Consider the following 57355-nt stretch of genomic DNA (forward strand, 5'->3'; position numbering starts at 1 on the left):
GGACTGGCGGGCGGCCCCGAAGGGATTTTTGCCAGCGACAGTTTCTCTACCATTGAGTTGAATGATGTTCTGCTGCACAGCGAAATCAGCGTTCCCTTTGAGCTGCTGGTTAATCAAACCGCAACGTTCGGCGCCGAATGGAACCAGCAGCGGATGAAAGATCCCAGCTCGACAACGCAGGCGCTTTCCGGCGGCAATATTGATGGCGTCTCGACCGGCACTCGTAGTCCTTACACGCAGGCGGAAATTTTCTCGCTGTTTGCCGAAGATAACGTTGAGTTGACCGACAGCACCATGCTGGTGCCGGGCTTGCGCTTCGATCACCACTCTATCGTCGGCAACAACTGGAGCCCGTCGCTAAACCTTTCCCAGGCGCTGGGCGAGGAAGTTACGCTGAAGCTGGGCATCGCCCGTGCTTACAAAGCGCCAAGCCTTTACCAGACCAATCCTAACTATGTCCTTTATAGTCGCGGCCAGGGCTGTGCGGCCAGCGCTGGCGCCTGCTATCTGATCGGTAATGAAGATCTGAAGGCGGAAACCAGCATCAACAAAGAAGTTGGGCTGGAGTGGAAACATGAAGGATACCAGACCGGCCTGACCTGGTTCCGTAATGATTACCGTGACAAAATCGAAGCGGGTTATCTGCCAGGCGGAACCTCAACTAACGGCAGTACGGACGTTTATAAATGGGAGAACGTACCGAAAGCCGTGGTGGAAGGGCTGGAAGGAACGGTAAATGTTCCGCTCAGCGATACGATCAGCTGGAATAATAACCTGACCTGGATGCTGCAAAGTAAAAACAAAGAGACGGGCGATCGGCTGTCGATTATTCCGCAATACACGCTGAACTCTATGCTGAGCTGGCAGGCGACGCAGGATCTGTCGCTGCAAACCACCTTCACCTGGTACGGCAGACAAACGCCGAAGAAATACAACTACAAAGGAGAAGCGGTCACCGGCAGCGAGAAAGATGAGGTCAGTCCTTATTCGGTGCTGGGGCTGAGCGGTACGCTGGACGTTAATAAATATGTCAGCGTAACGCTGGGCGTGGACAACCTGCTGGATAAACGCCATTTCCGTGCCGGTAATGCGCAAACTACCGGCAACGCTACGACCAATTCTTATATGTATGGCGCGGGCGCCAATACCTATAACGAATCAGGGCGTACCTGGTATATGAGTCTGAATACGCACTTCTGACCATCGGCCCGCCGCCTTAGTTGAGGGTGGCGGGCAACCAGCATTGCGCTTTCAGCCCGGATCGATCGCGGCGATTGCTTAACTGGAGCTTTCCGCCGTGCAGCTGGAGGATGCGTAATACGATATTTAAACCCAGACCGCTGCCGCCGTAGCGCCGATCGCGGCGATGAAACGCCTGCGTAAGCTGATCGGCCGTTTCCTCGTCGATGCCGCAACCTTCATCGCATATCGTCAACCGGCTGCCGCCATCCTTCTCCTCCAGCAATATCGTAATCAACGACGCTTCCGGGCTATAGCGAGAAGCGTTCTCCAGTAAATTGCGTACCATCAGACGCAGCAAAACGGCATCGCCCTGTACGCTGCTGCTGTCCGACTGCGGCCAGCCCAGGCGCTGGTGACGCTGCTTTACCAGCTCGTCAGCTTCTGTCTTTAACGGCAGAAAAATATCCTGCTGCCAGTTCAGGGTCTGGTAGTGTCCGCTGGCTAATGCCTGTCCAGCGCGCGACAGCATCAATAGCTGCTCAATAACGTGCATAAGTTGATCGATACGCGCAACCAGCGCCGGAGCCTGTTTAATCTCCTGTTGCGCCATTAGTTCAAGATGCAGACGTAGCCCGGCCAGCGGCGTACGCAGTTCATGGGCCGCATCGGCGGTAAACAGCCGCTCCTGCTGAAGCGTTTGATCGAGCCTTGCCAGTAGCTGATTCATTGCTCGCGTCACCGCGACAATCTCTTCCATTTCTGAATAGACCGGCAGTGGCGAGAGATTATTGGCGGAGCGTTCTGCCAGGCTGTTCTGTAAAGCGTTCAGCGGGCGAATCACCCAGCTGATGGCCCAGAAAGAGAGAACCAGCGTAAAGCCCACCATGACTAACGAGGGCAGGAGGAGAGAAGCGATGGCTTCACGGATCTCGTTTTCGACATGCTGATTACGTGATTTCGCCGTCAGCGTTTCGTTGACCAGAAAGCCGATCTGCTCACGGCTCTCATGCCATAACCAAATGGCGCTCATCAGCTGGCAGGTCAGCAGAATCAGCGCCAGCATGATGAGCAATCGCCGACGCATGCTGTTCATGCGCGCTCTTCCAGCCGGTAGCCGACGCCGCGCACGGTTTTAATCCGATCTTTGCCCAGCTTGCGGCGCAAATTATGGATATGGACTTCCAGCGTATTAGAGCCGTTGTCATCCTGCCAGCTGTAAAGATCCTGCTGGAGCGTTTCGCGATGGATGGTTTGGCCAATGCGCATCAGCAGGCGTGTCAGTAAGGCAAACTCTTTAGGCGTCACGTCTACCGGCTGATGATCAACGGTCACCTGCAGCGAGGAGAGATTGAGAGAAAGATCGCCATGTTGGATTTGATTATCGCTATGGCCCTGATAACGGCGTATCAGCGCCCGTACGCGCGCTTTTAGCTCAGCAAGCGCGAAGGGCTTTACCAGATAGTCGTCCGCCCCAGCATCCAGCCCGCTGACGCGATCCTCCAGCGCATCGCGCGCCGTCAAAATCAATACCGGCAGGTCGATGCTTTGCCGACGCCAGCGGCGCAGCAAATCCGCGCCGTCCGTATCAGGCAGACCCAGATCCAGAACAATTAAACTGTACTGGCCACTGTGCAGCAGGGCATCTGCCTGCGCCGCGTTAGCAGCACAGTCGGTGGCGTAACCCTCGCCGCTCAGGGCGAGCGCGACGCCTTCCTGCAGCAGCACATCATCTTCCACAATGAGAATTTTCATGCGCCTCAGTTATTTTGATAGATGTCCTTGTACAAGCGGCTTTCAAAACGCACCAGCGGAACACGGCGGATACGCTTATCTTCAGGCGGTACAGCATAGCCGGACAGGAACTGCACAAAGGCGACGCGCTGGCCGCTGGCGGTAGTAATAAAACCAGCCAGATTATAAACGCCGGATAAGGAACCGGTTTTCGCCGAGACTTTGCCGTCAACGCCCGCTTCATGCAGACCGCCGCGATAGCGCAGCGTACCGTCATAACCAGCCAACGGCAGCATCGAGATAAAGTTTAGCTGTTGATCGTTCTGCGCAATATATTGCAGCACCTGCATCATAGTGGCAGGTGAAATTAAATCGTGACGCGACAGGCCCGAACCATCGACCTGAATGCTGTTGCCTAAGTCGATATTCGCTTTTTGCCGCAGGATGCGGCGCACGGCGTCTGAACCGGCGCGCCAGGTGCCCGGCACGTTGAAATAGTGGCGGCCAATAGTGCGGAAAACCGTATCGGCAATCATATTGTCCGATTTTTTCAGCATGATTTTCAGCAGATCATGCAGCGGCGCGGACTGGGTTTCCGCCAGAACTGTAGCGGGTTCTGTGACGCGGGTTTGACGCACCAGATGCCCGGTATAATCAATACCGACGTCGTTCAGCATCGCTTTTAAAATTGCACCGGCCCAGGCTGCGCCATCCTGAATCGCGAAGGCCAACGGTAAGGGTTCGCTGCGTTGCGTCATGCAACCGGTCAGCGTAAAGCGATTCAGCTCGCCCGGTACTACATCCAGCTCGCAATAGGGCGCGTCCGGCGAACCTTTCGCTAAGGTGCGCACCTGGCTGAACATGGTCACTGGATAATAAGAGGCGACGCGGATAAAAGCGTTATCATTGGGGCGCTCTGCGCTATACAACGATACGGAAAAGCAGTTTTTATCGACGATAGCGGCGGCGGGCGGCGCACTAAAACATTCGGTGATATCGTTCCACGGCCAGCCTGGCGCTTTGTCATGGCTGGCGAAGACCGAGGTATCAACCACCAGATTGCCCTGAATATGGGTAATGCCTTGCTTCTTCAGCGCTGCGACCATATTGCGCAAACTCTGGCGCGAAAAGGTCGGATCGCCGCCGAAACGCGCAACTAAATCGCCCGTGAGGGTGCCGTTATCGACCTTGCCCTGGCTTTCCAGCGTAGTACGGAAGCGAAAGTCCGGCCCTAATTCCAGCAGGGCTGCGAGCGCCGTCACTACTTTCATGGTGCTGGCTGGCAAAGCCATTTGTTTGCTGTGATAATCGACCAGCGGCGTTGATAAACCCACTTTTTGTGCCATCAGCGCCAGGTTTGCGCCATCCGGTAAATATTGTGTGTATTCTTCCACAGGTGCTGCCTGAGCTTGCAGCATAAACGCACAGGTTAGTCCGGTAACAAGTCGTAAAAATCGCATAATCTCGCGGTAACTGACGGGTGAAGCCGTCCATACTACGGTGCATTACAGTAGAAAGTAAACGATGACCCACAGGGAACTCTGGGTTAAAATACGTATCAAAATGCAAACCTGAATCCTGACCTGGAGCCTGCTCCGGGTCAGGTTTCTTTTTGTTTGCGAATCAGCCGGTAGCGTTGCATAACGCGTCAGGCCGACGACCACTGGTCAGGACGACAACAAGCAAACAGGACCGATGACGAGGTATTAAAATGAATCAGATTCCGATGACGTTAAGGGGCGCGGAGAAGCTGCGCGAAGAACTCGAAGAGCTGAAGACCGTCAGACGCCCCCGTATTATCGCCTCCATAGCGGAAGCGCGTGAGCATGGCGATCTGAAAGAGAATGCCGAGTATCACGCTGCACGTGAAGAACAGGGCTTTTGTGAAGGGCGCATTCAGGAAATCGAAGCCAAGCTGTCTAATGCGCAGGTGATTGATGTTACAAAGATTCCTAACAATGGCCGCGTAATTTTCGGCGCGACGGTTTCTGTGCTGAATATTGAAACTGACGAAGAGTCAACCTATCGCATCGTAGGCGATGATGAGGCGGACTTTAAGCAGAACCTGATTTCAGTAAACTCGCCGATGGCGCGCGGCTTGATCGGGAAAGAAGTGGATGACGTGGTCGTCATCAAAACGCCCGGCGGCGACGTTGAGTATGAAATTCTGAAAGTGGAATATCTTTAATCTTTACAGAACGCCTTGCGCGTTTGTAAAGAAAGGAAAAAGGCCGCGCTGCGGCCTTTTATCCTATGCAGGAGCATGGCAATTTCTTCCGGCTGAATAATCAGCTCGCCCGATTAACGCGGCAGGGAGATTTTGCGTTCTTCTGAAGGTCGGTACAGCACCAGCGTCTTGCCGATAACCTGCACGTTACAGGCTTTCGTTTCACGAACAATGGCTTCCACCATCAGGTTTTTCGTTTCCCGATCCTCGGTAGCGATCTTCACCTTAATCAGTTCGTGATGCGCGAGCGCCTGTTCGATTTCGGCCAGCACGCCTTCGGTCAGGCCGTGGTTACCCAGCATAACGACGGGTTTCAGCGGATGCGCCAGACCTTTCAGGTGCTGTTTTTGTTTGGTACTCAGATTCATCGTATATTTTTACTTACATTGGGATTGAAAACGGTACATTCTACCGCCATCTCTGGTATATCACCAAACAGGACGTCGTTATGTTTGGTTATTTATCGCTACGATGAAGAATAGTTGGAAAAAGTATGACAGGTAAAAAGCGTTCAGCCAGTTCCAGCCGCTGGCTTCAGGAACACTTTAGCGATAAATATGTGCAACAGGCACAGAAAAAAGGGTTGCGTTCACGCGCCTGGTTTAAACTTGATGAAATACAGCAGGGCGATAAGCTCTTTAAGCCAGGGATGACCGTGGTTGACCTTGGCGCGGCGCCTGGTGGTTGGTCTCAATATGTCGCTACCCAGATTGGTTCAAAGGGTCGTATTATTGCCTGTGACATTTTGCCGATGGATCCTATCGTTGGTGTCGATTTCCTTCAGGGCGATTTTCGTGAAGAATCTGTACTGAAGGCGCTGCTGGAACGCGTCGGTGAAGAAAAGGTCCAGGTTGTCATGTCCGATATGGCGCCCAACATGAGCGGTACTCCAGCCGTTGATATTCCCCGGTCGATGTATTTGGTTGAGCTGGCACTGGAAATGTGTCGCGATGTACTGGCACCCGGTGGCAGTTTTGTAGTGAAAGTATTTCAGGGAGATGGCTTCGATGAATACCTGCGGGAAATTCGCTCCCTGTTTACGAAAGTGAAAATTCGTAAGCCGGACGCTTCGCGATCTCGTTCACGCGAAGTGTACATTGTAGCGACAGGGCGCAAACTATAGCCAAAGTGGTTGGATTCGCGGCAGAGCGACGAGGGAGCGAGTCCCAATAAGCTTACGCTGGTAAGCGCATTGGGGAAGCGAGCGCAGTCAACACCGCAGCGATTCCAAGTATGAAGGATATATAGTACCCTACGCTGTCTGTTAACACAGTTGTAATAAGAGGTTAATCCCTTGAGTGACATGGCGAAAAACCTGATTCTCTGGTTAGTCATCGCGGTCGTGCTGATGTCTGTCTTCCAGAGCTTTGGGCCCAGCGAGTCGAATGGCCGTAGGGTTGATTATTCAACCTTCCTGTCGGAAGTGAACCAGGATCAGGTCCGCGAGGCACGTATTAACGGGCGTGAAATCAACGTTACCAAAAAAGACAGTAATCGATACACGACCTACATTCCCGTCAACGATCCCAAGTTACTCGATAACCTGTTGACCAAAAATGTAAAAGTGGTTGGTGAACCGCCGGAAGAGCCAAGCCTGCTGGCTTCTATCTTCATCTCCTGGTTCCCGATGCTGCTACTGATTGGTGTCTGGATCTTCTTTATGCGTCAGATGCAGGGCGGCGGCGGCAAGGGCGCGATGTCCTTCGGCAAAAGCAAAGCCCGTATGCTGACAGAGGATCAGATTAAAACCACTTTCGCCGACGTTGCGGGTTGCGACGAAGCGAAAGAGGAAGTGGGTGAGCTGGTGGAATATCTGCGCGAACCCAGCCGTTTCCAGAAACTGGGCGGTAAAATTCCGAAAGGCGTTCTGATGGTGGGCCCGCCGGGTACTGGTAAAACGCTGCTGGCGAAAGCGATCGCTGGCGAAGCAAAAGTGCCGTTCTTCACCATCTCTGGTTCTGACTTCGTTGAAATGTTTGTCGGCGTGGGTGCCTCTCGCGTGCGTGACATGTTCGAGCAGGCGAAGAAAGCAGCGCCATGCATCATCTTTATCGATGAAATCGATGCGGTCGGTCGTCAGCGCGGCGCGGGTTTAGGCGGCGGTCACGATGAACGTGAGCAGACGCTAAACCAGATGCTGGTTGAGATGGACGGCTTTGAAGGTAATGAAGGCATTATCGTTATTGCTGCAACTAACCGTCCTGACGTACTTGACCCAGCGCTGCTGCGTCCGGGTCGTTTTGACCGTCAGGTTGTTGTTGGTCTGCCGGACGTCCGTGGTCGTGAGCAGATTCTGAAAGTGCATATGCGCCGTGTTCCGTTGGCTACCGATATTGATGCGGCAATCATTGCCCGCGGTACGCCTGGCTTCTCCGGTGCCGATCTCGCTAACTTGGTTAACGAAGCCGCTCTGTTTGCCGCCCGCGGTAACAAGCGCGTCGTATCGATGGTTGAGTTCGAAAAAGCGAAAGACAAAATTATGATGGGTGCGGAACGCCGCTCCATGGTAATGACGGAAGCGCAGAAAGAATCTACCGCCTATCACGAAGCGGGCCATGCGATTATCGGTCGCCTGGTGCCGGAACACGATCCGGTGCATAAGGTCACCATTATTCCTCGCGGACGTGCGCTTGGCGTGACCTTCTTCCTGCCAGAAGGGGATGCAATCAGCGCCAGCCGTCAGAAGCTGGAAAGTCAGATTTCAACGCTGTACGGCGGTCGTCTGGCGGAAGAGATTATCTACGGTTCAGAGCATGTTTCTACCGGCGCTTCTAACGACATCAAAGTGGCCACTAACCTGGCACGCAACATGGTGACGCAGTGGGGCTTCTCTGAAAAGCTGGGGCCGTTGCTGTATGCGGAAGAAGAAGGCGAGGTTTTCCTTGGCCGTTCCGTGGCGAAAGCGAAGCATATGTCTGATGAGACAGCCCGCCTGATCGATCAGGAAGTTAAACAGCTGATTGACAGAAACTATGAGCGTGCGCGTCACATTCTTAACGAGAATATGGATATTCTGCATTCGATGAAAGACGCACTGATGAAGTATGAAACTATCGATGCGCCACAAATCGATGACCTGATGGCACGCCGTGAAGTGCGTCCGCCTGCGGGTTGGGAAGATCCAGGCGCCGGTTCCGGCAACTCGGACAATAACGGCTCGCCGAAGGCGCCGCGTCCGGTTGACGAACCACGCACGCCAAACCCAGGTAACACCATGTCTGAGCAGTTTAATAAATAAACGCAGGCAGACTTCTAAAAACCCCGGCTGGTCCGGGGTTTTTTACATCCATAAAACGACACTAAAAGGAGAAATAAAGATGAAGTTGTACGCAAGGGATTCCCTACTGGATTTGTCGCATCCCCATGTTATGGGCATTCTTAACGTCACTCCTGACTCTTTCTCCGACGGCGGCAAGCATAACTCATTGGTCGCGGCGTTAACGCATGCGAACAAGATGGTGAATGCCGGCGCGACGATTATTGATATTGGCGGTGAATCGACCCGGCCGGGCGCCGATGAGGTCAGCACGGAAGAAGAACTGGAACGCGTCATTCCGGTTATCGAAGCGATCGCTCAACGTTTTGAAGTCTGGATTTCAGTTGATACTTCCAAGCCTGAGGTTATTCGCGAATCCGCGCGAGTAGGCGCTCACATCATTAATGATATTCGCTCCTTACAACTGCCAGGCGCGTTAGAAGCTGCAGCAGAAACTGGTTTGCCGGTCTGCCTGATGCATATGCAGGGCGAGCCTGGTACTATGCAGACCGCCCCGCAGTACGCCAATTTATTGCAGGAAGTGAACGATTTTTTTGCCCAGCAAATCGCCCGCTGTGAAGCTGCAGGTATCAAAAAATCACAGCTGCTACTCGACCCCGGCTTCGGATTCGGTAAGAATCTCAGCCACAATTATCAACTTCTGGCGCATCTGGCCGATTTTCATCATTTTGGGCTGCCGCTGTTGGTAGGCATGTCGCGCAAATCGATGATCGGGCAATTGCTCAATGTTGGGCCTTCTCAGCGCCTGACCGGCAGCCTGGCCTGCGCCGTTATCGCGGCTATGCAAGGCGCGCAGATTATACGCGTACATGATGTGAAAGAGACCGTAGAGGCGATGCGCGTCGTCGAAGCGACACGTTCAGCGAAGGAATAAAACGCTATGAGTAATCGTAAATATTTTGGCACCGATGGCATTCGCGGGAAAGTGGGCGAAATGCCTATCACGCCTGATTTTGTGCTTAAGCTGGGCTGGGCGGCAGGAAAGGTCTTAGCTCGCCACGGTTCGAAAAAAATCATCATCGGTAAAGATACGCGTATTTCCGGCTATATGCTGGAGTCAGCGCTGGAAGCCGGACTGGCGGCGGCGGGACTTTCTGCTTCTTTTACCGGTCCGATGCCGACGCCAGCCATTGCTTACCTCACCCGCACTTTCCGTGCTGAAGCCGGTATTGTGATTTCTGCATCGCATAATCCTTTTGAGGATAACGGCATCAAATTCTTCTCATCTGAAGGCACTAAACTGCCGGATGAAGTAGAGGAAGCAATTGAACTGGAAATGGAAAAGCCGCTGACCTGCGTGGAATCAGCGGAGCTGGGGCGCGCAAGTCGTATTGTGGATGCCGCTGGCCGTTACATCGAATTCTGTAAAGGCACCTTTCCAGGCGAACTCAGCCTGAACGGTCTGAAAATTGTTGTCGATTGCGCGAACGGAGCGACTTACCACATCGCGCCGAATGTGATGCGCGAACTGGGCGCAACCGTGATTTCACTCGGCGTGCAGCCTGATGGCATGAATATCAACAAAGAGTGCGGCGCTACCGACGTACGCGCACTGCAACAGCGCGTGCTGGAAACCAAGGCGGACATCGGCCTGGCTTTTGACGGTGACGGCGATCGGGTGATGATGGTTGACCATCTGGGCAATAAAGTCGATGGCGATCAAATCCTCTATATCATCGCACGTGAAGGCTTGCGACAGGGCCAACTGCGCGGCGGCGTTGTGGGTACATTGATGAGTAATATGGGGCTTGAGCTGGCATTAAAACAGCTGGGGATCCCTTTCGCGCGTGCCAAAGTTGGCGATCGTTACGTGCTGGAGAAGTTGCAGGAAAAAGGCTGGCGTTTAGGTGCGGAAAACTCCGGTCATGTCATCCTGCTGGATAAAACTACTACCGGTGACGGCATTGTTGCAGGTTTGCAAGTACTTACCGCAATGGCGCGCAATCATATGACGCTGCACGATCTTTGCAGTGGTATGAAGCTGCTGCCACAAATCCTGGTGAACGTCCGTTTCAGCGGTGATACCAATCCGCTGGAGAGCGCGGAAGTTAAAGCCGTAACGGCCGAGGTGGAAAACGCGCTGGCTGGTCGTGGACGCGTCCTGCTGCGTAAATCCGGCACCGAACCGCTAATTCGCGTCATGGTGGAAGGCGAAGATGAGGCGCAGGTAACGGCGCTGGCACATCGTATTGCCGATGCGGTAAAGGCCGCCTAAGCTCTCTGCAATAAATGCAAACTTATTAAGGCCAGCGATAAATCAAAGGCAAAGGTTAAGAAGCGGGTTTCATAATGGCTACGCATTATCCGGTCAGTAATGGAACCCGCTGTTTTGGCGTAAAAAACAGCACGGTGGCGGTTTTTTCTGCAATCGGTGCGGCAGACAAAAATTGCACTTGCAGATGTTTAAGCCTTTGGTTAGTATTCACACCCGCTTCTGATGGGTGATAAAGATCATTCCCGTTAACTGGTTTGAAGCTTTTGATGTGCGGTGACCGCGCAAGGAAACAGGTTGATTATGTACGAAGCTCTGTTAGTCGTTTTTCTGTTAGTAGCAATTGGCCTTGTTGGTCTGATCATGCTGCAGCAGGGTAAAGGCGCTGATATGGGAGCCTCCTTTGGTGCAGGCGCTTCCGGCACGCTGTTTGGATCTGCAGGTTCTGGTAACTTCATGACCCGCATGACCGCTGTGTTGGCGACCCTGTTCTTCGTTATCAGTCTGATTCTGGGTAACCTGAACAGCAACAAAACAGCCAAAGGAAGTGAGTGGGAAAACCTGACTCAGCCGGCACAGTCTCAGCAGACTGCACCAGCTAAACCGGCAGCGCCGGGCAGCGACATCCCACAGTAAGTTAGTTCTAAAGCTTTCGACGCGACTCAGGATAAGGTCGCAGTCTTAAAGTGCCGAGGTGGTGGAATTGGTAGACACGCTACCTTGAGGTGGTAGTGCCCGATTGGGCTTACGGGTTCAAGTCCCGTCCTCGGTACCAAATCTCAGTTTTACTTGCATTTTACGCAAGTTCGGCGTAATATTCGCCACGTTTTCGGACGCGGGGTGGAGCAGCCTGGTAGCTCGTCGGGCTCATAACCCGAAGGTCGTCGGTTCAAATCCGGCCCCCGCAACCACTTTCCCTTAGAGTTATTTTTCAAATATACTGTATGTATCTTCGGACGCATCCTCAGCTAATTTTGAAAAAAATTCTTTGGATGGTGTGCCGAGCCGCAGTCGCGGCATACAGGGTCCAGTCGCATTAAGCCCCGATTTTTCGGGGTTTTTTGTTATCAGGAATCGCAATACTGGGCTATATGCCCTTTTTTTATGTCTTGGGGGTGGGCTTGTCCACATTAGAGCAGAAATTAACAGAGATGATTTCAGCACCGGTAGAAGCGCTTGGCTACGAACTGGTCGGTATCGAGTTCATTCGTGGTCGCACTTCGACGTTGCGCATCTATATTGATAGTGAAGATGGCATCAATGTTGATGATTGTGCTGATGTCAGCCACCAGGTAAGCGCAGTTTTGGATGTGGAAGATCCCATCACGGTCGCTTACAACCTTGAAGTTTCCTCGCCGGGTCTTGAGCGCCCGCTGTTTACCGCTGAACACTATGCACGATTCACAGGTGAGGAAGTCAGCCTGGTGCTGCGTATGGCCGTCCAGAACCGCCGCAAATGGCAGGGCATCATTAAAGCTGTCGAAGGTGAAATGATTACGGTGACCGTCGAGGGTAAAGATGAAGTGTTCGCGCTGAGCAATATTCAGAAAGCGAACCTGGTCCCCCACTTTTAAAAGTCCGGATTGAGGCTAACCAGGATGAATAAAGAGATCTTAGCTGTTGTAGAAGCCGTTTCTAATGAAAAAGCCCTGCCGCGTGAGAAAATCTTCGAAGCGCTGGAGAGCGCACTGGCCACTGCAACCAAGAAAAAATATGAGCAGGAGATCGATGTCCGCGTAAGCATCGATCGTAAGAGCGGTGATTTCGATACTTTCCGTCGCTGGCAGGCAGTAGAAGAAGTGACGCAGCCGACGCGTGAAATCACGCTGGAAGCCGCCCGTTATGAAGATGAAACCATCAATCCGGGCGACTATATTGAAGACCAGATTGAATCAGTAAAATTTGACCGTATCACCACGCAAACTGCTAAACAGGTTATCGTACAGAAAGTACGTGAAGCCGAGCGCGCAATGGTGGTCGATCAATTCCGCGAGCAGGAAGGCGAAATCATCACTGGCGTGGTGAAAAAAGTTAACCGCGATAATATCACGCTGGATTTGGGCAATAACGCCGAAGCCGTGATTCTGCGTGAAGACATGCTGCCGCGTGAAAACTTCCGTCCCGGTGACCGTATCCGTGGCGTGCTGTATGCCGTTCGCCCGGAAGCACGTGGCGCACAGCTGTTTGTCAGCCGTTCTAAACCTGAAATGCTGATTGAGCTGTTCCGTATCGAAGTACCGGAAATCGGCGAAGAAGTCATTGAGATTAAAGCGGCGGCACGCGATCCAGGTTCACGCGCTAAAATTGCGGTGAAGACCAACGATAAGCGTATCGATCCCGTCGGCGCCTGCGTCGGTATGCGCGGTGCGCGCGTTCAGGCCGTCTCCAGTGAGCTGGGCGGCGAACGTATCGATATTGTCCTGTGGGATGATAATCCGGCGCAGTTCGTGATTAACGCGATGGCGCCGGCCGATGTCGCTTCAATCGTGGTGGATGAAGACAATCACACCATGGATATCGCTGTAGAAGCTGGAAATCTGGCTCAGGCGATCGGCCGTAACGGCCAAAACGTACGTCTGGCTTCACAACTGAGCGGTTGGGAGCTAAACGTGATGACGGTTGATGATCTACAGGCGAAGCATCAGGCAGAAGCACATGCTGCTATTGGTGTCTTTACTAAACACCTGGACATCGACGAAGAGTTCGCCACCGTGCTGGTCGAAGAAGGTTTCTCTTCCCTGGAAGAGTTGGCCTATGTGCCGATGAATGAGTTGCTTGAAATCGACGGCCTGGATGAAGCGACCGTAGAAGCACTGCGCGAACGTGCGAAAAATGCGTTGACTACCCTGGCGCTGGAAAAGGCCGAGAGCCTTGGCAACGGCGTACCTGCGGACGATCTGCTGAACCTGGAAGGTATGGATCGCGATCTGGCCAATAAACTGGCGGCAAGAGGTGTTTGCACGCTGGAAGACCTGGCTGAGCAGGGTGTTGACGATCTGACAGATATTGAAGGCCTGGACGATGAGAAGGCCGGCGCCCTGATTATGGCGGCGCGTAATATCTGCTGGTTCGGCGATGACGCGTAATAACAGGAAGGAACAGCATGACAGATGTAACCGTAAAATCGCTGGCCGCAGAGATTCAGACTTCGGTGGAACGCCTGGTACAGCAATTTGCTGATGCAGGGATCCGCAAGTCTGAAAATGACTCTGTGACGCAGCAAGAAAAAGAAACCTTACTGACGCACCTGAACCGCGATAATGGCAGCTCGTCAGGCAAATTAACCTTGCAGCGTAAAACGCGCAGCACCTTGAATATTCCTGGCACCGGGGGTAAAAGTAAGTCGGTGCAAATCGAAGTCCGCAAAAAGCGCACCTATGTAAAAGAGGATGCTGAGGCTGAAAAAGCTAAGGCTGAAGCAGAAGCGCAGGCGCAGCGTGAAGCGGAAGAACAGGCTCGTCGTGAGGCGGAAGAAAAAGCCATGCGCGAAGCAGCGGAAAAAGCGAAGCGTGAAGCCGAAGAGCAAGCCAAACGTGAGGCCGCGGAAAAGGCTAAGCGCGAAGCAGCGGAAAGTGAGAAAGTGACGAACCAACAAACCGACGAAATGACCCGGGCCGGACAGTCTGAAAAAGCCCGCCGCGAAGCAGAAGCCGCAGAGCTGAAGCGTAAAGTGGAAGAAGAAGCCCGCCGTAAGCTGGAAGAAGATGCGCGCCGCGTAGCTGAAGAAGCACGTAAACTGGCCGAGCAGAAAGCAGGCGACTGGGAAGTAAAACCAACCGAAGGCGATGACGCTGATTACCTCGTCACCACCTCTCAGCATGCTCGTCAGGCTGAAGACGAAAGCGACCGTGAAGTTGAAGGTGGTCGTGGCCGTACTCGCACGACAGCTAAAGCGCCGCGCCCGCGTAAGGGCAACAAACATGCGGAAGCAAAAACCGATCGTGAAGAAGCCCGTGCGGCCATTCGTGGCGGTAAAGGCGGCAAGCATCGTAAAGGCAGCACGCTACAACAGGGCTTTAATCGCCCGGCGCAGGCCGTTAACCGTGACGTAATCATTGGTGAAACCATCACCGTAGCGGAACTGGCTAACAAAATGGCGGTGAAAGGCTCCCAGGTCATCAAAGCGATGATGAAAATGGGCGCAATGGCCACCATCAACCAGGTTATCGATCAGGAGACCGCTCAGCTGGTCGCGGAAGAGATGGGACACAAAGTGATCCTGCGCCGCGAGAACGAGCTGGAAGAAGCGGTAATGAGCGATCGTGACACTGGTGCCGCTGCTGAATCCCGTGCGCCTGTAGTAACAATCATGGGTCACGTCGACCACGGTAAAACCTCACTGCTGGACTACATTCGCTCAACTAAAATCGCCTCTGGCGAAGCGGGCGGCATTACCCAGCATATCGGTGCTTACCATGTTGAAACCGATAATGGCATGATCACCTTCCTTGACACCCCAGGCCACGCCGCGTTTACCGCAATGCGTGCCCGTGGTGCGCAGGCGACGGATATTGTCGTGCTGGTTGTAGCTGCAGATGATGGCGTGATGCCGCAGACTATCGAAGCCGTTCAGCATGCGAAAGCCGCTGGCGTACCGGTTGTTGTAGCAGTCAACAAGATCGATAAGCCTGACGCCGATCCGGATCGCGTGAAAAACGAACTGACTCAGTACGGAATCATTCCAGAAGAGTGGGGCGGTGAGAACATGTTCGTTAACGTTTCTGCGAAAGCGGGTACCGGCGTTGACGATCTGCTGAATGCTATTCTGCTTCAGTCTGAAGTTCTGGAACTGAACGCGGTCCGTGCTGGCATGGCCAGCGGTGTCGTTATCGAATCCTTCCTGGATAAAGGTCGTGGTCCGGTAGCAACCGTTCTGGTTCGTGAAGGTACGCTGCGCAAAGGCGACATCGTTCTGTGCGGTTTTGAATATGGCCGTGTACGTGCGATGCGTGACGAGATGGGCCATGAAGTGACCGAAGCGGGTCCTTCAATTCCAGTGGAAATTCTGGGTCTGTCCGGTGTTCCGGCTGCGGGCGATGAAGCAACCGTAGTGCGTGACGAGAAGAAAGCGCGTGAAGTAGCGCTGTATCGTCAGGGCAAATTCCGCGAAGTTAAACTGGCGCGTCAGCAGAAATCCAAGCTGGAAAATATGTTTGCCAACATGAACGATGGCGACGTTTCCGAGCTGAATATTGTGCTGAAAGCTGACGTACAGGGTTCTGTCGAAGCGATTTCCGACTCGCTGCTGAAACTTTCTACTGATGAAGTGAAAGTGAAGATCGTGGGTTCTGGCGTGGGCGGTATTACCGAAACCGACGCAACGCTGGCAGCGGCATCCAACGCCATTATTCTGGGCTTCAACGTTCGTGCCGACGCCTCTGCGCGCCGTGTTATCGAAGCAGAAAGTCTGGATCTGCGTTACTACTCGGTCATCTATAATCTGATCGATGAAGTGAAGGCAGCGATGAGCGGTATGCTGGCGCCGGAATACAAACAGCAGATCATTGGCCTGGCCGAAGTGCGCGATGTATTCAAATCACCGAAGTTTGGCGCAATTGCTGGCTGTATGGTTACCGAAGGCGTGGTGAAACGTCACAACCCAATCCGTGTACTGCGTGATAACGTGGTTATTTATGAAGGCGAGCTGGAATCCCTGCGTCGCTTCAAAGATGACGTTAACGAAGTACGTAACGGCATGGAATGTGGTATCGGCGTTAAGAACTATAACGACGTTCGCACCGGCGATATGATCGAAGTCTTCGAAGTGATCGAAATCCAGCGTACCATTGAATAACGATCGCATCGCATGACATTTGGGAAGCCTTGCGCTTCCCCTGCTGAGCCCCGCCATTTCAATGTCGGGGCTCAGCCATTATCAGGAGAATATAATTATGGCGAAAGAATTTGGTCGCCCACAGCGTGTTGCGCAGGAACTGCAAAAAGAGATCGCGATGATCATCCAGCGGGAAATTAAAGATCCGCGCGTTGGGATGATGGTAACCGTTTCTGGCGTTGAGGTTTCGCGCGATCTGGCCTATGCCAAAGTGTTTGTTACTTTTCTTAACGACGAAGATGCTGACTCCATTAAATCTGGCGTTAAGGCTCTACAGGACGCTTCTGGCTACATTCGCTCACTGCTCGGCAAAGCGATGCGCCTGCGTATCGTGCCGGAGCTGACGTTCTTCTACGACAACTCGTTGGTAGAAGGGATGCGTATGTCCAACCTGGTTACTAACGTTGTGAAAAATGACGCTCAGCGCCGAGGTCCGACAGAAGACGACGACAAGGAGGAGTAATGAGCCGTCCTCGTCGTCGCGGTCGCGACATTCACGGCGTGCTGCTGCTTGATAAGCCTCAGGGCCTCTCTTCCAATGACGCTTTACAAAAAGTGAAGCGTATTTTCCGTGCTAATAAAGCGGGCCATACTGGCGCGCTGGATCCGTTAGCGACCGGGATGCTGCCCATCTGCTTGGGTGAAGCGACGAAATTCTCTCAATACCTGCTGGATGCGGATAAACGTTATCGGGTTATCGCTCGTCTGGGACAGCGTACCGATACGTCCGACGCGGATGGACAGATTATTAGTGAACGCCCGCTAACCTTTAATCAGGCACAGCTGGATGAAGCACTGGAAAGTTTTCGTGGCGAAACGCAGCAGGTGCCTTCCATGTACTCGGCCCTGAAATATCAGGGGCGACCGCTGTATGAGTATGCGCGTCAGGGTCTTGAAGTGCCGCGCGAAGCGCGCGCTATCATCGTTCACGAGCTGCAATTTATTCGCTGGCAGGATAACGAGCTGGAGCTGGAAATTCACTGCTCTAAAGGCACTTATATCCGCACCATTATTGACGATTTGGGTGAAAAGCTCGGCTGCGGTGCGCACGTAATTATGTTGCGTCGTCTGCAGGTCGCGCGTTATCCCATCGAAAAAATGATCACGCTTGAAGACCTGTTCGAGCTGCAGGGCGAGCCGGGGGACTTAACCCCGGAAGCTCAGGCCAGGCTGGATGCGCTGCTGATGCCGATGGACAGCCCGGCATCCGATTACCCTGAAGTCAACCTCAGCGAGATTGCCGCCGGTTATTTCAAGCAGGGCCAGCCGGTTCAGGCATCGGGCGCGCCGCGCGAAGGCCTGGTTCGGGTTACCGAAGGCGAGATGCGCAAGTTTATCGGCATGGCGGAAATCGCCGACGATGGCCGCGTTGCGCCACGCCGTCTGGTAGTAGAATATTCTGCCTGAGTCATTTGCACTCATCTCAGCCTGAGAGTAGAATAACGCGGCTTTACATGGGGTAGCTGAATTAGAGATCGGCGCCCTGACATTCATCATTTAACTGGAGTTCATCATGTCTCTAAGTACCGAAGCTAAAGCAGAGATCGTTGCTAAATACGGTCGTGGCACTAACGACAGCGGCTCAACCGAAGTTCAGGTTGCACTGCTGACTGCTCAGATCAACCACCTGCAAGGTCACTTTGCTGAGCATAAGAAAGACCACCACAGCCGTCGCGGTCTGCTGCGTATGGTTTCCCAGCGTCGTAAACTGCTGGATTACCTGAAGCGTAAAGATGTTGCTCGCTACACCAGCCTGATCGAAAGCCTGGGCCTGCGTCGCTAAGTCTTAACGTGCTGTTTTATGGCGCAACCGTCAGCAAAACAGCATGGTGCAAGTTTCGTAAAAAAGGGGGCCTCCGGGCCCCTTTTTTCAAGCAACCGGCAGCAATCTTTAGCAATCTATTGTATTGTTGCAGTATGTGATCTTCATTTGCAGAGATTCGCGCGGCTAATGAGAGGCTTTATGCCCGAATGGTATAAGGATTGTCATTAGTCGCGAGGATGCAGTGAAGGTTTAAAACCCACAGCAGGCAGTCAGTTAGTGCCTGTTTAGACGTAAAGGAAGTTATTTTGCTGAATCCGATTATACGTAAATTCCAGTATGGTCAGCATACCGTGACGCTTGAGACCGGTATGATGGCTCGTCAGGCTACCGCTGCCGTTATGGTGAGCATGGATGATACTGCGGTATTTGTTACCGTTGTTGGCCAGAAAAAAGCGAAGCCAGGTCAGGATTTCTTTCCGCTGACCGTTAACTATCAAGAGCGTACCTACGCTGCTGGCCGTATCCCAGGCAGCTTCTTCCGTCGCGAAGGCCGTCCAAGCGAAGGCGAAACCCTGATTGCGCGTCTGATTGACCGTCCGGTTCGTCCGCTGTTCCCGGAAGGCTTCGTTAATGAAGTTCAGGTTATCGCTACCGTCGTATCAGTAAACCCGCAGGTTAACCCGGACATCGTAGCGATGATTGGTGCTTCTGCGGCGCTGAGCCTGTCTGGCATTCCGTTCAACGGTCCGATTGGCGCGGCTCGCGTAGGCTATATCAACGATCAGTATGTACTGAACCCGACTTCTGACGAAATCAAACAGTCTCGCCTGGATCTGGTTGTTGCCGGTACGCAGGGCGCTGTGCTGATGGTTGAGTCCGAAGCGGATATTCTTACCGAAGAGCAGATGCTGGGCGCTGTTGTGTTCGGTCATGAGCAACAGCAGGTGGTGATTGAAAACATCAATGCTCTGGTTGCTGAAGCGGGCAAACCGCGTTGGGACTGGCAGCCTGAAGCGGCCAACGAAGCGCTGAATGCGCGTATCGCTGCGCTGGCAGAATCACGCCTGAGCGATGCTTATCGCATTACTGAAAAGCAGGAGCGTTACGCACAGGTTGACCTGATTAAATCAGAAACCACTGCGGCTCTGCTGGCTGAAGACGAAACGCTGGATGAAGGCGAAATCAGTGACATTCTGCACGCTATTGAGAAGAACGTGGTACGTAGCCGTGTACTGAACGGCGAACCGCGTATCGATGGCCGTGAGAAAGATATGATCCGTGGTCTGGATGTACGTACTGGCGTTCTGCCGCGTACGCACGGTTCCGCACTGTTTACCCGTGGCGAAACGCAGGCGCTGGTAGCCGCAACGCTGGGTACCGCACGTGATGCGCAGAACCTTGATGAACTGATGGGTGAGCGTACTGACAACTTCCTGTTCCACTATAACTTCCCTCCGTACTCCGTAGGTGAAACCGGTATGGTTGGTTCGCCGAAGCGTCGTGAGATCGGTCATGGCCGACTGGCGAAACGCGGCGTGCTGGCAGTTATGCCGAAGCTGGACGAGTTCCCATATACCGTACGTGTGGTTTCTGAAATCACTGAATCTAACGGTTCATCTTCTATGGCTTCCGTGTGCGGCGCTTCGCTGGCGCTGATGGATGCTGGCGTGCCGATTAAAGCGGCCGTAGCGGGTATCGCCATGGGCCTGGTTAAAGAAGGCGATCGTTATGTCGTACTGTCCGACATCCTGGGCGATGAAGATCACCTTGGCGATATGGACTTCAAAGTAGCCGGCAGCCGTGAAGGTATTACCGCGCTGCAGATGGACATCAAAATCGAAGGCATTACCCGCGAAATCATGCAGGTTGCGCTGAATCAGGCCAAAGGCGCTCGTCTGCACATTCTGGGCGTGATGGAGCAGGCTATCAGCACGCCGCGTGGCGACATTTCTGAGTTCGCACCGCGTATCCACACCATTAAGATCAATCCGGACAAAATCAAGGATGTGATCGGTAAAGGTGGTTCAGTGATTCGCGCGCTGACTGAAGAAACCGGTACAACCATCGAAATCGAAGATGACGGTACGGTGAAAATCGCCGCAACTGATGGCGACAAAGCGAAGCACGCTATTCGTCGCATCGAAGAGATTACGGCCGAGATTGAAGTTGGACGCATTTACAACGGTAAAGTAACGCGTATCGTTGACTTCGGTGCTTTCGTTGCCATTGGCGGCGGTAAAGAAGGTCTGGTGCATATTTCTCAAATCGCTGATAAGCGCGTTGAGAAAGTCACCGACTACCTGCAGATGGGCCAGGAAGTACCGGTTAAGGTACTGGAAGTGGACCGTCAGGGCCGTGTACGTCTGAGCATTAAAGAAGCGACAGAACAGCAGCCGCAGGCAGAAACGGCAGCCGTTAACCCTGAAGCAGAGTAAAAGCGCGTTCGACATTGAGCTCTCCTCCCCGTGGGGAGAGCTGTTTCGTTGCGAGGGCGGGAATCCTTGTGCATGGCAGGCGGATGACAGGACGTACATCCCAATGTTGGTATTCGGGAGTGGGAAATGAAGCCTTTTTTGCGCTGGTGTTTCGTTGCGACAGCTATCACGCTGGCAGGATGCAGCAACTCAAATTGGCGTAAGAGCGACGTGCTGGCGGTTCCGCTACAGCCAACTCTGCAACAGGAAGTTATCCTGGCGCGCATGGAACAAATTCTTGCCAGTCGGGCACTGACCGATGATGAACGCGCACAGCTATTATATGAGCGCGGAGTGTTGTATGATAGTTTGGGTCTGAGGGCACTGGCGCGGAACGATTTTTCGCAAGCGCTGTCTATAAGACCAGATATGCCTGAAGTATTTAATTATTTAGGTATATACTTAACGCAGGCGGGCAATTTTGATGCCGCCTATGAAGCGTTCGATTCTGTACTTGAGCTTGATCCAACTTACAATTATGCGCATTTAAACCGTGGTATCGCCCTCTATTACGGCGGACGATACAAGTTAGCGCAAGATGATCTGCTGGCGTTTTATCAAGACGATCCTAACGATCCGTTCCGCAGCCTGTGGCTTTATCTCGATGAACGCGAGATGGACGCCGATAAGGCAAAAGTAGCGCTGAAGCAGCGTTACGATAAGGCGAATCGCGATCAATGGGGATGGAATATTGTCGAGTTCTACCTTGGCGACATTAGCGAAGCAACGTTAATGGAACGTCTCAAGGCGGACGCAACGGATAACACCTCGCTCGCTGAACATCTCAGTGAAACCAACTTCTATTTAGGTAAGTACTACCTAAGTCTGGGGGAGAAGGATAACGCGGAAGCGTTATTCAAACTGGCGGTTGCTAACAACGTACACAATTTTGTTGAGCACCGATACGCATTGTTGGAACTGGCGCTGTTAGGCCAGACACAAGACGATTTAACAGAATCTGACCAGCAATAGCTGACGAACACCTGAGTCCATTTTTTCGTAAATGTCATCACCTTTCGGGGTGACGGCTTTTTTGTTCGTCAAAACATCTAATTTGAGCCGGTTCACATTTTTCAATGAAAATGATTGCATATTTTCAGGACGAGTTATGTAGACTGGCCGCCGTAATCTAAGAGGCACTTGTACTACATGACTGATATCCAAACCACTTTTTCCGATCTGGGTCTTAACGAATCTATCATCAAAGCTCTGAATGACCTGGGCTATGAGAAACCGTCACCTATCCAGGCCGCCTGTATTCCGCATCTGCTGGAAGGCCGCGACGTGCTGGGTATGGCGCAAACCGGTAGTGGCAAAACCGCAGCGTTCTCTTTACCGCTGCTGCACAACCTTGACCCTGAACTGAAAGCACCGCAGATTCTGGTGCTGGCGCCGACGCGTGAGCTGGCGGTTCAGGTTGCAGAAGCCTGCAACGACTTTTCTAAACATATGCATGGCGTAAACGTGCTGGCCCTGTACGGCGGTCAACGTTATGACGTGCAGCTGCGCGCGCTGCGTCAGGGTCCGCAGATCGTCGTCGGTACGCCGGGTCGTCTGCTTGACCACCTGAAACGCGGTACGCTGGATCTTTCTAACCTGCGCGGTCTGGTACTGGACGAAGCAGATGAAATGCTGCGCATGGGCTTTATCGAAGACGTAGAAACTATCATGGCGCAGATCCCGGAAGGTCATCAGACCGCGCTGTTCTCTGCCACCATGCCGGAAGCGATTCGTCGTATTACCCGTCGCTTCATGAAAGATCCGCAGGAAGTGCGTATCCAGAGCAGCGTGACGACGCGTCCTGACATCAGCCAGAGCTACTGGACCGTCTGGGGCCGTAAAACTGACGCGCTGGTTCGCTTCCTGGAAGCTGAAGATTTTGATGCGGCGATTATTTTCGTACGTACCAAAAATGCCACGCTGGAAGTCGCTGAAGCGCTGGAGCGTAGCGGTTACAGCAGCGCAGCGTTGAACGGTGACATGAACCAGGCGCTGCGTGAGCAAACGCTGGAGCGTCTGAAAGATGGTCGTCTGGACATTCTGATCGCGACTGACGTTGCTGCTCGTGGTCTTGATGTAGAGCGTATCAGCCTGGTGGTAAACTATGACATCCCAATGGATTCAGAGTCTTACGTACACCGTATCGGCCGTACCGGTCGTGCAGGCCGTGCAGGCCGCGCGCTGCTGTTCGTAGAGAACCGCGAGCGTCGTCTGCTGCGCAACATTGAGCGCACCATGAAGCTGACCATTCCTGAGGTTGAGCTGCCGAATGGTGAACTGCTGAGCGCACGTCGCCTGGAAAAATTCGCTGCGAAAGTACAGCAGCAGCTGGAAAGCAGCGATCTGGACCAGTACCGCGCTCTGCTGAGCAAACTGTCGCCGGAAAGCGATCTGGAAATGGAAACCCTGGCTGCTGCATTGCTGAAAATGGCGCAGGGCGAGCGTCCGCTGATCCTGCCGCCGGATGCACCGCGTCCGCAGCGTCGTGAATTCCGTGAGCGTGACGATCGTCGTAGCCCGCGTGATGCACGTGACAGCCGTGATGGCGATCGTCCGCGTCGCGAGCGTCGTGATGTTGGCGATATGGAACTGTATCGTATCGAAGTGGGTCGTGATGATGGCGTTGAAGTTCGTCATATCGTTGGCGCAATTGCTAACGAAGGCGATATCAGCAGCCGTTACATCGGCAACATTAAACTGTTTGCTTCTCACTCTACCATTGAGCTGCCAAAAGGTATGCCGGGCGAGATCTTACAGCACTTCACCCGCACGCGTATTCTCAATAAGCCGATGAATATGCAGCTGATGGGCGATGCGCAACCGCGTGAGCGTTCTGAGCGTGGCGGCGAGCGTCGTCCTGCTGGCGGTCGTGGCGGCTTTGACGGCGAGCGTCGCGAAGGTGGTCGTGAAGGCGGCGGTCGTCGTTTCAGCGAGCGTCGGGAAGGCGGTCGCGGTAATGGTAGCCGTGATGGCGCCAGCCGTGGTCCGCGTCGCGAAGAGGGTGCCGGTACCGGTGCTGTTCGCCGTCGCGACTATTAATCGCTAAGCCGTAAATAAAAAACCAGCCGTCAGGCTGGTTTTTTTATGTCCGTTATTCAGCAGCTATTACAGTGACTGCGCGGCCAGCATCGCCAGTTCGAACGAACGCAGACGTGCCTGCCGATCGAAAATCTGTCCATTAACCATAATTTCATCAGCCTGGGTTTCGCGAATTAACGCCGCCAGTCCATGCTGAACTTTAGTCTGATCGCCCACAATCGACATGCTCAGCGCCTGTTGCACACCAAACTGTTCAGATGGCGTCCAGAGACTATCCATATTCTCTACAGGAGCCGGCAACGGGCCTGGCTGTCCCCGACGCAGATTAATAAATTGCTGCTGCATAGAGGTGAAGAGAAAACGCGCTTCGCGCTCGCTTTCAGCGGCAACAATATTGATACATACCATGGCATAAGGTTTTTCCAGCCGTTCAGAAGGCTGGAAGTTCTCGCGATACATATGTAGCGCCTGGTAAAGGAGGTCGGGGGCAAAGTGGGAAGCAAAGGCAAACGGCAAGCCCAGTCTGGCAGCCAGCTGTGCGCTGTACAGGCTGGAGCCCAACAGCCAGACCGGTATCTTCAGTCCCATGCCCGGTACCGGCTGTACCGGCAGCTGCATGCCTTTCTCGGCATCAAACCAGGCAATCAGCGTTTCCACATCTTCCGGGAAGCTGTCAATCATGCTGGAGCTTTGATGGCGACGCAAAGCCATCATTGTGCGTTGATCGGAGCCTGGAGCCCGTCCCAAACCCAGATCGATACGGCCCGGGTAAAGGGATTCCAGCGTACCGAACTGCTCAGCGATCACCAGCGGCGCATGGTTCGGCAGCATAATCCCGCCAGAGCCAAGGCGCAGAGTCAAGGTATTGGCCGCCAGATAGCTAATGAGTACCGAAGTCGCAGCGCTGGCGATGCCGGTCATATTGTGGTGTTCTGCCAGCCAGTAGCGATGAAAGCCCAGTTTTTCCGCCTGCTGAGCCAGCGACAGCGAGGCGTGGAAAGCGTCACGCGGAGTGGCGCCCTGTGGGATAGGCGCCAAATCCAACACTGACAGGGGGACGTTTTTTTTCTCAGACATATCTGCTCACTTAGTTGGCTACAGGGCAGACGCAGCAAAAGCCCGTCAGCCTTATAGAAAAACAGGTATTTACTTTACCGTATTGCAGTTTTAGCAGAGTAGCCAGAATATGCCCTGCAAGCAAAGCAGCGTTTGCTGAGAAAAAACCGCAATGCAGACAAATATAGCAGGCGTCACGGCCTGTGAATGTGGCGAGAGGATGGCCTTGATCGTTCAGACAGCGAAAAACAGCTCGGGAAAGAGTAAAAAGAGCGGTCCGGGAAAGGAAAAAGCACAGCGATCGAACTCGCTGTGCCTGTCGTCAGGATTGTAGTGCCATACCGGCCAGCTTACGCCAGTAGCCGTTGCAATCATTGCGCTGCGCCATCATCAGCGGTGCTTCTCCTTGCTCATTGGCACGGAAGCGGTCAATTAAGGTGAGCGTCTGCTTATCTTCCGGCGAGAGACGAACCACATCAACCAGACCGTGCATACTGCTCAGGTCGTTGCCGAGGTTATAGCAGTAGCCGCTCATCGTCTGGATGCCGTTCAGCACAAAAACCTGCTGGTTCTCCTGCGACAGCACGCGACGGCCCTGCGGATATTTAATGCAACAGGTTTCGCATTCATCCTTGGGCTTATCTTCTGAACGTGCGGTAAAACAGCGCGCCGACAGCGCCAGCGGCAGATGACCATAAGCCAGCACTTCGGTCTCAAACTTGCCGTGAATCCCTAACTGATCGCATTGCTCTTGAATGCCGACCAGCCAGTCACGCGACAGTTCAACCGGCATACACCAGCGCGTCATGCCCATTTTTAGCAGCATACGCAGCGTTACCGCGTTATAACAGTTAAGGGCGTGTCCGACGACAAACGGGAGCTTCTGTTCCGCCGCCATATTTACCGTGCCCAGATCGTTAGCCTCGATCTGGAATTCGCCATTATCGACATAGCGCTTAATTTCCTGCAATTCCGAGGCGGACTGAACCAGCGCCAGCGTACTGAACACCACCTGTTTACCGCTTTCCGCCAGCAGGCGAGCAAACTCCATCCACTGATTAAAGCGCGTGGCGCGACGCTTGCTGCACACGGATTCGCCCAGATAAACAATATCGGCGCTGCTTTGCGCGGCGGCCTGATAAAAATCCGCCAGCGTATCAGTCGGCCAGTACCACAGTACCGGCCCTAAAGAATATTTCATGATCTTTCCTTATTGCCATTTGCGGTGGTAAGCGCCAAGTGTGGTCTGCGTACCTTCTGACAGCGCGCCCAGCTCCGTCATCCAGTTTTCCTGAACGGCAAAGGCGCTCGGATCCGCTTTGCAGCGATCGATCGCCTGGCGCCAGATGCGAGCGACCTGCGCGACATAGGCCGGGCTGCGCTGGCGGCCTTCAATTTTCACGGAGGCGATATTGGCGGCGAGCAGATCGGGCAATAATTCCAGTGTATTCAGGCTGGTGGGCTCTTCCAGTACGTGGTAGCGCTGATTATCGACCTGGTAACGCCCTTTACATAACGTAGGATAGCCCGCGTTTTCATTGGCGTTATAGCGGTCGATCAGCACTTCATTAAGGCGCGATTCCAGTCCGTTGGGCGTTTGCTGCCAGCGCACAAAACGGGCTGGCGAACAGGCACCTACTGTATTGGGCGATTCGCCCGTCATCCATGACGACAGGTAACAACGTCCTTCCGCCATAATGCACAGGCTGCCGAAGGCGAACACTTCCAGCGGCACCGGCGTACTACGCGCCAGCTGGCGCACCTGATGAATAGACAGCACGCGTGGCAAGACCACGCGTGCAACATCGAAATTCTGGTGATAAAAACGGATCGCTTCCAGGTTGGTGGCGGAAGCCTGCACCGACACATGGCGCTCAACCTGCGGATAGCGGCTGGCGGCATACTCCAGCATTGCGAGATCGGCAATAATCAGCGCATCGGCGCCGTTATCAACGGCCATATCAATCGCATTCTGCCAGCGTCCAAAGCCGTCTGGATGCGCAAAGGTGTTAATCGCAACATGCAGTTTGCGCTGATGCTGATGCACCACGCGGGCCGCTTCCTTCAGACGTTTATCGGTAAAATTCAGACCCGCAAAGTGACGCGCGTTCGTGTCATCTTTCAGGCCGATGTAAACTGCATCTGCTCCGTTCTCAATCGCTGCCTTCAGCGCGGGGAGATTTCCCGCCGGGCAAAGGAGTTCCATGACATATCCTGTAAGCAATGAATACTTGCGCCGAGTGTAGACAAGCTCAGCGCGAGAAATTTTGATTTAAGGCAGCGAATGGCGTATTGATCGGGTAAGTGTTGCTGAATTGTTCGTCTGAAAGAATGATTTGTTGATCCAGCCAGCCAGAGAAAAGTGGCGCTGTGGCAAAATAAGCGCTGCTTATTTTGGAGGAGTAAAAACTGTGTTAAATATGCTTCGCGCTCGGTGTGTTAATCAGGGGCCGCGTCTGCTGCGTCTGCCGGTACAGCTTACGCCATTCGCTCTGAAAAAAATCCTACTGCAACAGCTGCTGAATACGCAGTTTCGTCATGCTCTGGCGGAAGGTGAGTTAGACTTTCTGGAAGGCCGCTGGCTGGGCATAGATATTCACGATATTGCGCTGCGCTGGGCCGTAACGCTGGAAAACGATCGCTTACAGATTAACGATCGTGAGGATGCGGATGTCTGGTTCCGCGGCACGGCTAACGATCTGTTGCTGATCGCGGCCCGCAAACGCGATCCAGACACGCTGTTTTTCCAGCGACGCCTGATTATCGAAGGCGACACCGAGCTGGGGCTGGAGGTTAAGAATCTGATGGATGCGATCGAACTGGAAAATATGCCAGCGCCGCTGCGCATTGGATTAATGCAGCTGGCCGACTTTGTCGAAGCTGGCCTGAACGAGGACGCGAAATCTCCGGGAGATCGCGCAGGTGTTTCATGTTAATTCGTACTGAAATCGGCGTGGACGCGGCAGGAATCGATAGCCTGCTGCGCCGCTGCTTTACTACCGCAGCCGAAGCGGAGCTGGTGCAACGGCTGCGTGAAGACGGGCAGCTAACCTTAGGGGTAGTTGCCACCGACGATGAAGGGCAGGTCCTCGGCTATGCGGCCTTCAGCCCGGTCACATTACAGGGCGAAGATCGCAACTGGGTCGGCCTGGCGCCGTTGGCGGTTGACGCCAGCGTTCGCGGACAGGGCATCGGTAAACAGCTGGTTTTCGAAGGGCTGGATACGCTTAATGAATTTGGCTACGCCGCAGTGGTGGTGCTGGGCGATCCGATGTGGTTCGGACGCTATGGTTTTGAGCCGGCGGCACGCCATCAGCTGCACTGCCCATGGCCGGGCACCGAGGCGGCTTTCCAGGTCTGTAAACTGGCCGATGACGCTTTTAGCGACGTCGGCGGCGAAGTCGCTTACTCAACCCATTTTAACCATCTCGATCGCTAAGCCAGCTGGCCAGCGAAACCGGCTGATTCGCCACCAGCCTGAGCTTTTCCTGGCGTGAGAGCTGTTTAACCTGGTATTCGAGGCGGGAAGCCATCGCGCGATCCCCCGCTTCGCAGGTGAACAGCAGTTCCAGCGGGCCTTTACCGCGTAGCGCTTTGGCGCCGGTACCTTTTTGGTGCTGCTGTAAGCGACGCGGCACATTATTGCTGATGCCGGTATAGAGCCAGCCAGCGGCGGTACGCAGAATATAAAGTTGCCAGGACGCAGGGTCGATTTCACTCATGCCGATCACCTCAGTTGCGGGTTGGGCATTGTAGCGGCAACGCCGCCTGTCCGTCATGGGGAGCCGCTTTTTTATCACTGGAGAAAAGGTTGTCTGACGTTAGCGCGATTATTCGCTATTTAAAAAAGCAGCATGTGTTATCGCTTTGCTGCCGTGATGAAGAGACATTCTGGTGTGCCAACTGTTTTTACGCGTTCGATGAAGCGCGTATGGTGTTCTGGATTATGACGGAAGCCAACACGCGACACGGCGCGTTAATGACGCAGCAGCCGCAGGTAGCAGGCACGGTCAGCGGGCAGACCAAAACCGTGATGCTGATAAAAGGCATTCAGTATCGCGGTGAGGCGCGTTTGCTGAACGGTGAGGAAGATAAGCAGGCGCGCGCCGCTTACTGTCAGCGTTTCCCTGTTGCCCGCGCGGTATCGGCGCCGCTGTGGGAAATTCGGCTGGATGAAGTAAAGATGACGGATAATACGCTGGGTTTCGGTAAGAAAAATCAGTGGCTACGCGATGAAGTATGACGGTCTGTCGTAAAGGCCTGCCGCGCGAAGCGAAGGATTTCACCAGCCATAACGGGCCAGTAGTAACGCTGTGCGACCCGCAGCCGCACAGCAGAAACCACATTAACTCATGTTCAGAATGCGCAAGGATTCCTGATTAAAAGCGGGCAGGTCTTCTGGCGTCCGGCTGGTCACCAGCTTGTCATTATCCACGACCACCTCTTTATCGTAGAAATCCGCACCGGCATTTTTCAGATCGATGGCGATGGCCTTTACGCAGGTCATTTTGCGGCCGCGCACGCCGTTAGCGCTAATCAGCAGCTGCGGGCCATGACAAATGGCAAAGATCGGCTTCCCGCTGGCGACAAACTCCTTAGTAAATTGCACAAAGCGGTCATCGCCGCGCAGGCTATCTGGCGAATGACCGCCTGGTAGCAGCAGCGCATCAAATTCCGCCGGACTGACATGATCAATATCTTTATCTATTTTTACCTGTGCCTTTCCCTGCTTACCCGTTACCGTTTTACCGGCTTCCATCTCGATGGTCACGACTTCATGGCCCGCTTTGGTATAGGCTTCAGCAGGGGAGGTAAATTCAGAGTCTTCAAATTCATCGGTAATCAGTACCGCTATCTTCTTGCTCATCTTTATCCTCCTGTTTATATGGAACTACCGGTTAAGCCTGGTTGAGTATGCTGAAAAATCAAATCCTCACTGGAGACATCTCTGCTAATCTCACTGATAACAGGTAGTTAATCGTAAAGGCGCAGGCTGTCGTCAGCCGCTTATCGGAGGAGAAGATGAGTCGGATATTATTAACCGGAGCCAGTGGCCTGGTGGGAAATCATCTGCTGCGACTGCTGATTGCCGAACCGCGTGTTAGCGAAATTATCGCGCCTACGCGCCGCCCTCTGCCGCCGATGAAGAAAGTGATCAATCCTGTTGAGGCCGATCTGACGGATGTACTGCGTCCGCTCCAGCAACCGGTTGATATTGTTTTCTGCTGCCTGGGCACCACGCGCAAACTGGCGGGCAGCAAAGCGGCTTTTCTGCATGTGGACTATACGCTGGTTATTGACAGCGCCATTGCCGGTCAGCGGCTGGGGGCAAAACATATGCTGGCGGTCAGCGCGCATGGTGCCAGCGTTAACTCTCCCTTCTTCTATCATCGGGTAAAAGGGGAGATGGAGCGGGCGCTGCGCCAGCAAAACTGGCCGCGTTTAACGCTGATTCGGCCTTCGCTGCTGTTAGGCGATCGTCAGCAGCCGCGACCGGGCGAGGCTTTCCTGGCACCGTTATTTAAACTGCTGCCCGGCAACTGGCGTGCGGTAACGGCAAAAGATGTGGCCGCCGCGCTGATGCGGGAAGCCTTTTCGCCTGGCCGCAATGATGTCACCATTATTGAATCAGCAGCCATTTCGCGCCATCGGTTAACAACGCGCGAATAAAATCTAATCTGCATCAATTTCTTTAACAGTAAGCCGATATACTATTCAACCCTTTCGTCGGCGCAGGCCGATACGTTATTCAGGTTGAATACGGATCTACTATGTCTATCTCTTCTCTCACCGCCGCGCCCGCTGTGCGCTGGTGGAAACCTTTACTGTTCCTCGCTGTAGTCGTTATTGGTCTGTGGTTAGTCAAATGGCAGCCTTACTACGGTAAAGCGCTGTTGGCTGCGGAAACGCATAATATCGGTCATTCGCTATTAGCGGACGTACAGGATCATCCCTTACAGGCTGCCTGGCGCTATGCGCAGATCTATTTTCTTGCCGTCTGGAAAGCCGCCGTGCTGGGCATTATTCTGGGATCGCTGATCCAAGTGCTGATCCCGCGTCGTTGGCTGATTACGCTGTTTGGCAAAGGGCGTTTTTCCGGCCCGTTGCTGGCCGCCATTTTCTCACTGCCGGGCATGATGTGTACCTGCTGCGCGGCGCCGGTTGCGGTTGGCATGCGCAAATGTTCCGTTCCGGCCAGCAGCACGCTGGCATTCTGGCTGGGTAATCCGCTGTTAAATCCGGCGACGCTGATTTTTATGGGCTTTGTGCTTGGCTGGCAGTTCAGCGCGATACGTTTGGTGGTGGGGCTGGTAACGGTTTTCAGCGTGGCATTTGCCGTCCAGAAGATCACATCAGATGAGATAATTCGCCTGTTACCGGAGCCGTTACCGGTAGACGAGCGATCTTTCCTGCAACGTTGGGCTGTTTCGCTGTGGAGCCTGTTCTGGCAGACGGTGCCGGTTTACTTACTGGCGGTGCTGGCCCTGGGCGCGGCGCAGGTCTGGCTGTTTCCACATACGCAAGGGGTGGTTGATAATTCTGTCTGGTGGATTGTGGCGATGGCCGTGGCTGGCGCGCTGTTCGTGATCCCAACCGCAGCGGAAATTCCCATTGTGCAAACCATGATGCTGGCTGGCATGGGAATCGCGCCAGCGCTGGCGCTGCTGATTACGCTACCGGCCTTAAGCGTGCCATCGCTGATTATGCTGCGCCGGGTTTTTCCGGCAAAAGCGCTTTGGCTAACGTTGGGGCTGGTTATTCTGTGCGGCATTCTGACCGGTACGCTGGCGCTGCTATGGCTATAGCTCAGCGCAAGTAGTGAATCACCTGATTACTGCTCCCGCGCCATACCAGCGCGGGATCTTTTAATTCCCTAATAAACTTCCCGTCTACCAGCACATCCAGTTCGGCAACCACCTTACGCTGCGCTGCACTCAGCTCCGCCAGCGTATAGCCGGTCCACAACCAAATATCTTTACCGGGGCAGCTGCGGCGCACGCGGCGCACCAGGCGCAGCACATCCGGCACATTGGCCGGATGCAGCGGATCGCCGCCGGAAAGGGATAAGCCCTGACGCGGAATACGGCGATCGTTCAGATCGCCGATCAGCTGTTCTTCCATCTCAATGGTAAAAGGAAGGCCGGAGTTAAGCCGCCAGGTACGCTGGTTATAGCAGCCCGGACATTCATGCTCACAGCCTGCGACAAACAACGTACAGCGCGTGCCGGGCCCGTTAACCACATCGATGGGGTAGTACTGATGGATATTCACAGGTGTTTGACCCGCCGTTTCACCTCTTCCTGTTTCCCGGCGTTAAAGGGCCGCGCGTCCGGGCTGCCCAAATAGCCGCAGACGCGGCGCGTTACGGAAACGCGGGCCGGATCGTGGTTGCCGCATGCCGGGCAGGTAAAGCCTTTGCTGGTGCAGTCGAACTCGCCGGTAAAGCCGCATTCGTAGCACTCATCAATCGGCGTATTGGTGCCGTAATAGGGGACGAGGTTATAGCTGTAATCCCAAACATCCTCCAGCGCCTTCAGGTTGTGCTGGAGATTTGGATACTCGCCGTAACAGATAAAGCCACCGTTAGCGATGGGCGGATAAACCGCTTCAAAATCAAGCTTATCGTAAGGATTCACCTTCTTCTCCACATCCAGGTGGAAGCTGTTGGTGTAATAACCTTTATCCGTTACGCCTTTCACCTGGCCGAACTCGGCGGCATCGAGGCGGCAGAAGCGATCGCAGAGGTTTTCGCTGGGCGTGCTGTACAGGCTAAAGCCGTAGCCGGTTTCCTCTTTCCAGGCATCAACCGCTTCGCGCAGTCGGGTAACGATAGCGACCGCTTTCGCACGCAGCGCTTCGTCATCGTACAGGTGGGTTTCGCCGCCGCTCAGAGCATTGATGGTTTCATGCAGGCCGATATAGCCAAGCGAAATTGAGGCGCGGCCATGCTTAAAGATCTCAGCCACGTTATCATCGGCGTTAAGCCGCACGCCGCAGGCACCTTCCATATAGAGAATCGGCGCCACACGCGCTTTGGTATGCTCCAGGCGGGCGATACGCGTCATCAGCGCTTTCTTCGCGATCTGCAAACGCTCGTCCAGCAGCTGCCAGAAACGGGCTTCGTCACCTTTCGCCTCCAGCGCAATGCGCGGCAGGTTAAGGCTGATTACGCCAATATTGTTGCGGCCATCATGAATCTGCTCGCCGTTCTCCTCATAGACGCCGAGGAAACTGCGGCAGCCCATTGGGGTTTTAAACGAGCCGGTCACTTCAACAACACGATCGTAATTAAGAATATCGGGATACATACGCTTGCTGGCGCACTCCAGCGCCAGCTGTTTAATATCGTAATTGACATCGCCGGGACGACGGTTCAGCCCCTCGCGAATGGCGAAGACCAGCTTAGGGAACACGGCGGTTTTACGATTTTTACCCAGACCGGCGATGCGGTTGCGCAGGATAGATTGCTGGATCAGGCGCGCCGCCCAGCTGGTGCCCAGACCGAAGCCGAAAGTCACAAATGGCGTCTGCCCGTTGGCGGTGTGCAGCGTATTGACCTCATATTCCAGCGACTGGAAAGCGTCGAAACACTCTTTTTCCGTGCGTTCACGGGCGTAGCGTTCGCTTTCGCCAATCTGCCATTCACGCGCAACCGCCAGATGTTTTTCATAACTGGCTTCAACAAACGGCGCCAGAATTTCATCAATGCGGTTAATGGTGGTACCGCCGTAAATATGGCTGGCGACCTGCGCGATAATTTGCGCGGTGACAGCCGTGGCGGTCGCGATAGATTTAGGCGGCTCGATTTCGGCATTGCCCATTTTGAAGCCGTTGGTCAGCATGCCTTTCAGATCGATCAGCATGCAGTTAAACATAGGGAAGAAAGGTGAATAGTCGAGATCGTGATAGTGAATTTCACCGCGCTGGTGCGCCAGCACCACGTCACGCGGCAGCATATGCTGCTGGGCATAATGTTTAGCCACAATGCCCGCCAGCAGATCGCGCTGAGTCGGGATCACCTTGCTGTCTTTATTGGCGTTTTCATGCAGCAGAGCGGGATCGGTTTGTTCTACCAGGCCGCGGATGGCTTTGCTGAGTTTGCCGCGCTGCTCGCGCGCCTGATCGCGATCGTGACGGTACTCAATATACTGACGCGCCAGCTGTGGATAGCGGCCCGCCATAAGTAAATTTTCTACTTCCTGCTGGATCTCGTGAATATCAACCCGCTCGCAGCTGCACATCTTATCGCTGACCTGCTGCGCGACTTCTGCGCAATACGCGTCATCTTCAATCTGAGCGGCGCGGGCTGCGGCGCGAATGGCCTCTGCGATGCGCTGTTGATCAAAGGCTACCTGACAGCCGTCTCGTTTTACTACCGTCGTTGTCACCACCGGTCTCCTTTAGCGTGATTACTATATGTAGGATTGGTGATGAATAGTAAACGCTATATATGGGGTTTTCGCTCTATATAACCGTGCTTTTCTTGATGCAGAACAAGGATCGCCGACGGTGGATGAAATCTTAAACGGACAGAAACCACCAAGAGAATAAGGTTATTTTTAATACAGGAAAAGTCTGGAAAAATGAGACGAGGCAGCCGGGTAATAGCGCAAAACAGGCTAACAGATTGATTTATTTTGCAGGAAAGCAGGGGGCGCAACAGCGGATTTTTGCTGGGCAGAAAGCCAGAAAATAGCCGCTGGTGTGAGAAAATCGTTGCTAAAAATAGTACCAGGCCGCTATCAGGTTGATGCTAAAACTTGCCATTTCAGTGCCGTAAGCCTGGCACCAAATTGAGCATCCGATTAATGGCGAACCGGCAGCGGGCGGCGACACATTTAACGTTAAATTTATCGTTGGCCTTTACTGCGCGGTACCGATTTCCATGCTTAACAAATCTAACGCCATCAGCAGACCGTAGCGTGCCAGCCCAGGATCATCGGGCAGCGCCAGTAACGTATCCGCCATCGGCGCCAGCGGATCGGCGGGTGCCGCCAGGGCAATCACCGGCACGCCTTTCGTGCGCGCCTGAAGCGTGGCGCTTTGCAAACCGGCCGCCGACTTATCGGCAGAAATTACCAGTAGCACCTGATCCCCGTTCAGCATCGCCGCATTCATCCCGATCAGCGCCAGCTCCTGGCTCAGGGTGGTCGTTATGCCCAGCGCCATCAGCTGGTGTTGCACCTGTAAACCATATAGCGCATCGTTGCCGCCGGCGGTAAAAATGGCGACGCCGCGCGCCTGTTGCAGCAGCGTCGCGGCCCGCGCATAGCTGGCAGGCTGATTCTGCTGAAGCTGCTGGCGCAACGCCTGTTCGACACCGCTCAACCGCTGTTGCCAGGTCGCTGGCAACGAACTGGCGGCAGGCGTAGTCATATAGGGCGAGTAGCTGGCGGAGGCCTGCGCCAGCTTCATACGCAGATCGCGAATATCCTCGCAGCCGACCGATTTGGCGAAGCGGGTAATGGTGGCGGGACTGACGCCTGCCTGGCTGGCAAGCTGTTCGATGGTGGCCGACGCAGCGAAATTAACATCCGCCAGAACGGTCTGCGCGACGCGCGCTTCCTGTTGGCTGAGTTCATTCAGCCGCTTGCGGATTTGAAACAGAATATCGCCAAAATCCTCGCGTCCGATGGAGCGGGCAAAGCGTTTCAGCATTTCCGGCGCGACGCCCGCTTTGGCCGCCAGCTTCTCCAGCGCGGAGGTATCGGCATAGTCCATATCACCATTAACGGCGGGCGCGACCGCATGTTCATCATCAGCAGGCTGATTGAGTTTGCGCAGCTGCTGCATAAAATCATTCAAATCTTCACATCCTACCGATTGGGCAAATGCGGAGAGTGTTGCTGCGCTAACGCCCGCCCGCTGCGCCAGCTGCTCAAGCGTGGCGCCGCTGGAGAAGCGTAAATTTTCCAGAACGAAGCGCGCCACATGCGATTCCTGCGGCGGCAGGTAACTCAGGCTATTTTGCAGTTGCCAGACTAAATCCATCGTTAACAGGCTCCTCCAGTGTGCTTACAGCATCATAGCTGCCATCTTGCCATGAAAATGATTTTCAGGTGTGGTTTTTTAGATTAGAAAGATAGTCATTGTGCTTAAGCTATTGTATTTAAATTACTATTTTCTGATTTGATATTTTTCCACTTATGCTAAACGCTAACGCGATCACATCTATGAAAATTATTTTCATAAAGTTTTTTATTTAACTCTTTTTATATCAATACTTTAACAAAACCAGACGAAAAAACGATGACCTGAGGGTATTTACAGCGCTAATCCTCTCTGGCTTATAGTTGAGCCAACCAGAAAGGAGAAAGCCTATGAATATCGTTCTTTGCTGTGCGGCGGGCATGTCTACCAGCATGCTGGTGGCAAAAATGAAAACCGAAGCGCAAAAACGTCAGCTGGCGGTCCAGATCGACGCCGTTCCGGTGGCGGAATTTGAGCGCATTATCGACGCGGCAGATGTCGTGCTGTTAGGGCCGCAGGTGCAGTTTGAAGCGGCGCGCCTGACCGCCATTGCTTCTCCGCTGGGCAAGCCGGTTGCGGTGATCGATATGATGGATTACGGCACGATGCGCGGCGATAAAGTGCTGGATAAAGCGCTGGCGCTGATGCCGTCCTGATCACTCCGGCGTTTCGCCGACCTTTTCACTGACCAACGAAGCAAACGCGCCGCAGTGGCGCGCGGCTTCCTGCACGCTGAATTCAGCGCGGGAGAAACAGGATGGAACAGGAAAATATCATTATGGAGCTGCTGGTTCACGCCGGTAGCGGACGCAGCCATGCGCTTCTGGCGCTCAGGCACGCCAGGGAAGGCGATTTCGATGCGGCAGAGTGCGCCTTAAAGGCTGCCGCCCAGGCCATCAGCGCGGCGCATCAGTCACAAACCGCATTGATTAGCCTCGATGAAGGCAGCGGCAAGCTGCCGGTGACGCTGATCGTGGTTCACGCTCAGGATCACTTAATGAACGCCATGCTTATTCAGGATCTGGCGACCGATATGATCGCGCTTTATCAGCGTTTACCTCAGTGCGGAGAACATTATGCTTAAGATCGCAGTGATTGGCGGCGGCAGCAGCTACACGCCGGAGTTAATGGAAGGCATCATCCAGCATTATCAGCAGGTGCCGGTCACAGAGCTGGCGCTGATGGATGTGGAAGCGGGGCGGCAAAAAGTGGAGATTATCGCCGCGCTTACGCGCCGGATGTTAAAGCGTCACGGGCTGGAGCAGGTAAAAGTCAGTGTTCACTTTGCGCTGGATAGTGCGATTGAAGGCGCCGCCTTTGTCCTGACTCAGCTACGCGTCGGTCAGCTGGCGGCGCGCGCGGCGGATGAGCGGCTTGGCCTGAAATATCACATGCTGGGGCAGGAAACCACCGGCGTTGGCGGCTTTGCCAAGGCGCTACGCACCATTCCGGTCATGCTGGAGGTGGCGCGCAAGGTCGAGGCGCTGGCGCCGGAAGCGTTCATCATCAATTTCACTAATCCGGCCGGCATCGTGACCGAAGCCGTATCGCGCTACAGCAAGGCGAAAATCATCGGACTCTGCAATGTGCCGGTCACCATGCAGCATATGATCGCCGATATGCTGCAGGCACCTCATCATGACGTAAAGCTGCGCTTTGCCGGTCTGAACCATATGGTCTGGGTGCATCAGGTGATGCAGCAGGGCAAAGATGTCACCAGCAAGGTCATCGATATGCTCTGTGCAGGCCATGCGCTCTCCATGAACAATATTCAGGAAGTCCCCTGGCCGCCGACATTTCTGCGTGCGCTGAAGGCAATTCCCTGTCCCTATCACCGCTATTTCTGGCAAACCCGCGCCATGCTGGCGGAAGAGATCGAGGCCTCTCAGGCGAAGGGCACGCGCGCAGAGCAGGTCATGAAAGTCGAAGCGGAGCTTTTTCAGCTCTATGCCGATCCGCAGCTCGATCGCAAACCGGAACAGCTGAACTTCCGTGGCGGCGCCTTTTATTCAGAGGTAGCGGTGGATTTGATCCGGGCGATTCACACCAACAGCGGACGCGAAATGGTGGTGAACTGCCGTAATAATGGCGCGATTCAGGGCCTGCCGGACGATGCAGTGGTCGAAACCAACTGTCTGGTGGATGCGCTGGGTGCGCATCCGCTGGCATTCGGTCGTCTGCCGCCAGCGATGAATGGCCTGACGCAGCAGGTTAAAGATTTTGAATGCCTGACGATTGAGGCGGCGGTGCATGGCGATCGGCAAAGCGCGCTGTTGGCGCTGGTCACCAACCCGCTGATTGGCGATTTAAGCTCGGCGGACGATCTGCTGGCCGAGGTTCTGACACTTAATCATGCCTGGCTGCCGCAGTTTCACTAAGCGGACGCGCGGCGATCATCATCTCGTGATACGGGAGAAGCAACTATGAATGGCAAGCGATCGTTGATTGAGCGTTACGTGCTGCCGGTAGCGCTGAAGGTGGCCGGACAAAAGCATGTGCTGTCGGTGCGCGACGGCATCATCCTGAATATGCCGTTTATGCTGATTGGCTCGTTTTTCCTGATTTTCGCCTATCTGCCGGTGCCCGCCGGGCGCAAATGATGGCGGGGCTATTTGGCGACGCCTGGCGGGATAAGCTGCTCTATCCGGTAAAAGCGACCTACGACATTATGGCGATCATCTCCAGCTTCGGCATCGCCTACCGGCTGGCGGAAAAGTATCGCACCATCGATCCGCTCACCAGCGGCGCGATGGCGCTGGTGGCTTTTATCATGACCATTCCGCAGCATACGTTGTTTGCGCCGGTGGAAGGCGCGGCGCAAAAGATCGTTGACGGCGTTATCCCGGTCGATCTGATCGGCAGTCAGGGGCTGTTTGTGGCGATCGTCATCTCATTGCTCTCAACGGAGATCTATCGTTTCGTCAGCGGACGCAATCTGGTGATTCGCATGCCGGAAGGGGTGCCGCCTGCGGTGGCAAAATCGTTCCTCGCGTTGATCCCCGGCTTTTGCGTGCTGGCCTGCGTTCTGCTGCTGCGGCTGGCGGTTGAAGCGTCGCCCTTTGGCGATATTAACCATATGATCAGTACCATTATCGGTATTCCCATGCAGCACGTTGGCGGCACGCTGCCGGGGATGATCTTCTCGGTGATTTTGATTGGTGTGCTGTGGACGCTGGGACTGCATGGCGATGCGATCGTGCTGGTCTTTATACAGCCGGTCTGGCTGGCGAATATGACGGAAAACTTTGAGGCATTTCAGCATAACCAGCCGATTCCGCATATTATCACCCAGCAGTTTTACGATCTCTGGATCGCGCCCGGCGGCACCGGCGCGCTGCTTGGGCTGGTGATTTTTATGCTGCTGCGCAGCCGCAGCGTACAGATGAAGCAGTTAGGGAAGATTGCCGCGCCGGGCGCGCTGTTTAATATCAGCGAGCCGATGGTGTTCGGTATCCCGCTGGTCATGAACCCGTACTTTTTCCTGCCCTTTATTCTGACGCCGGTGGTGCTGGTATTGGTCAGCTGGTTCGCGATGTCGCTGGGGCTGGTGGCGCCGCCCGCCGGTATCGCCTTACCTTTTACCACGCCGATTTTCTTTAGCGGCTATCTGGCGACCGGGGGACATATTTCCGGCTCGATACTTCAGGCGGTAAACCTCAGCATTTCACTGGTAATTTACTATCCGTTCTTTCGCGTATGGGATCGGTTAAAGGCGCGTGAAGAACAGGAGGCGCTGGCAAAAGCCGCTGAAGAGGCCGCGCTGGATAAAACTATGCCCGGCGGCAGCCAGGCATAAATTGAAGCGGTCAGCGCTGCGCGCCTTAACGCGCGCAGCGTTTTACTCAGTGATTTTTCTTCTGATACCACCAGACCGCTTCCCACGGACGCAGCATCATTTCGCCAGGCTCCGGTTTGGCATCCGGGTAGTTGCTCATCAGCACCTCCCAGCTCTCGCCAAAAGGTTCCTCAGGATGCCACGTCTGCGCTTCACGGCTGAAGTTCGCCATCACCACCAGCGTTTCGCCCTCATACTGACGGCGGTAGCACCATAAATAAGGATGCTCCGGTAGCAGATCGAGATAGTCGCCCCACGTCAGGATCAGATACTGCTTACGCAGCTGGATCAGCCGCTGGTAAGCGTAAAAAATCGAGTTAGGATCGGCAACCGCCGCTTCCGCGTTGATGGTTTCATAATTTTTACTCATGCCGATCCACGGCGTTCCGCTGGTGAAGCCGGCGTTTTCGCTGGCGTCCCACTGCATCGGCGTGCGGCCGTTATCGCGCGATTTGCTGGCCAGAATCGCCAGCAGGTTTTCGCTGTCGCGGCCCTGGGTGCGCAGTTCGGCATACATATTGTGGCTTTCAATATCACGATAATCGATGATGCGGGTAAAGCCGGGGTTGGTCATACCCAACTCTTCGCCCTGAAATATATAGGGCGTTCCCTGCATACCATGCAGCACCATCGCCAGCATTTTGGCCGACTGTATGCGATATTCGCCATCATCGCCCCAGCGCGAAACCACGCGCGGCTGATCGTGGTTACACCAGAACAGGGCGTTCCAGGCGCGGTTGTGCATACCCTGTTGCCAGTGGGTAAAAATTTTCTTTTGCGCCACCAGATCCAGTGGCGCCAGTGTCCACTTCTGTCCGTTCCAGAAATCAACTTCAACATGGTCAAAGCTGAAGACCATCGACAGCTCCTCACCCGTCAGCGAACCGTACTGCTGACAATGCTCCAGCGTGGCGGAAGACATTTCACCGACGGTGACCAGTTCGCGTGGGCGGAAAACGTCGCGGCTCATTTCGCGCATATATTCATGGATGCGCGGGCCGTCGGTATAAAGACGCAGCCCGTCGCCGTCGGGATCGTCGGGAAAATCCTGATGTTTGGAAACCAGGTTCACCACATCCAGGCGCAGGCCGTCGATACCACGATCGGCCCAGAAGTTGACGATCTGCTTTAGCTCAGCGCGGACGTTATCGTTTTCCCAGTTCAGGTCAGCCTGTTCCGGCGCCCACAGGTGCATGTAATACTGATTACTTTCCGGGTGCCAGCGCCAGGCGGAACCGCCAAACTTTGATTTCCAGTTGTTCGGCGGATCGGTCGGCGTGCCGTCACGCCAGATGTAGTAATCCCGGTAGTCGCTTTGTGGATCCTGCGACTCATGAAACCAATGGTGCTGTGTGGAAGAGTGGTTAAACACCATATCGAGAATCACGCGCAGCCCGCGTTTATGCGCCTGCTCAACCAAATGGTCGAAATCGCTCATCGTGCCGTAGGCGGGATCGATGGCGGTATAGTTCGCCACGTCGTAGCCGTTATCGACCTGCGGTGAAATATAAAAAGGGGTCAGCCAGATCGCATCGACGCCCAACAGTTTCAGGTAGTCCAGACGCTGAATCACACCGGCCAGGTCGCCTGTGCCACTACCGGTCGTATCCTGAAAGCTTTTGGGATAGATTTGATAAATGACGCCGTTCTGCCACCATGGTGGAGTTTTATTCATTGCTCAATCCTGATTGCTTATCGGGGCGAAAGCCTCCGCCCGTTTTATCGAAAAAACAGTTCTTTTTCACACTCAGTAAGGTTAGCTACTCCTTGCGATTACGACACGCCAGAGGCAGCGGAATCCACTGAAAAAGCGTTTTTTGCTATTCGTTAACGGCGAAAAAAGGCTGTCGCTTCAAAAAGTAGCGTCCTTTCAGGCCGCTTTGGTCGGCCAGGTAAAACTCTCTACAGGGATGTTGCAAAAATTTTCTGTCGCCGACTTTCGGTCATCCAGCGCATCCTGTCGTTAAACGATGAAATTAAGCGATCTGCTCGTCGTGCGGCGCGTTGCAATGGGTAAAAGTGTAGCAGTGGAGCGAAGCGGCGCATATGCGCACAAAAGAAAGAGCGGAAGTGCAGCGTGCGCGGATGTGCGGATTGATAACGTCGAGTCAGGGATTGACCGCAGAAGTAGATAAAAAAGCCGCGCCTGCGGGCGCGGCTTTTTGCTGCCAGAACGATTAGCGACGTACGGCGATCGCTTCGATCTCAATCTTCACATCTTTAGGCAGACGCGCCACTTCGACGCAGGAACGCGCCGGGAAAGGGGCATTATGTTCGCTGAAGAAGGCTTCGTAAGTGGCGTTGACGGTGGCGAAGTCATTCAGGTCTTTAACGAACACCGTGGTTTTCACAATATCGCTCACCTTCAGGCCGGCCGCTTCGACGATGGCCTGCACGTTTTCCAGCGACTGACGCGCCTGCGCGGCGATATCATCAGCAACCGCGCCGGTTTTCGGATCGACCGGAATCTGGCCAGAAGTGATAATCATGCTGCCCAGGTCCACGCCCTGAACGTACGGGCCGATAGCGGCAGGGGCTTTTTCCGTGCTGATTTCGCGTGACATTTTCTTCTCCTGAATAAAAGTTTTGGGCGGACAGCCTGTCCGCCGCACCGTCCCCATTATAGGGAGACGAAAAGTGATTACCAGTTTGCCAGCACCACGTGATGCGCAAACTCTTTCTCGCAATATTTACACTTCAGTTGCACCGTCTCGGCGCGCTTTCTGACGCTAAAACTGGAGAAGACCGGCTCGGTGCGGCTGATACAGTTGCCGTTCGGGCAGGTCAGCACGCGTTCAATGCGTTCCGGCAGCGTCGGCTCGATTTTGGCGACCACTTCATACTCATCAATACGGTTTACCGTGGCGTGCGGCGCGTAAACCGCCAGCTGGTTGATCTGATCGTCGGTCAGGAAGGTGTTTTCGATTTTAATCAGATCTTTGCGGCCCAGCGCGCCGGAGGGCAGGTTAAGCCCGATAGTAATGCGCTGATCGGTTTCCGTCAGGCGGAACAGCGTTAAAAGCTTAAAGCCGATCTGCGCCGGAATATGATCGATGACCGTACCGCGTTTAATGGCTTCAACCTGTAATTTATCCTGCGTCATACCTTTTCTCCTTACAGAACCGGATCGCTGTTAAGCACTAATGCCAGAAGCGCCTGGCGCGCATAAATGCCGTTGCCGGCCTGCTGGAAATACCAGGCGTAGGGCGTTCTATCGACGTCGGTGGCGATCTCATCCACGCGCGGCAGCGGGTGCAGCACTTTCATATTGTCGCGCGCGCCCTGTAAATCGGCGGCGCGCAGCACAAACTGCGCCTTCACGTTGGCGTATTCCGACGGATCGAGGCGTTCTTTCTGCACGCGCGTCATATAAAGAATATCGACCTGCGGCATTACCTCTTCGATGCTGGCGTGGCGGCTCCAGGCAATGCCTTTCTCATCGAGCATATCGGTAATATAGGACGGCATCGCCAGCGCCTCAGGCGCAATAAAGAAGAAGCGGTTACCGTCAAACTTCGCCAGCGCCTGCGTCAGGGAATGCACGGTGCGGCCATATTTCAGATCGCCAACCATCGCCACGTTCAGGTTGTTCAGGCGGCTTTGCGTTTCTTGAATGGTAAACAGGTCGAGCAGCGTCTGCGTGGGATGCTGGTTGGCGCCATCGCCTGCGTTCAGTACCGGAATGTTGCCGGAAAACTCGGTGGCCAGACGCGCTGCGCCTTCCTGCGGATGACGCATAACAATCGCATCAACATAGGTGCTGATAACGGAAATGGTATCGGCCAGCGTCTCGCCCTTTTTGCCCAGCGAAGTGTTGCTGCTGTCCGAAAAGCCGACCACCGATGCGCCCAGACGCTGTATCGCCGTTTCAAACGAGAGACGCGTGCGCGTAGAGGCTTCAAAGAAGCAGCTGGCAATCACCTTATGTTTCAACAGCTCCGGCTGCGGGTTCGCCTTCAGGCTGGCGGCGGCATGCAGCACCAGCTCCAGCTCCTCACGGCTGAGATCGTTAATCGAAATAATATGCTTGTGATACAGCGGGTTCATGCGTCGCTCTCCTTCAGGCGTGCCGGATTTCGGACGAAAAAAAAGCCCCTGCAATGAGGGGCTTTTTTACGATCGGGTCGCTGACGGAAGGAAACGAGCGCGCCGCCTGCATTCAGGCGTGGTTGAGCGATGTTTATTTTACGGCTCAGCGGCATATGTCCTCCCGGCAAATTGTCGGGAATTATACGCATCCGGCTTTCGGCTTCAAGTAAAAAAACAGACCGGTTAACCGTTTGCGTTACGCTAATTTCCCCGGTTTCGCCAGCGTGGCGACCATCACCGCTTTAATGGTGTGCAGCCGGTTTTCCGCCTGATCGAAAACGATGCTGTGTTCCGATTCGAACACCTCGTTGGTCACTTCCATGCCGCCGTGCAGATCGTATTGCTCCGCCATCTGTTTGCCAAGCGTGGTTTGATCGTCATGCAGAGCGGGCAGACAGTGCAGGAATTTGACGTTGGCGTTGCCGGTCAGCTGCAGCATCGCCATATTCACCTGATAATCGCGCAGCAGAGAAATGCGCTCCTGCCAGCGCTCTTTCGCTTCGCCCATCGAAACCCAGACGTCGGTATAGATGAAATCCGCCTGGTTAACGCCCTCTGCAATCTCTTCGGTAAGCAGGATATTGCCGCCGTTGTGCTTTGCCACTTCCCGGCATTCGTTAACCAGATGCGCTTCCGGCCAGCAACTTTTAGGCGCCACCAGCCGCAGATGGAGGCCCATCAATGCCGCGGCCTCCATCAGGCTGTTGCCCATGTTATTTCGCGCATCGCCTACATAGGCCAGTTTCATCTGGCGCAGTGATTTCTCCGGCAGATGTTCCTGCATCGTCAATAAATCTGCCAGCAGCTGAGTAGGGTGAAACTCATCGGTCAGGCCGTTCCACACCGGCACGCCGGCATACTCGGCCAGGGTATCAACAATTTGCTGGCCGTGGCCACGATACTGGATGCCGTCATACATGCGGCCCAGCACGCGCGCGGTATCTTTAATCGATTCTTTATGGCCAATCTGGCTGCCGCTGGGGCCGAGGTAAGTGACGCGCGCGCCCTGATCAAACGCGGCAACTTCGAAAGAGCATCGGGTACGGGTCGACTCTTTTTCGAAGATGAGCGCGATATTTTTTCCCTGCAGGTGCGGGACTTCTTCACCATTTTTCTTCGCGATTTTTAATTCAGCGGCAAGCGCCAGCAGGGCGTTAATTTCGGCGGGGGTAAAATCGAGCAGCCTGAGGAAATGACGTTGATAAAAGTGACTCATGCAGCACTCCTTGAACGATAATAAGTGAATTAAAATTCAATCTAACCGTATGAATATTCATTTTCAACCCTGGCCGCAATAAACTTTTGCTTTTGTGTAGTGGCGCGGAGAGCAGTGTGGGAAAATAATCAGATTGTCTGCCAAACAGAGAGGAACCCATCATGGCATATGAAGAATTGCTGGAAGAGCAGCGCGAAGAGACGCGAGCGATCATCGAAGAGCTGCTGGAAGATGGCAGCGATCCTGACGCGCTCTACACCATTGAACATCACCTTTCCTGCGACAGCTTTGATGCGCTGGAAAAGGCGGCGGTCGATGCCTTTAAACTCGGTTATGAAGTCACCGAACCGGAAGAGCTGGAGCTGGAAGACGGCACCACCGTTATGTGCGTTGATATCCTCAGTGAACTGGCGCTGAACCCTGAGCTGATCGATGCGCAGGTTGAACAGCTGGTGAAGCTGGCCGGTAAGCATAATGTTGATTACGACGGCTGGGGCACCTACTTCGAAGACCCGGATGCGGAAGACGAAGATGAAGAGGGCGACTATGTGGATGACGATGATAACGGCATCCGTCACTAATCACCTGCCGCGTTAACCCGATCCGGCGTGCCGCTTATCCGGCGCGCCTTTTAACCATAGCGATAGTATGAATTACGCCGATCTCCTTGCTCCTATTCACCAGTTTCTTCATTGCCGTACGCCCCAGGCGTGGATCGATGAGGCGCGCAAAGCGGAAAACCTTCCTTTATTACTTACCGACCACCTGGTTTGTGAACTTAAAGCGGCGCAGACGGCCACCTGGCTGATTCGTAAATATGTGGCCGATAAGCCGAGCGGCGAGGCGATCCTGGTCTGGCTGCAACCGTATGAAGCCTTTGTGCATCGTGAAGATCACGACAGCGGCTTTATTGAAGCCCATAAAAATCTGTCGAAGCGCATTATTGCCCGTAACGACGTGCCCTGGGGCGACGAGCTGCTGGATAAAATGATGCTGCTGATTAAGGAAGAGCTGCACCATTTCTATCAGGTATGGGAAATTATGCAGGCGCGCGGTATCGCCTATAAGAAGATTACCGCCAGCCGCTATGCGAAAGGCTTAATGCGTGAAGTCATTACTCACGAGCCGGAGACGCTGGTGGATAAGCTGATTTGTGGCGCCTATATCGAGGCGCGCTCCTGCGAGCGCTTTGCCAGTCTGGCGCCATATCTGGATGAGGAACTGACAAAATTTTATCAGTCGCTGCTGCGCTCTGAAGCGCGCCACTATCAGGATTATCTGGCGCTGGCGGCACGCATTGCACCGTTTGATATTGCCGGACGGGTGCGGCAGATCGGCGAGGCGGAAGCGCATCTGATACAGGAACCGGATAACGAACTGCGCTTTCACAGCGGCGTTCCGGCCTGGCGGATGGCGTAGTTTGTCTGCAATGACCAACGTTCAGGCGCTACACCCAATTGTACTGTCATTGCTGTAGCGATTTTTAAAACGGGCGAGGCAGGCAAAGCGCAGTAAAGATGACCAGCGCCGCTGTTCGATACTATAAAATCCCTTAATTTATAATTGCATCCATGGCTGTTATTTCACGCAAAAACCGGACTTCATCATTAACAAATCGGTTAACAGCAGATGTAAAAAAGGCGCTTACAGCGCCTTTAACATCCGTACTTCGCAATCGACGTGGCCGGTGCAGCCCATGGGGCCGTCGATATGCTGAAAACCGAGCTTTTCATACAACCGAATCGCCTGCGTCAGGCTGGCGGTAGTTTCCAGGTAACAGCGCTTAAAACCACGCTCGCGTGCGAAATCGAGTGCCTGTAGCGCCAGCCGATGCGCCATACCGCGTCCGCGCAGCTGCGGCAGAAAATACATCTTTTGCAGTTCACATATGTCCGGCTCGCTGCACTGCAGCGGCGCAATACCACCGCCGCCAACGATATGGCCATCCAGCTCAATCACCCAGTAAGCGCTGTTCGCCTCGCTGTAGAGTTCAAACAGACGATCCAGATTCGGGTCGGAAACGGTATAGCCTTTATCAGCGGTCAGACCGAATTCTGCCGATACGGTACGGATCACCTGCGCAATATGCGGGTTATCCGCCGCGCTAATAGGGCGAACGCAAAGTGAAGTTTCTGTCGCGATAGTCATAGGCCTGGCTCAGGTAAAGAAAATCAAAAGGAATGTAATAGCACTGCTTATCTGTCGATGCAATCGCAGCGGGCAGGCCCATAAAAAAACCGTGGACAGGTTGCCCCGCCACGGTTGTTTTTAACGCTCTGACGGATTACAGCGCCGCAATCACGCCTTGCTGTTCGATCAGCTTGGCTTTGCCCTGTTCCAGCTCTGTCATGCGATCGCGCTCTTTCGCCACTACCGCTTCCGGTGCGCGGGCAACAAAGGATTCGTTGGAGAGGCGAGCGTGGATTTTTTCCATCTCGGCTTCCAGCTTCGCCAGCTCTTTCGCCAGGCGATCCAGCTCCGCTTCCTTATCGACCAGGCCCGCCATCGGGATTAACAGCTCCGCGCCGTCCACCAGCTTGGTGACGGAGAGCGGGCCTTTATCGCCCTGCGGCAGCACCGTGATGTCGCTCAGGCGCGCCATCGCCGCCAGGAAGGTGCGGTTGTCAGTGACGCGACGTTGCGCATCGGCGCTGGCGCCGCGCAGCAGCAGTTCCAGCAGTTTACCCGGAGAGATATTCATCTCAGCACGGATATTACGCACGGCCACAATCGCCTGCTTCAGCCATTCGGTATCGGCCAGTGCCGCCTCGTCCACCTGCGCTGCGTCGTAAGACGGGAAAGGCTGCAGCATAATGGTGTCGTCGCTGATATTTTTCAGCGCTTTCACACGTTGCCAGATGGTTTCCGTGATAAACGGAATGATCGGGTGCGCCAGGCGCAGCAGCGCTTCCAGCACGTTGACCAGCGTATGGCGCGTACCGCGCAGCTCCGCTTCCGAGCCGTTGTGCATAACTGGCTTGGTCAGCTCCAGATACCAGTCGCAGAACTGGTTCCAGGTGAACTCATACAGAATATTGGCGGCAATATCGAAGCGATAGCTGTCCAGCGCTTCACGATAGGCTTTCACCGTGTTGTTGAACTCCGCAAGGATCCAGCGATCGGCCAGCGATAGCACCATTTCGCCGCCGTTCTGTCCGCAATCTTTCTCTTCGGTGTTCATCAGCACAAAGCGGCTGGCGTTCCACAGCTTATTACAGAAGTTGCGGTAGCCTTCCAGGCGCTTCATATCCCAGTTGATGTCGCGGCCGGTAGAGGCCAGCGCCGCCAACGTAAAGCGTAGCGCATCGGTGCCAGCCGGCTCGATGCCGTTCGGGAACTGCTTCTCGGTGCGCTTACGGATTTTTTCCGCCAGCTGCGGCTGCATCATATTGCCGGTGCGTTTTTCCAGCAGCGCCTCGAGAGAGATGCCGTCTACCATATCCAGCGGATCGATGACGTTACCTTTCGATTTCGACATCTTCTGGCCTTCTTCATCACGAATCAGACCGGTCATATAAACGGTTTTGAACGGCACCTGCGGTTTGCCGTTTTCATCTTTTATGAAGTGCATGGTCAGCATGATCATGCGCGCAATCCAGAAGAAGATAATATCGAAGCCGCTCACCAGCACACTGGTGGGATGGAAGGTGCGCAGCGCTTCGGTATTTTCCGGCCAGCCAAGGGTAGAGAAAGTCCAGAGGCCGGAGGAGAACCAGGTATCCAGCACGTCGTCGTCCTGACGCAGCGCAATGCTGTCATCAAGCTGGTTTTCCGCACGCACTTCTTCTTCGCTGCGGCCGACGTAAACATTGCCTTCAGCATCGTACCAGGCCGGAATACGGTGGCCCCACCACAGCTGACGGGAAATACACCAGTCCTGAATATCGCGCATCCAGGAGAAATACATGTTTTCGTACTGTTTCGGTACGAACTGGATGTCGCCGTTTTCTACCGCTTCAACCGCGACTTTCGCCAGCGGGGCGGTGCGCACGTACCACTGATCGGTCAGCATCGGCTCGATCACTACGCCGCCGCGATCGCCATAAGGCACGGTCAGATCGTGGGCTTTTACCTCTTCCAGCAGGCCCAGCTCATCCACGGCGGCCACGATCGCCTTACGTGCGGCGAAACGCTCCAGCTTGCGGAAGGCTTCCGGCAGGGCGGTATCGTAAACGTCAGACTCTTCGCCATTGGTATCGTAAACCTGCGCAGATTCACGAATATCGCCGTCGAAGGTAAGGATGTTGATCATCGGCAGCTGGTGACGGCGGCCAACTTCGTAGTCGTTGAAATCGTGCGCCGGGGTGATTTTCACGCAGCCAGTGCCTTTTTCCATATCGGCATGTTCATCGCCCACGATGGGAATACGGCGATTCACCAGCGGCAGCACAACAAACTTGCCGATCAGATCTTTATAACGCGGATCTTCCGGGTTAACCGCCACGCCGGTATCGCCCAGCAGGGTTTCCGGGCGAGTAGTGGCGACCACCAGATAATCTTTGCCGTCAGCGGTTTTTGCGCCGTCAGCCAGCGGATAGCGGATATGCCACATGGAACCTTTGGTTTCACGGTTTTCCACTTCCAGATCGGAGATCGCGGTGCGCAGCTTCGGATCCCAGTTAACCAGGCGTTTGCCGCGATAGATCAGGTTCTCTTTATGCAGGCGGACAAACACTTCACGCACCGCATTGGAGAGACCTTCATCCATGGTGAAACGTTCGCGTTCCCAGTCTACGGAGTTGCCGAGACGGCGCATCTGATTGGTAATGGTACCGCCGGATTCCGCTTTCCACTGCCACACTTTATCGATAAACGCATCGCGACCGTAATCCTGACGCGATTTGCCCTCTTCAGCGGCAATTTTACGCTCAACCACCATCTGGGTCGCGATACCGGCGTGGTCGGTACCGACCTGCCACAGGGTATTTTTCCCCTGCATGCGCTGATAACGCACCATAGTATCCATGATGGTTTGCTGAAAGGCGTGACCCATATGCAAGCTACCGGTGACGTTCGGCGGCGGGATCATGATGCAGAAGCTTTCCTGGCTGGTATCGCCATTCGGTTTGAAGTAGCCCTGCTTTTCCCAATGCTCGTAAAGCGGCTGTTCGATCTCTTGCGGATTATATGTCTTTTCCATTTCTGCTATGTCGTTTGCGGCTGTGGCGGGGTTGCCGTATTCAAGTGGAAGCCGACGCTGCGATAGGCTTTATAGCGTTCACGCGCCTGCTGTTTCAAAGATTCTTCGTAAGGGACGAAGTCTATCACTTCATGGAAAGCGGTGGCAAAATCTGCAAACTGCGGCAGCAGACTGATCAGCAAATCACGCGGCGCATTGCCGCGACGCTGCGGCCAGGCCAGCTCTACCGGTGCGCCATATTTCGGGCCTTCACCGGCCAGATTATGCGGCACGAAAGCGTTGGCCGGACGCTGCCAGAGCGCTTCATCCAGGCGAATAGCCTGCTGTTCATCTTCACAGGCGATCAGAACGCGTTTGCCGTCGCGCCAGCGCATTTCTGCTAAATCGCACACCAGCGCCTCTACGGCGCTCAGGCCTTCCGATTGCGCATCGGTTTCCAGAAGATAGAAGGTGGCCTTTTTCATGATCTATGCCTGTCGACGTCTGGCGCTGGGCCAGACGGTGCGTAATAAGTTCGGTTAATAATGACCGGGCGGTTCATCCATGCGCAGAAGTGACGCTTAACGCGTAAAGAAGACGGTAAATCGATCCCTGAAGGCGCGTGCTTTACGCTGCGGCCTGCGGCCCGGTTTTGCTGCCGCTGTACAGCCAGCGGCAGCGTTTCCGTAAGCTTAGTCGTCGCCGTTCATTCCGGCGCGATTCAGCAGGAACTGCGACAGCAGGGCAACAGGACGACCGGTTGCGCCTTTTGCCTTGCCTGAACGCCAGGCGGTGCCGGCGATATCCAGGTGCGCCCAGTTATATTTACGGGCAAAGCGCGCCAGGAAGCAGGCGGCGGTAATGGCGCCGCCCGGACGTCCGCCGATATTCGCCATATCAGCGAAGTTGGATTCCAGCTGCTCCTGATACTCATCGGCCATCGGCAGACGCCAGGCGCGGTCGCCCGCCTGCTCGGAAGCGCCGATCAGCTCGTGAGCCAGCGGGTTGTGGTTCGACAGCAGGCCGCTGATATGATGGCCCAGCGCAATCACGCAGGCGCCGGTCAGCGTCGCGACGTCAATCACCACATCCGGATCAAAACGCTCAACGTAGGTCAGCGCGTCGCACAGTACCAGACGGCCTTCCGCATCGGTGTTCAGCACTTCCACCGTCTGGCCGGACATGGTGGTCAGCACGTCGCCCGGACGGAAAGCGCGGCCGCCCGGCATGTTTTCACAGCCAGCCAGCACGCCAACTACGTTCAGCGGCAGGTTGAGTTCCGCCACCATGCGCATCACGCCGTAGACCGAAGCGGCGCCGCACATATCATATTTCATCTCATCCATGCCTTCGGCTGGCTTGATAGAGATGCCGCCGGAGTCGAAAGTCAGCCCTTTGCCTACCAGTACAATCGGTTTGCTTTCCGGGTCAGGGCTACCTTTATATTCAATTACCGACATCAGCGATTCATTCTGCGAACCCTGGCCGACCGCTAAATAAGCGTTCATGCCCAGCTCTTTCATCTGCTGTTCGCCGATAACGCGCGTGGTGATATTGCTCCAGGCGTCCGCCAGCTGGCGCGCCTGCGAAGCCAGGTAAGCGGCGTTACAAATGTTTGGTGGCATATTGCCGAGATCTTTTGCCGCTTTAATACCGGCGGCGATAGCCAGTCCGTGCTGAATCGCCCGTTCGCCGCTGGTCAGCTCGCGGCGCGTCGGCACGTTGAACACCATTTTGCGCAGCGGACGACGCGGCTCAACTTTATTGCTCTTTAGTTGGTCGAAGCTGTAAAGCGTCTCTTTGGCGGTTTCGACCGCCTGACGCACTTTCCAGTACGTATTGCGTCCTTTGACATGCAGTTCAGTCAGGAAGCAGACCGCTTCCATGGAGCCGGTATCATTCAGAGTATTAATGGTTTTCTGAATCACCTGCTTATACTGACGCTCGTCCAGTTCGCGCTCTTTGCCGCAGCCAATAAGCAGAATTCGCTCGGACAGAATATTCGGCACATGATGCAGCAGCAGCGTTTGACCGACTTTACCTTCCAGCTCGCCGCGGCGCAGCAGGGCGCTGATGTAGCCGTCGCTGATTTTATCCAGCTGTTCGGCAATTGGCGACAGACGGCGCGGCTCAAATACGCCCACAACGATACAGGCGCTACGCTGTTTCTCCGGGCTACCGCTTTTTACACTGAACTCCATGCACTCTCCTGAATCTTAAAGACAACAGCGCGAGCTGCGGCTAGAATGGGCCGCTTACGCCGTTGCGTACGACGTATCCGATAAAAAGGACGTCAGTTTGTGTTTCAGTGACATTTTTATTTTTGACGTCACCCGAACGCTTGTGTCATACAATTAATCTATGACAAGGGCCATTGATGATGAAAAATGGCGAATAAGCGATGAAACTATCGATTTTCCAGCAAAAAGACAAGTTTTCACAGGCATACGAAGCGTGATTATCATTAGATATTTGGTTCGGGAAACGCTTAAAAGCCAGCTGGCAATACTCTTTATCCTGCTGCTGATCTTCTTCTGTCAGAAGCTCGTCAGGATCCTGGGCGCTGCCGTTGATGGCGAGATCCCGACAAACTTAGTTCTCACCCTCTTAGGGCTCGGCGTGCCGGAAATGGCACAGCTTATACTGCCGCTCAGTCTGTTCCTGGCCATTTTGATGACGCTGGGACGGCTCTACACCGAAAGTGAAATTACCGTGATGCACGCCTGCGGTTTAAGCAAGGCGGTGCTGGTAAAGGCGGCGATGTTCCTGATGCTGCTGACCTCGCTGGCGGCGGCGGTTAACGTCGTCTGGCTCGGCCCATGGTCGTCGCGCTATCAAAGCGAAGTGACGCAAAACGCCAAAGCGAACCCGGGCACCGCCGCCCTGGCTGCCGGCCAATTCCGTCAGTCCAACGACGGCAACAGCGTTCTCTTTATTGAAGATGTGAAGGGCAATCAGTTCGGCAACGTTTTCCTTGCGCAGATGCGTCCGAAAGGCAATGCGCGCCCGTCGGTGGTGTTGGCGGACAGCGGCCATATGGAACAGCGTCCTGACGGCTCGCAGATTGTCACGCTGGATAAAGGCACCCGCTTTGAGGGAACCGCCATGCTGCGCGATTTCCGCATTACCGATTTCACCAATTATAAGGCGATTATCGGTTATAAAGCGGCCACGCTCGATCCGAACGATGCCGAACAGGCGGAGTTTAAAGATCTGTTCGGCAACACATCGCCGGAGTTCCGCTCTGAGCTGCACTGGCGTTTGACGCTGGTCTTTTCCGTACTGGTGATGGCGCTGATGGTGGTGCCGCTGAGTGTGGTGAATCCACGTCAGGGGCGCGTGCTGTCAATGCTGCCAGCTATGTTGCTCTATCTGATTTTCTTCCTGTTACAAAGTTCGCTGAAATCACACGCCAGCAAAGGGCGGCTCGATCCTGCCGTCTGGATGTGGGCGGTTAACCTGAGCTATCTGGCGCTGGCCGTTCTGTTGAACCTGTGGGATACGGTGCCGATGCGGCGTCTGCGCGCTCGCTTTACGCGTGGAGGTTCAGTCTGATGTTTGGCGTACTCGACCGTTATATCGGTAAAACCATCTTTAACACCATTATGATGACGCTTTTTATGCTGGTTTCTCTTTCCGGCATTATTAAGTTTGTCGATCAGCTGCGTAAAACCGGGCAGGGCAGCTATAGCGCGCTTGATGCCTGTTATTACATGCTGCTTAGCGTGCCAAAAGATATCGAGACCTTCTTTCCGATGGCGGCGCTGTTGGGCGCGCTGCTTGGGCTGGGGATGCTGGCGCAGCGCAGCGAGCTGGTGGTGATGCAGGCTTCCGGCTTTACACGTTTGCAGATTGCGCTGTCGGTGATGAAAACGGCGATCCCGCTGGTGCTGTTGACCATGGCGATCGGTGAATTTGTCGCGCCGCAGGGCGAGCAGATGGCGCGTAATTTCCGCGCCCAGCAGCTGCTTGGCGGCTCGCTGCTCTCCACGCAGTCCGGCCTGTGGGCCAAGGATGGTAATAGCTTTATCTATATTGAGCGCATTAAGGAAAACAGTCAGCTGGATGGCGTCAGTATTTACAACTTCAACGACCAGCGGCGGTTACAGAGCGTGCGCTATGCGGCCACGGCAACCTGGGATAATGAAAAGCGCCGCTGGAATCTTGGCCAGGTCGATGAATCCAACTTAAGCGATGCGAAGCAGATTACCGGCAAGCAGAGTCTTAACGGCGAATGGAAAACTACGCTGACGCCGGACAAGCTGGGCGTGGTGGCGCTCGATCCTAATGCGCTGTCGATTCGCGGCTTGTACAACTACTCAAAATACCTGAAGCAGAGCGGCCAGGAGTCTGGACGTTATCAGCTCAATATGTGGAGCAAGATTTTCCAGCCGCTGTCGGTGGCGGTGATGATGCTGATGGCGCTCTCCTTTATCTTTGGTCCGCTGCGTAGCGTATCGATGGGCGTGCGTGTGGTGACCGGCATCAGCTTTGGTTTCCTGTTCTACGTGTTGGATCAGATTTTTGGCCCGCTTAGTCTGGTGTATGGTTTACCGCCGATTCTTGGTGCGGTATTGCCCAGCGCCGCCTTCTTCGCGATCAGCGTCTGGATGCTGTTGAAGCGGAGTTAGACCGCAGGTGCGGCAGCGTGCTGCCGCACCGATTTTCCTCTTGCTCTGCTGCCTGTCACCGATAAACTTCCTGCTTCCTGCTTCCTGCTTCCTGCTTCCTGCTTCCTGCTTCCTGCTTCCTGCTTCCTGCTTCCTGCTTCCTGCTTCCTGCTTCCTGCTTCCTGCTTCCTGCTTCCTGTTTCCTGTTTTTGCCATGCGTATTCACCTTTTACTTAGGGCTATGCGTCCTGCTCGTTATTGCGCGTTATTTATGACGCTTTGTTTTTATTAAAGAGTTTTAATTCCATTATTAAAAAACGGGTAATGACTCCAACTTACTGATAGTGTTTTATGTTCAGATAATGCCCGATGACCTTGTCATGCAGCTCCACCGATTTTGAGAACGACAGTGACTTCCGTCCCAGCCTTGCCAGATGTTGTCTCAGATTCAGGTTATGTCGCTCAATGCGCTGAGTGTAACGCTTGCTGATAACGTGCAGCTTTCCCTTCAGGCGTGATTCGTACAGCGGCCAGCCATCCGTCATCCATACCACGACCTCAAAGGCCGACAGCAGGCTCAGAAGACGCTCCAGTGTGGCCAGAGTGCGTTCACCGAAGACGTGCGCCACAACCGTCCTCCGTATCCTGTCATACGCGTAAAACAGCCAGCGCTGACGTGATTTAGCACCGACGTAGCCCCACTGTTCGTCCATTTCAGCGCAGACAATCACATCACTGCCCGGTTGTATGCGCGAGGTTACCGACTGCGGCCTGAGTTTTTTAAGTGACGTAAAACCGTGTTGAGGCCAACGCCCATAATGCGTGCACTGGCGCGACATCCGACGCCATTCATGGCCATATCAATGATTTTCTGGTGCGTACCGGGCTGAGAGGCGGTGTAAGTGAACTGTAGTTGCCATGTTTTACGGCAATGAGAGCAGAGATAGCGCTGATGTCCGGCAGTGCTTTTGCCGTTACGCACCACGCCTTCAGTAGCGGAGCAGGAAGGACATCTGATGGAAATGGAAGCCACGCAAGCACCTTAAAATCACCATCATACACTAAATCAGTAAGTTGGCAGCATTACCAAAAAACGCATTTGCATATTCTAATAATGGTTTTTTGCAAGGCGACTTTATTGAGAATATTCTTGTTTTATTAATTGCTGAACAGAATGACGGCTCTGAACCTGCAATTGTAAAGAACGCCAGAAAATGTCGTTCTGCCGTTAGGCTTAGTAAATTCTCATTATTTCTAGCGACTTATTTTTCTCGCAAATCAATCGCCAAATAAATTAAGGGGGTAAAGTTAATTTTATGTTAACCGAAACCGCCATTATCAGGGCCATTTAATGGTTCACTGTCAGCAGAATTTATATTTCTTAACAATTTGCGCAGGCCGATAATTTCATAAATCACCGTTTGGTCTATGCTTTATAACTATTACGGTAAGTTATCGGTAAACAACCAGATAACTCAGGCAAACTCTGACACGGCGCTATATTTGGAGGAGCATTAATGGAAAAGAAAATCGCGCCGCAACAGCAACAGGCGGAACAGCATGAAGCCATTCCGTTGGCAGAAGAGCAGGCGGAGGTAAGCACCACACGGGTTGTTGACCGCCGTATCCGTATTAATCGCTCTACGACGACAACAGAAAAGCTGCTGGAAACAGAGCTTTGGCATGAAGAAGTAGAGATAACACACGTTGAAAAGAATGAGCCGATTGAGGAAGGATATTTCCCCCAGGTTCGTCAGGAAGGCGATGTGTTAATTGTGCCGGTAATTGAAGAGCAGGTAGAAATTATTCGGCGCCATGTATTAAAGGAAGAGCTACATATTCATAAGCTGAAGAAATCCGAACAGTTTCAGCAAAAAGTAACATTGCGTAGCCAGGAGATAGAGATCAACAAGGAAGATACTTAACCGTAAACCTAAGCACGAGGAGACTATTATATGGCACATGAAAAAATCGTTACTGCTTTTAATCAGCTACAGCAGGCGGAAGTGGCTAAAGAGAAACTGATTGCCGAAGGTATCGCGGAAAATCATATTGATATTATTTCAGGTGAAAGATTACGCGTAGAAGGTAAAGAAATCCGTCATCCGAGCTTCTGGCAGCGCCTGTTTGGCGATGACGTTGATGATGATTACGCGACAGAATATAACAAAGCGATTCAGGGCGGCGGCGTATTGCTGACGGTTCGCGCGCCGAAAGACGATGCAGACCGCATCGAAGCGCTGCTGGATCAATATTCATCTGATTATTCCGCTTCTTATAATCGTGCTGGCACCAATCGTGAATTCCTGGGCGAAACCGACGATCTCTCTGGACGCACCACATCAGCAGGCTTTGCCGCTGGCGCAGCGGGTGTAACCGGTAACGGTAATACCGATCCGACGTCAGGCGTGCCGGGCACCCTGGATGACAAAAAAACCACCGCAGGCAAAACGGCGGCGGGCGATCTGATTAACGACGCTGGCACCACGGGCGTAACCGGCACTAACACCACCGGCGTAACCGGCTCCAGCGTGACTGGCGCAACAGGCAGCGCGGCAACTGGCTTTGCTGGCACCGGCGCAGCCGTGACCGGCAGCGACAACCGCGAAGCGCTGAAGCTGGCGGAAGAAGAAGTAGCGATCGGTAAACGTCAGGTCAGCGATGGCGTGGTTCGCCTGCGTCGTTATACCGTTGAAGATGAAGTGGCTGAAGATGTCTC

53 protein-coding genes, 2 tRNA genes and 1 pseudogene (1 of these 56 cut by a window edge) are annotated in these 57355 nt (G+C 54.2%); 33 read left to right on the top strand and 23 right to left on the bottom strand.

All coding sequences use genetic code 11. The features are described from left to right. Positions 1-1200 (top strand): FepA family TonB-dependent siderophore receptor (locus P3C52_RS15455; RefSeq protein ID WP_275555854.1); only part of this gene is annotated, 1200 nt, incomplete at its 5' end. A 16-nt stretch (positions 1201-1216) separates the two neighbouring features. Here the strand turns inward: P3C52_RS15455 and pmrB are convergent. From pmrB to dacB, 3 genes are read right to left on the bottom strand one after another with little or no spacing between them, the layout of a single operon-like run. Then, positions 1217-2275, bottom strand: a complete 1059-nt coding sequence (pmrB, locus tag P3C52_RS15460; protein ID WP_275555855.1) for a two-component system sensor histidine kinase PmrB — start codon at positions 2273-2275, stop codon at positions 1217-1219. Beyond that, entirely contained in the window at positions 2272-2934 is a 663-nt protein-coding gene (pmrA, locus tag P3C52_RS15465; RefSeq protein WP_275555856.1) for a two-component system response regulator PmrA, read from the bottom strand. The genes pmrB and pmrA overlap by 4 nt, the downstream gene beginning before the upstream one ends. A 5-nt stretch (positions 2935-2939) precedes the next feature. Beyond that, positions 2940-4373: a serine-type D-Ala-D-Ala carboxypeptidase gene (dacB, locus tag P3C52_RS15470; RefSeq protein WP_275555857.1), complete on the bottom strand. Its 1434-nt coding sequence runs from the start codon at positions 4371-4373 to the stop codon at positions 2940-2942. 251 nt (positions 4374-4624) lie between these two features. Here dacB and greA point away from each other — a divergent pair, with 251 nt between their 5' ends. Continuing rightward, on the top strand, positions 4625-5101 hold the full coding sequence (gene greA, locus P3C52_RS15475; protein ID WP_275555858.1) for a transcription elongation factor GreA: 477 nt from the start codon (positions 4625-4627) through the stop codon (positions 5099-5101). A 113-nt stretch (positions 5102-5214) separates the two neighbouring features. On the opposite strand, the gene yhbY is transcribed toward greA, so the two are convergent. After that, positions 5215-5508, bottom strand: coding sequence for a ribosome assembly RNA-binding protein YhbY (yhbY, locus tag P3C52_RS15480; RefSeq protein WP_275555859.1), 294 nt, complete (start codon positions 5506-5508; stop codon positions 5215-5217). 125 nt (positions 5509-5633) lie between these two features. Between yhbY and rlmE the strand changes: the two genes are divergently transcribed. The 4 genes from rlmE to glmM all read left to right on the top strand — a co-directional run bounded on the left by rlmE (position 5634) and on the right by glmM (position 10632). Then, positions 5634-6263, top strand: a complete 630-nt coding sequence (gene rlmE, locus P3C52_RS15485) for a 23S rRNA (uridine(2552)-2'-O)-methyltransferase RlmE (RefSeq protein WP_275555860.1) — start codon at positions 5634-5636, stop codon at positions 6261-6263. A gap of 180 nt (positions 6264-6443) precedes the next feature. After that, positions 6444-8378, top strand: coding sequence for an ATP-dependent zinc metalloprotease FtsH (ftsH, locus tag P3C52_RS15490; RefSeq protein WP_275555861.1), 1935 nt, complete (start codon positions 6444-6446; stop codon positions 8376-8378). Between the two features lie 79 nt (positions 8379-8457). After that, positions 8458-9291 carry a dihydropteroate synthase gene (gene folP / locus P3C52_RS15495; RefSeq protein ID WP_275555910.1) on the top strand — a complete coding sequence of 278 codons (834 nt, stop codon included), beginning with the start codon at positions 8458-8460 and terminating at the stop codon, positions 9289-9291. A gap of 6 nt (positions 9292-9297) precedes the next feature. Next, positions 9298-10632, top strand: coding sequence for a phosphoglucosamine mutase (gene glmM / locus P3C52_RS15500; RefSeq protein ID WP_275555862.1), 1335 nt, complete (start codon positions 9298-9300; stop codon positions 10630-10632). Between the two features lie 85 nt (positions 10633-10717). Here glmM and P3C52_RS15505 read toward each other — a convergent pair whose 3' ends face one another. Next, complete coding sequence (locus tag P3C52_RS15505; RefSeq protein ID WP_275555863.1) at positions 10718-10843, bottom strand: hypothetical protein; 126 nt, start codon at positions 10841-10843, stop codon at positions 10718-10720. Positions 10844-10932: 89 nt separating this feature from the next. Between P3C52_RS15505 and secG the strand changes: the two genes are divergently transcribed. The 12 genes from secG (at position 10933) to P3C52_RS15565 (ending at position 23740) form a co-directional block, all read left to right on the top strand. Continuing rightward, positions 10933-11265 carry a preprotein translocase subunit SecG gene (gene secG / locus P3C52_RS15510; RefSeq protein WP_275555864.1) on the top strand — a complete coding sequence of 111 codons (333 nt, stop codon included), beginning with the start codon at positions 10933-10935 and terminating at the stop codon, positions 11263-11265. A 52-nt stretch (positions 11266-11317) separates the two neighbouring features. Beyond that, positions 11318-11404: transfer RNA gene (locus P3C52_RS15515), tRNA-Leu, on the top strand. 59 nt (positions 11405-11463) lie between these two features. Continuing rightward, positions 11464-11540, top strand: a tRNA-Met gene (locus tag P3C52_RS15520). 210 nt (positions 11541-11750) lie between these two features. Further along, the gene (gene rimP / locus P3C52_RS15525) at positions 11751-12203 is read left to right on the top strand and encodes a ribosome maturation factor RimP (protein ID WP_275555865.1); all 453 of its coding nucleotides are present in this window, start codon (positions 11751-11753) and stop codon (positions 12201-12203) included. Between the two features lie 24 nt (positions 12204-12227). Next, positions 12228-13715 (top strand): transcription termination factor NusA, encoded by a 1488-nt coding sequence (gene nusA / locus P3C52_RS15530; protein ID WP_275555866.1) that lies wholly within the window; start codon positions 12228-12230, stop codon positions 13713-13715. Positions 13716-13732: 17 nt separating this feature from the next. Beyond that, positions 13733-16423, top strand: coding sequence for a translation initiation factor IF-2 (infB, locus tag P3C52_RS15535; RefSeq protein ID WP_275555867.1), 2691 nt, complete (start codon positions 13733-13735; stop codon positions 16421-16423). A gap of 97 nt (positions 16424-16520) precedes the next feature. After that, positions 16521-16925: a 30S ribosome-binding factor RbfA gene (rbfA, locus tag P3C52_RS15540; protein WP_275555868.1), complete on the top strand. Its 405-nt coding sequence runs from the start codon at positions 16521-16523 to the stop codon at positions 16923-16925. Continuing rightward, positions 16925-17869 carry a tRNA pseudouridine(55) synthase TruB gene (gene truB, locus P3C52_RS15545; RefSeq protein ID WP_275555869.1) on the top strand — a complete coding sequence of 315 codons (945 nt, stop codon included), beginning with the start codon at positions 16925-16927 and terminating at the stop codon, positions 17867-17869. Before rbfA ends, truB begins: the two co-directional genes overlap by 1 nt. Before the next feature lie 106 nt (positions 17870-17975). Then, positions 17976-18245 carry a 30S ribosomal protein S15 gene (gene rpsO, locus P3C52_RS15550; RefSeq protein WP_275555870.1) on the top strand — a complete coding sequence of 90 codons (270 nt, stop codon included), beginning with the start codon at positions 17976-17978 and terminating at the stop codon, positions 18243-18245. A 287-nt stretch (positions 18246-18532) separates the two neighbouring features. Then, on the top strand, positions 18533-20662 hold the full coding sequence (gene pnp / locus P3C52_RS15555) for a polyribonucleotide nucleotidyltransferase (RefSeq protein WP_275555871.1): 2130 nt from the start codon (positions 18533-18535) through the stop codon (positions 20660-20662). A 126-nt stretch (positions 20663-20788) separates the two neighbouring features. Beyond that, the gene (gene nlpI / locus P3C52_RS15560; protein ID WP_275555872.1) at positions 20789-21673 is read left to right on the top strand and encodes a lipoprotein NlpI; all 885 of its coding nucleotides are present in this window, start codon (positions 20789-20791) and stop codon (positions 21671-21673) included. A gap of 177 nt (positions 21674-21850) precedes the next feature. Next, positions 21851-23740 (top strand): DEAD/DEAH family ATP-dependent RNA helicase, encoded by a 1890-nt coding sequence (locus P3C52_RS15565; RefSeq protein WP_275555873.1) that lies wholly within the window; start codon positions 21851-21853, stop codon positions 23738-23740. Positions 23741-23806: 66 nt separating this feature from the next. On the opposite strand, the gene P3C52_RS15570 is transcribed toward P3C52_RS15565, so the two are convergent. The 3 genes from P3C52_RS15570 to P3C52_RS15580 all read right to left on the bottom strand — a co-directional run bounded on the left by P3C52_RS15570 (position 23807) and on the right by P3C52_RS15580 (position 27002). After that, complete coding sequence (locus tag P3C52_RS15570; RefSeq protein ID WP_275555874.1) at positions 23807-24817, bottom strand: luciferase-like monooxygenase; 1011 nt, start codon at positions 24815-24817, stop codon at positions 23807-23809. Positions 24818-25118: 301 nt separating this feature from the next. Next, positions 25119-25997 (bottom strand): U32 family peptidase, encoded by an 879-nt coding sequence (locus P3C52_RS15575; RefSeq protein ID WP_275555875.1) that lies wholly within the window; start codon positions 25995-25997, stop codon positions 25119-25121. A gap of 9 nt (positions 25998-26006) precedes the next feature. Further along, the gene (locus P3C52_RS15580; protein WP_275555876.1) at positions 26007-27002 is read right to left on the bottom strand and encodes a peptidase U32 family protein; all 996 of its coding nucleotides are present in this window, start codon (positions 27000-27002) and stop codon (positions 26007-26009) included. 214 nt (positions 27003-27216) lie between these two features. Here P3C52_RS15580 and P3C52_RS15585 point away from each other — a divergent pair, with 214 nt between their 5' ends. Both P3C52_RS15585 and P3C52_RS15590 read left to right on the top strand, forming a co-directional pair. Then, positions 27217-27732, top strand: coding sequence for an SCP2 domain-containing protein (locus P3C52_RS15585; protein WP_275555911.1), 516 nt, complete (start codon positions 27217-27219; stop codon positions 27730-27732). Continuing rightward, positions 27726-28235, top strand: coding sequence for an N-acetyltransferase (locus P3C52_RS15590; protein ID WP_275555877.1), 510 nt, complete (start codon positions 27726-27728; stop codon positions 28233-28235). Before P3C52_RS15585 ends, P3C52_RS15590 begins: the two co-directional genes overlap by 7 nt. Here the strand turns inward: P3C52_RS15590 and P3C52_RS15595 are convergent. After that, complete coding sequence (locus P3C52_RS15595) at positions 28216-28518, bottom strand: GIY-YIG nuclease family protein (RefSeq protein ID WP_275555878.1); 303 nt, start codon at positions 28516-28518, stop codon at positions 28216-28218. The two genes, P3C52_RS15590 and P3C52_RS15595, sit on opposite strands and share 20 nt — an antisense overlap. An 89-nt stretch (positions 28519-28607) precedes the next feature. Here P3C52_RS15595 and P3C52_RS15600 point away from each other — a divergent pair, with 89 nt between their 5' ends. Further along, positions 28608-29039, top strand: a complete 432-nt coding sequence (locus P3C52_RS15600) for a YhbP family protein (RefSeq protein WP_275555879.1) — start codon at positions 28608-28610, stop codon at positions 29037-29039. 102 nt (positions 29040-29141) lie between these two features. On the opposite strand, the gene P3C52_RS15605 is transcribed toward P3C52_RS15600, so the two are convergent. Next, positions 29142-29663 carry a type 1 glutamine amidotransferase domain-containing protein gene (locus P3C52_RS15605; RefSeq protein ID WP_275555880.1) on the bottom strand — a complete coding sequence of 174 codons (522 nt, stop codon included), beginning with the start codon at positions 29661-29663 and terminating at the stop codon, positions 29142-29144. Positions 29664-29818: 155 nt separating this feature from the next. On the opposite strand from P3C52_RS15605, the gene P3C52_RS15610 reads away from it, so the two are divergent. Then, entirely contained in the window at positions 29819-30466 is a 648-nt protein-coding gene (locus P3C52_RS15610; protein WP_275555881.1) for an NAD(P)H-binding protein, read from the top strand. Between the two features lie 101 nt (positions 30467-30567). Continuing rightward, complete coding sequence (locus tag P3C52_RS15615; protein WP_275555882.1) at positions 30568-31602, top strand: permease; 1035 nt, start codon at positions 30568-30570, stop codon at positions 31600-31602. Between the two features lies 1 nt (position 31603). On the opposite strand, the gene nrdG is transcribed toward P3C52_RS15615, so the two are convergent. From nrdG to P3C52_RS15630, 3 genes are all read right to left on the bottom strand, one after another. Continuing rightward, the gene (nrdG, locus tag P3C52_RS15620; protein ID WP_275555883.1) at positions 31604-32068 is read right to left on the bottom strand and encodes an anaerobic ribonucleoside-triphosphate reductase-activating protein; all 465 of its coding nucleotides are present in this window, start codon (positions 32066-32068) and stop codon (positions 31604-31606) included. Further along, the gene (gene nrdD / locus P3C52_RS15625; protein ID WP_275555884.1) at positions 32065-34185 is read right to left on the bottom strand and encodes an anaerobic ribonucleoside-triphosphate reductase; all 2121 of its coding nucleotides are present in this window, start codon (positions 34183-34185) and stop codon (positions 32065-32067) included. Before nrdD ends, nrdG begins: the two co-directional genes overlap by 4 nt. Positions 34186-34660: 475 nt before the next feature. Beyond that, positions 34661-35788, bottom strand: coding sequence for a MurR/RpiR family transcriptional regulator (locus P3C52_RS15630; RefSeq protein WP_275555885.1), 1128 nt, complete (start codon positions 35786-35788; stop codon positions 34661-34663). Positions 35789-36117: 329 nt separating this feature from the next. Here P3C52_RS15630 and P3C52_RS15635 point away from each other — a divergent pair, with 329 nt between their 5' ends. The 4 genes and pseudogenes from P3C52_RS15635 to celB all read left to right on the top strand — a co-directional run bounded on the left by P3C52_RS15635 (position 36118) and on the right by celB (position 39563). After that, on the top strand, positions 36118-36423 hold the full coding sequence (locus tag P3C52_RS15635) for a PTS sugar transporter subunit IIB (RefSeq protein WP_275555886.1): 306 nt from the start codon (positions 36118-36120) through the stop codon (positions 36421-36423). Positions 36424-36524: 101 nt separating this feature from the next. Further along, on the top strand, positions 36525-36851 hold the full coding sequence (locus P3C52_RS15640) for a PTS lactose/cellobiose transporter subunit IIA (RefSeq protein ID WP_275555887.1): 327 nt from the start codon (positions 36525-36527) through the stop codon (positions 36849-36851). Continuing rightward, the gene (locus tag P3C52_RS15645; protein ID WP_275555888.1) at positions 36844-38145 is read left to right on the top strand and encodes a 6-phospho-beta-glucosidase; all 1302 of its coding nucleotides are present in this window, start codon (positions 36844-36846) and stop codon (positions 38143-38145) included. Before P3C52_RS15640 ends, P3C52_RS15645 begins: the two co-directional genes overlap by 8 nt. Positions 38146-38190: 45 nt before the next feature. After that, positions 38191-39563: pseudogene (gene celB / locus P3C52_RS15650) on the top strand (PTS cellobiose transporter subunit IIC). A gap of 46 nt (positions 39564-39609) precedes the next feature. Here celB and treC read toward each other — a convergent pair. From treC to argF, 5 genes are all read right to left on the bottom strand, one after another. After that, positions 39610-41277 carry an alpha,alpha-phosphotrehalase gene (treC, locus tag P3C52_RS15655; RefSeq protein ID WP_275555889.1) on the bottom strand — a complete coding sequence of 556 codons (1668 nt, stop codon included), beginning with the start codon at positions 41275-41277 and terminating at the stop codon, positions 39610-39612. Positions 41278-41779: 502 nt separating this feature from the next. Further along, complete coding sequence (ridA, locus tag P3C52_RS15660) at positions 41780-42166, bottom strand: 2-iminobutanoate/2-iminopropanoate deaminase (RefSeq protein WP_275555890.1); 387 nt, start codon at positions 42164-42166, stop codon at positions 41780-41782. Positions 42167-42243: 77 nt separating this feature from the next. Then, on the bottom strand, positions 42244-42705 hold the full coding sequence (pyrI, locus tag P3C52_RS15665; RefSeq protein ID WP_275555891.1) for an aspartate carbamoyltransferase regulatory subunit: 462 nt from the start codon (positions 42703-42705) through the stop codon (positions 42244-42246). An 11-nt stretch (positions 42706-42716) separates the two neighbouring features. Then, on the bottom strand, positions 42717-43649 hold the full coding sequence (gene pyrB, locus P3C52_RS15670; RefSeq protein ID WP_275555892.1) for an aspartate carbamoyltransferase: 933 nt from the start codon (positions 43647-43649) through the stop codon (positions 42717-42719). Between the two features lie 238 nt (positions 43650-43887). Continuing rightward, positions 43888-44907: an ornithine carbamoyltransferase gene (gene argF / locus P3C52_RS15675; protein WP_275555893.1), complete on the bottom strand. Its 1020-nt coding sequence runs from the start codon at positions 44905-44907 to the stop codon at positions 43888-43890. 161 nt (positions 44908-45068) lie between these two features. On the opposite strand from argF, the gene rraB reads away from it, so the two are divergent. Continuing rightward, the gene (gene rraB, locus P3C52_RS15680; RefSeq protein WP_275555894.1) at positions 45069-45488 is read left to right on the top strand and encodes a ribonuclease E inhibitor RraB; all 420 of its coding nucleotides are present in this window, start codon (positions 45069-45071) and stop codon (positions 45486-45488) included. A gap of 67 nt (positions 45489-45555) precedes the next feature. After that, positions 45556-46326 carry a tRNA isopentenyl-2-thiomethyl-A-37 hydroxylase MiaE gene (gene miaE / locus P3C52_RS15685; RefSeq protein ID WP_275555895.1) on the top strand — a complete coding sequence of 257 codons (771 nt, stop codon included), beginning with the start codon at positions 45556-45558 and terminating at the stop codon, positions 46324-46326. Between the two features lie 225 nt (positions 46327-46551). Here the strand turns inward: miaE and P3C52_RS15690 are convergent, their stop codons facing one another. From P3C52_RS15690 to pepA, 4 genes are all read right to left on the bottom strand, one after another. Continuing rightward, a complete protein-coding gene (locus tag P3C52_RS15690) occupies positions 46552-47055 on the bottom strand; it encodes a GNAT family N-acetyltransferase (protein WP_275555896.1) in 504 nt (167 codons plus the stop codon). A 136-nt stretch (positions 47056-47191) separates the two neighbouring features. Next, positions 47192-50047, bottom strand: a complete 2856-nt coding sequence (locus P3C52_RS15695; RefSeq protein WP_275555897.1) for a valine--tRNA ligase — start codon at positions 50045-50047, stop codon at positions 47192-47194. Positions 50048-50052: 5 nt separating this feature from the next. Next, positions 50053-50511, bottom strand: a complete 459-nt coding sequence (locus P3C52_RS15700) for a DNA polymerase III subunit chi (protein WP_275555898.1) — start codon at positions 50509-50511, stop codon at positions 50053-50055. 207 nt (positions 50512-50718) lie between these two features. Next, complete coding sequence (gene pepA / locus P3C52_RS15705) at positions 50719-52227, bottom strand: leucyl aminopeptidase (RefSeq protein WP_275555899.1); 1509 nt, start codon at positions 52225-52227, stop codon at positions 50719-50721. Between the two features lie 253 nt (positions 52228-52480). On the opposite strand from pepA, the gene lptF reads away from it, so the two are divergent. Next, a complete protein-coding gene (gene lptF / locus P3C52_RS15710; protein ID WP_275555900.1) occupies positions 52481-53581 on the top strand; it encodes an LPS export ABC transporter permease LptF in 1101 nt (366 codons plus the stop codon). After that, the gene (lptG, locus tag P3C52_RS15715) at positions 53581-54657 is read left to right on the top strand and encodes an LPS export ABC transporter permease LptG (protein ID WP_275555901.1); all 1077 of its coding nucleotides are present in this window, start codon (positions 53581-53583) and stop codon (positions 54655-54657) included. Before lptF ends, lptG begins: the two co-directional genes overlap by 1 nt. A 314-nt stretch (positions 54658-54971) precedes the next feature. Here the strand turns inward: lptG and P3C52_RS15720 are convergent. Next, positions 54972-55669, bottom strand: a protein-coding gene (locus tag P3C52_RS15720; protein ID WP_094106546.1) for an IS1 family transposase whose coding sequence is annotated in 2 segments (ribosomal slippage) — positions 54972-55420 and positions 55420-55669 — 699 coding nt in all. Because the reading frame shifts where the segments join, the coding sequence is not laid out codon by codon here. A 484-nt stretch (positions 55670-56153) separates the two neighbouring features. On the opposite strand from P3C52_RS15720, the gene P3C52_RS15725 reads away from it, so the two are divergent. Then, complete coding sequence (locus P3C52_RS15725; protein WP_275555902.1) at positions 56154-56561, top strand: DUF2382 domain-containing protein; 408 nt, start codon at positions 56154-56156, stop codon at positions 56559-56561. A gap of 30 nt (positions 56562-56591) precedes the next feature. Then, a protein-coding gene (locus P3C52_RS15730; RefSeq protein ID WP_275555903.1) for a YsnF/AvaK domain-containing protein crosses the window boundary here: on the top strand, positions 56592-57355 show its 5' portion. It continues 424 nt past the right edge of the window; only the first 764 of its 1188 coding nucleotides appear in the window; the start codon lies at positions 56592-56594; its stop codon lies beyond the right edge, outside the window.

This window comes from Mixta sp. Marseille-Q2659, from assembly GCF_940807255.1.
Taxonomy (GTDB): Bacteria; Pseudomonadota; Gammaproteobacteria; order Enterobacterales; family Enterobacteriaceae; genus Mixta.

Bases quoted from the DNA above. Each gene is read 5' to 3' on its own strand.
- P3C52_RS15615 (WP_275555882.1), top strand. From the start codon at position 30,568: ATGTCTATCTCTTCTCTCACCGCCGCGCCCGCTGTGCGCTGGTGGAAA.
- treC (WP_275555889.1), bottom strand. From the start codon at position 41,277: ATGAATAAAACTCCACCATGGTGGCAGAACGGCGTCATTTATCAAATC.
- argF (WP_275555893.1), bottom strand. From the start codon at position 44,907: ATGAGTCACTTTTATCAACGTCATTTCCTCAGGCTGCTCGATTTTACC.
- rraB (WP_275555894.1), top strand. From the start codon at position 45,069: ATGGCATATGAAGAATTGCTGGAAGAGCAGCGCGAAGAGACGCGAGCG.
- greA (WP_275555858.1), top strand. From the start codon at position 4,625: ATGAATCAGATTCCGATGACGTTAAGGGGCGCGGAGAAGCTGCGCGAA.
- P3C52_RS15605 (WP_275555880.1), bottom strand. From the start codon at position 29,663: ATGAGCAAGAAGATAGCGGTACTGATTACCGATGAATTTGAAGACTCT.
- pmrA (WP_275555856.1), bottom strand. From the start codon at position 2,934: ATGAAAATTCTCATTGTGGAAGATGATGTGCTGCTGCAGGAAGGCGTC.
- ridA (WP_275555890.1), bottom strand. From the start codon at position 42,166: ATGTCACGCGAAATCAGCACGGAAAAAGCCCCTGCCGCTATCGGCCCG.
- P3C52_RS15690 (WP_275555896.1), bottom strand. From the start codon at position 47,055: ATGACTATCGCGACAGAAACTTCACTTTGCGTTCGCCCTATTAGCGCG.
- pmrB (WP_275555855.1), bottom strand. From the start codon at position 2,275: ATGAACAGCATGCGTCGGCGATTGCTCATCATGCTGGCGCTGATTCTG.
- P3C52_RS15565 (WP_275555873.1), top strand. From the start codon at position 21,851: ATGACTGATATCCAAACCACTTTTTCCGATCTGGGTCTTAACGAATCT.
- miaE (WP_275555895.1), top strand. From the start codon at position 45,556: ATGAATTACGCCGATCTCCTTGCTCCTATTCACCAGTTTCTTCATTGC.
- P3C52_RS15585 (WP_275555911.1), top strand. From the start codon at position 27,217: ATGCTTCGCGCTCGGTGTGTTAATCAGGGGCCGCGTCTGCTGCGTCTG.
- infB (WP_275555867.1), top strand. From the start codon at position 13,733: ATGACAGATGTAACCGTAAAATCGCTGGCCGCAGAGATTCAGACTTCG.
- truB (WP_275555869.1), top strand. From the start codon at position 16,925: ATGAGCCGTCCTCGTCGTCGCGGTCGCGACATTCACGGCGTGCTGCTG.
- P3C52_RS15695 (WP_275555897.1), bottom strand. From the start codon at position 50,047: ATGGAAAAGACATATAATCCGCAAGAGATCGAACAGCCGCTTTACGAG.
- P3C52_RS15630 (WP_275555885.1), bottom strand. From the start codon at position 35,788: ATGGATTTAGTCTGGCAACTGCAAAATAGCCTGAGTTACCTGCCGCCG.
- ftsH (WP_275555861.1), top strand. From the start codon at position 6,444: ATGGCGAAAAACCTGATTCTCTGGTTAGTCATCGCGGTCGTGCTGATG.
- P3C52_RS15575 (WP_275555875.1), bottom strand. From the start codon at position 25,997: ATGAAATATTCTTTAGGGCCGGTACTGTGGTACTGGCCGACTGATACG.
- P3C52_RS15635 (WP_275555886.1), top strand. From the start codon at position 36,118: ATGAATATCGTTCTTTGCTGTGCGGCGGGCATGTCTACCAGCATGCTG.
- lptG (WP_275555901.1), top strand. From the start codon at position 53,581: ATGTTTGGCGTACTCGACCGTTATATCGGTAAAACCATCTTTAACACC.
- secG (WP_275555864.1), top strand. From the start codon at position 10,933: ATGTACGAAGCTCTGTTAGTCGTTTTTCTGTTAGTAGCAATTGGCCTT.
- P3C52_RS15570 (WP_275555874.1), bottom strand. From the start codon at position 24,817: ATGTCTGAGAAAAAAAACGTCCCCCTGTCAGTGTTGGATTTGGCGCCT.
- P3C52_RS15580 (WP_275555876.1), bottom strand. From the start codon at position 27,002: ATGGAACTCCTTTGCCCGGCGGGAAATCTCCCCGCGCTGAAGGCAGCG.
- pyrI (WP_275555891.1), bottom strand. From the start codon at position 42,705: ATGACGCAGGATAAATTACAGGTTGAAGCCATTAAACGCGGTACGGTC.
- nlpI (WP_275555872.1), top strand. From the start codon at position 20,789: ATGAAGCCTTTTTTGCGCTGGTGTTTCGTTGCGACAGCTATCACGCTG.
- P3C52_RS15725 (WP_275555902.1), top strand. From the start codon at position 56,154: ATGGAAAAGAAAATCGCGCCGCAACAGCAACAGGCGGAACAGCATGAA.
- glmM (WP_275555862.1), top strand. From the start codon at position 9,298: ATGAGTAATCGTAAATATTTTGGCACCGATGGCATTCGCGGGAAAGTG.
- rpsO (WP_275555870.1), top strand. From the start codon at position 17,976: ATGTCTCTAAGTACCGAAGCTAAAGCAGAGATCGTTGCTAAATACGGT.
- rlmE (WP_275555860.1), top strand. From the start codon at position 5,634: ATGACAGGTAAAAAGCGTTCAGCCAGTTCCAGCCGCTGGCTTCAGGAA.
- P3C52_RS15590 (WP_275555877.1), top strand. From the start codon at position 27,726: ATGTTAATTCGTACTGAAATCGGCGTGGACGCGGCAGGAATCGATAGC.
- folP (WP_275555910.1), top strand. From the start codon at position 8,458: ATGAAGTTGTACGCAAGGGATTCCCTACTGGATTTGTCGCATCCCCAT.
- yhbY (WP_275555859.1), bottom strand. From the start codon at position 5,508: ATGAATCTGAGTACCAAACAAAAACAGCACCTGAAAGGTCTGGCGCAT.
- pyrB (WP_275555892.1), bottom strand. From the start codon at position 43,649: ATGAACCCGCTGTATCACAAGCATATTATTTCGATTAACGATCTCAGC.
- P3C52_RS15640 (WP_275555887.1), top strand. From the start codon at position 36,525: ATGGAACAGGAAAATATCATTATGGAGCTGCTGGTTCACGCCGGTAGC.
- P3C52_RS15645 (WP_275555888.1), top strand. From the start codon at position 36,844: ATGCTTAAGATCGCAGTGATTGGCGGCGGCAGCAGCTACACGCCGGAG.
- rbfA (WP_275555868.1), top strand. From the start codon at position 16,521: ATGGCGAAAGAATTTGGTCGCCCACAGCGTGTTGCGCAGGAACTGCAA.
- dacB (WP_275555857.1), bottom strand. From the start codon at position 4,373: ATGCGATTTTTACGACTTGTTACCGGACTAACCTGTGCGTTTATGCTG.
- P3C52_RS15610 (WP_275555881.1), top strand. From the start codon at position 29,819: ATGAGTCGGATATTATTAACCGGAGCCAGTGGCCTGGTGGGAAATCAT.
- nusA (WP_275555866.1), top strand. From the start codon at position 12,228: ATGAATAAAGAGATCTTAGCTGTTGTAGAAGCCGTTTCTAATGAAAAA.
- pepA (WP_275555899.1), bottom strand. From the start codon at position 52,227: ATGGAGTTCAGTGTAAAAAGCGGTAGCCCGGAGAAACAGCGTAGCGCC.
- P3C52_RS15700 (WP_275555898.1), bottom strand. From the start codon at position 50,511: ATGAAAAAGGCCACCTTCTATCTTCTGGAAACCGATGCGCAATCGGAA.
- P3C52_RS15595 (WP_275555878.1), bottom strand. From the start codon at position 28,518: ATGAGTGAAATCGACCCTGCGTCCTGGCAACTTTATATTCTGCGTACC.